The following is a 56,975-nucleotide window of genomic DNA, read 5'->3' on the forward strand; positions in this document are numbered from 1 at the left end:
CAGCGCGGCGTTGCCCAGCGTGCAGCGGGCCAGCAGGCTGCGGAGCGTTCGGCGGAACAACAGGCCGCAGCGGCCGCGGTGCAGCGTCGGATCGCCCAACAGCGTGCGGCGGCGGCTGAGCGTGCCGCCGCGCAGGCCGCCGTTCCCGGGGCTCAGCGACCCGACGCGCGAGCGCAGGCCCCCGGCGCGGCGCCACGTCCCAACCGACCGCCGGCCGCACCACCGCGAGCGGCCGCACCACCGCGGGGCTACCCCGCGGTGCCGGAGCGACCCGCCCGGCCCGAGATCGCCCCGCCGGACGGACGCCCCGCCGACCGGACCCGCCCGGACGGTGGCACTCCCCGGGGCGCGAACGCCGAAACGGCGCGCCCCACGACGTCCGCCCCGGCAACGAGCACCCCGGATCGGCGGACAGCCGGGCAACCGGAGTACCCGGGCGTACCGCCGGGTGAGCTGTACCCACCCCTCGCCGAAGGGCCGCCGGCGCCGGTTGCCCAGCCGGAGTCGCTGACCCCGGCGGGGGCCGACCACCGCCTACCGGTCGGCCTGCAGATCGGGGTGGCGCTGCTCTTCCTGTACCTGGTGCTGGTCTACTTCGACCGCCGGTTCCTGATGCTCCACCGGCGCAGCACCAAGCCCCCGAAGGAGCCGGACGCCGGCATCGACCTGGTCCGCGACCACGCCAAGAAGGGCTAGGCCGCCAGCACCCGGCGCCGGTGGCAGGCCCGAAGGTGGCTCCCGACGAGCGCGGGAAGGCCGGAGCGGACACACGCGTCCGCTCCGGCCTCCAGCACCTCCACCACCTGTTCGGCGGGCGCGCAGCTGTCCAAGACGCCGACCACTGGCGTGCCGGGGTGCTGGCGGACCGCGGCGCGGATGCGGCCGCCGGTCGCTCGGGAGATCACCAGCAGATCGGTGTCACCCACCTCGGCCAGTGTCGTGCTCTCCAGGCGCCAGTGCACCGGGAGTTCCTCGGCGAGCGCGGCGAGGCTGTCGGGTGCCCCGACGACGGTGACTCGGACCGGAGGGCCGGGAAGTTCGTCGGGGAGCGCGCCCCAACCGGGTTCGATGACGGCGCCTGCCCCGCGGGGCGGGAGATAGCTGCTGGTCGTGATCGTCATGGTTCCTTTGTCCGCCCGCATGCTGGGGATGCGCTGTTCGTCAGATGTGTCGATTCTGTGAGAGGCGATCGTTACGGTGGCCCCGTGATTCGGGACGCGCTGATCGACCGGGTGCTGGGGCTACCGGGCAGGGCCGGGCCCTACCGGGTGGAGCGCGGGCTACGGGTGCCGATGCCGGACGGGGTGACGCTGCTGGCCGACCGGTACGCGCCGCCGGGCGACCACCCCGGTCCGGTGGTACTGGTCCGCACGCCGTACGGCCGCGACCGACAGCTCGCGCTGCTCTACGGAGCGCCGTTCGCCCGGCGCGGCCTGCAGGTCGTCATTCAGAGCGTCCGCGGGACCTTCGGCTCCGGTGGCCGCTTCGCGGCGTTCCATCACGAGAAGGAGGACGGGCTGACCACCGTGGCCTGGCTCCGGGAACAGCCCTGGTGCGACGGGCGCGTCGCGACGATGGGGTCGAGCTACCTCGGTTACACGCAGTGGGCGGTCGCGCCGTACGTCGACCCGCCGCTCGCCGCGATGTGTCCGGCGATCACCGGCTCGGAGTTCAACAGCGCCACGTACCTCGGCGGCGGCGTCGGGCTGCGGGGCGCCTTCGAGTGGGGCGTGATGGTCGAGCGGCAGGAGAACGGCCGCGGTCGTTTCCTCCGGGGTCTGCTCGGGCTGGACGTCCGGCGTAACCGTCGCGCGATGGCCGGCCTTCCACTGGCCGACGCCGACCGGCGAGCGATCGGTGCGCGCAGTGCGTACTGGCAGGAAGTGGTGGCGCACGCCGACCCGGACGACGACTTCTGGGCGCTCACCGACCACTCCGCGGGAACGGCGTCGGTCGCCAGCCCGATCTCGATGTACACCGTCTGGTGGGACATCTTCCTGGTCAACCAGTTGCGCGACGTCGTGGCGCTGCAGAAGGCAGGTAACCCGCCTCGGCTGACGGTCGGGCCCGGCGCGCACGTGGACGTCGCCGGTGCGCTGGCCGCGAGCCGGGACGCGTTCGATCACCTCTCGGCGGTGTTACTCGATGCGCCGGTGGCGGAGCGCGCGCCCGTCCGGCTTTGGCTGCAGCACGGTGGGCGCTGGCTGTCGGCGGACCAGTGGCCACCGCCCAGCACCCCCACGACGTGGCACTTCGGCCCGGGCGGTGGGCTCGGGCCGTCGCCGGTGCCGTCGGGTGACCCGGACGTGACGTTCTACGACCCGGCCGACCCGACGCCGACCGTCGGCGGGCCGGTGATCGGGCGGGACGCCGGGCCGGCCGACAACCGGGCGATCGAGGCCCGGCCGGACGTCCTCGGTTACACCAGCGACCCGGTGCCGTCCGACCTGGATCTGGTCGGAGAGGTGAGTGCGGTGGTACGGGTGCGGAGCGATCCGGGCCACGGGGACGTCTTCGTCCGGCTCTGCGACGTGGAGCCGTCGGGTCGCTCGATGACGATCACCGACGGGTTCGTGCGGCTGCGTCCGGGCGCGCCGTTCGACGTCCCGGTGGAGCTGCGGCCGACCGCGTACCGGGTGCGCGCCGGCCACCGGCTCCGCCTGCAGGTGTCCGGCGGCGCGTACCCCCGATTCGCTCGAAATCTCGGCACCGGCGAACCGGTGGCGACGGCCACCCGCATGGTGAAGGCACGCCGGGAGACGTTTGGCGGCTCGCTAACGCTGCCGGTCCATGACGCGGGATGACGCCCTGTCGTCCTCGGCTGGCGCCGCTGATGATTGGCACGCTTTCCGTGTGACGCGTCGGGTGGTTGTCGCCCTTCCCGGGCGGAGCGCGGATGGTTGTCGTGCTTCAGGGGTGACGCACACAGTGGTTGTCGCGGAATCCGTGCCATGACACGGAATGCGCGACAACGATCTCGGCGGGCACCCGGAAGCGGCGACAACCAGCCCGGATCCCTGGAGGACAACGTAGCGCCAACGCGCGGGCCGGGACCGCGGTCAGTTCCAGAAGCCGACGTGGGCGGCGCGCGCCTCGGGCAGGTCGACCGGGCCGTCGACGACGATCTCCCGCTGGCCCCGCGCGAACACCTCGCGGCACGGCAGCGCGAGCGTGGGGTTCTCCGGGTTCGCCTCGGTCATGCTGCGCAGCTCGGCTTCGCTCATCGCGAATACCACCCGGCCGATCCCGGACCAGTAGATCGCGCCCGAGCACATCGCGCACGGCTCGGTGCTGGTGTAGAGCGTGCACTCGGCCAGCTCCTCCGGGGCGAACCGGACGCTGGCCTGCCGCACCAGGTTGGTCTCCGCGTGCCCGGTGGCGTCCCGCCCGGTGACGACGCTGTTCTCCGCCGCCAGGACCTCGGCGCCGGTAGCGTCGGCGAGAACCGCTCCGAACGGGTGGTTGCCGTTGATCCGGGCGTGGCGCGCTACCCCGACCGCACTACGGAGGTGGTCGGTGTCGATCTCGTTGAGCGCCATGTGGTCATCCTCCTCCTGACAGAAGGTGTCAGGCATTCGCCCCAGGATTGACCTCGACAGCCCTTCGATTCCAGGAGTCACTCGTGTCCCGTCGCGCCACCGCTTCGTTCGTCATCGAATCTTTCGACGCCGTCGGTCAGCCGGACGGTGCGGAGGGGGAGACCGTCATCGCGTCCGCCCTGCTCAGCAAGGTGTTCTCCGGTGACGTCGAGGGAACAAGCCTGCTGCGGATGGTGTCCGCGCAGACGCCGGTGGAAGGCTCGGCGGCCTACGTGGCCGTGGAGCGGATCACCGCCAGCGTCCACGGACGCAAGGGCAGCTTCGTCCTGCTGCACACGGCGACGTACACCGAGACGCGGTGGCAGGTGGTCGCCGACTCGGGCACCGGCGAGCTCACCGGCATCACCGGGACCGCGGTGCTCGAGCGGCACGACGACGGCTCGCACACGTTCACGCTCGACTACGACCTGCCGAGCTGACCGGCGCCAGGACGCCCCGGAGGCCGGGGACTCTCGCCGGGATGATCGGCGAAATCGCCGGTTTCGGTCGATCACCGGTGGTGGACGGGTGAGCGGTTCTACGGTGGGATCGTCGCCGTCGAAAGAGGTCAACGATGACCGACGTCCACGCCGCCCCCGTCACGGCTCCCACCGGCAGTACGCTCTCGCAACTTGCCGAGCGCTCCTGGGAACGCATCGGCCGGGAGAGCATCCAGATCTTCGAGGACCAACGCTGGACCCACGCCGAGCTCGGCGCCCGGTCCCGCCGGTTCGCGACCGGCCTGCGGGAAGCGGGCCTGCGCCCCGGTGACCGAGTGGTGCTGTGCATGGCCAACTGCCCCGAGGTGGGCGTCGCCTACCACGGGATCTGGTGGGCCGGTGGCGCGACCACACCGCTGCTGTTCCTGCTCAGCGAGGCCGAGATCGCGCACGTGCTGCGCGACAGCGAGGCGGCGTTCGTCATCACGACGCCGGAGTTCCTGCCCAAGGTGCAGGCTGCCGCGCACGGCATCGCCACCCTGCGCGGCATCATCGTCGCCGGTGCGGCGCCCGGCTCCGCCACGACCCAGGCACCCGAGGGCGCGGCGCCCGGCCTGCCGGCGGTGCTGGACTTCGCCCAGCTGGAGAGCGGCCCCGAGGCGGCCCAGGTGCCGCGGCGCCCGGACGACCTGGCTGGGCTGCTCTACACCGGCGGCACCACCGGACGCTCGAAGGGCGTCACGCTCACCCACGACGCGATGTCCGCGGCTGCCTGGGCGATGGTGCACGCGTCCGAACAGGACGACGAGCTGCAGGTCGCCCTCCTTCCGCTGCCGCTCTCGCACGTCTACGGGCTGACCGTCAGCGTCATGGCGGTGCACGCCGCGACGCCGCGCACTGCGGTGCTGATGCGGTGGTTCGACCCGGTCGGCTGGTTGCGGCTCGCCGAGGAGCATCGCGCTCAGGTCGGCGCGGTCGTGCCGTCGATGCTCCAGCTGATCATGGCTCAGCCGGTGGAGGACTACGACCTCTCCGCGCTGCGCCGGATCGCCAGCGGTGGCGCACCGCTTCCGGCCCAGGTCGCGGCGGACTTCAAGCGTCGAGTGCCCGGCGTCGAGGTGTACGAGGGGTACGGCTGCTCGGAGCTCGCCGGCGGCATCTCGGCGGCGAAGCCGGGCGTCGTTCGTCCGGGCAGCGTCGGAGTTCCGATGCCGAACGTCGAGGTCCGGATCGAGCGTGCGGACGGGTCGCTGGCCGACCCGGGTGAGGACGGCGAGATCTGCGCGCGAGGGCCGATGCTGATGACCGGCTACTGGAACTCGCCCGAGGAGACCGCGCACGCGATCCGGGACGGCTGGTTCCACACCGGCGACATCGGGCACCAGGACGCTGACGGCCACCTGTACGTCGTCGACCGGATCAAGGACCTGATCATCCGGGACGGCTTCAACGTGTACCCGCGGGACGTCGAGGAAGCGATGCTCACCCACCCGGACGTGGCGCTCTGCGCGGTCGTCGGACGACCCGACCCGCGCCGCGGCGAAGAGGTGGTCGCGTTCGTGCAGCTCCGACCGGGGGCGACCGTCGGCGCCGAGGACCTGATCGCGTACGGGCGGTCGCGGCTCGCCGCCGTGAAGTACCCGCGCGACGTCCGGATCGTCGACTCGATCCCGCTGACGTCGGTCGGCAAACTCGACCGCAAGGCGCTACGCCACACGGTCTGAGGAGTGGCCGGAGCGGTGTGCACTTGGGCGACCTGTAGCCGGCCGAAGTGCACACTGCCCACAAAGGACAAATCTCACGACCCGCTGGAGACCTCGAACGGGCCCGGACGGCCCTCCCGCAACAACGTCCGCCAGCGCTTCGCGTCGTACTCCGGCGGGTCGGTGCCCTTGACGAACTCCTCGACCACGCGCAGGAACCGGTCCGGGTCGGTACGGTGCGGAAAGTGGCCGGCGCCTTCGAAGATCTCCAGTCGGCTGCCCGGCATCGCCTCGTGGGCGAGCTCCGCGTGCTGCACCGGGATGACGCCGTCCTCGGCGCCCCAGATCAGCAACGTCGGCAGGCCCTCGGTGAGGTAACACCGGTCGAGCATCGTGATCACTTGGCCGCGGGGGTCGACGGCCGCGCGGAGCGTCCGCAGGAATGCTTCCCGCGCCGTACCGTCGTCCAACGCCGGGTACGTGTCGGCGATGTAGTCCACGTCGCGGCCGGCGGCCAGTCGTCCCAACCGCCGCAGAACCGGCGCGGAGATCCGCGAAATCGCCCGGACCGGTGGCGTCCCGACGAGCCGCAGTACGTGTTCGGCGCCGGGCGCGGTGGCCAGCCGGAGCAGCGGGTGCACCTCCGGGCCGATACCGCCGCTGCCGACCAGCACGAGCCGCTCGCACCGATCCGGGAACTGGTACGCGAACTGCATCGCGACGCCGCCGCCCAGCGAGTGCCCGATCACCGTGACCCGCTCGACGTCCAGAACGCTGAGCAGGTCCCGCATGCCGCAGGCGTACGCGGCGACCGCGTAGTCGGCGCGAGGTTTGTCGGAACCGCCGTGCCCGAGCAGGTCCGGCGCGATCACGTCGTAGTGCTCGGCGAGCTGCGGTAGCACGTGCGACCAGGTGGCCGAGCTGTCGCCCACACCGTGGATGAGCAGGATCGTCGGGCCGCTCCCACTACGACGGAACGCCCGTCGGTAACCGTGTACGTCGCGGTACTGCAGTTCCATACCCACTCCCGGATCGCCAGCCGCTCGGAGTCGGCCCGGCGCTTTCAGGCCCGGTGCTTTCAGGGCCGTCGCTTTCAGGGCCGGCGCTTTCAGGGCCGGCACCTTCAGGGCCGGCACCTTCAGGGCCGGTACGGCGAGCGTGCGTCGAAGAAGTTTCCGAGGCGTCTACGAGACGGAAGCAGTCCGTTACGGCCCGCTCAGGCGGTGGCCTGACCCCGCGCAGACGCCGCCGTGGTGGCCAAGATGATCGACGCGACCAAGTCGGGTGCGTCGCTCATCGGCACGTGCCCGCAGCGGGGGAGCGTGACGTGCCGGGCCTCGGGCATCCGCCGGGCAGCCCGCTCGGCCTGGCGGGGCAGCAGGATCCGGTCGCGGGTTCCCCAGGCGATCGTCACCGGCACACCGGGGTGCCCGCGGAACTCGTACCGCGCGGCTCCGTGCGCCAGGCTGCCGAACGACGACGCGTCGCGCAGCGCGAGCGTGTCGCCGAGCGCCTGCTCCGCCGACAACCGGGACGGGTGGGCGACCAGCAGCCCGAACGAGAGCGCGCGTAACCACCGGACGTCGGAGGCGACCTTCAACACCGGCTCCGGTAAGTGGGACGCCGCCCGCAGCGAGCGCAGGATCGACAGTGCCCAGCGGATCTCCCAGCCCCGGAAGAAGCCGGCGGGCGAGAGTGCGGTGACGGTCGAGACCATGCCCGCCTTCGCCAGCTCCAGCGCGACCGCACCGCCGAGGCTGTTGCCCGCCACGTGCGGACGCTCGATGCCCATGTCGTCCAGCAGCCACCGGCTGACCTCGGCGACCAGAGCGTCGAGGGTGTCCGGTGGGCCGTCAGCGGGCAGCGGTGAGCGCCCGAAGCCCGGCAGGTCCACCGCGATCACGTCGTGGTGTTCGGCGAGGAGGTCGAAGACGGGCTCCCAAGCCTGCCAGCGGTGCCCGATCCCGTGGAACAGGATCAGCGGGGAGCCGGTTCCACGGCGTTCGTAGGCCAGCGTCATCGCTCATCACCTGTCTCCGGGGGCGTATGGAGACATCGTGACCGACAACCTTACTCGCGGGTAGGTTCTTTCCTGATCTCCCGCTCTTCAGAATCGATAAAGTAGCGCGGTGTCAGCCGACCCAGGCGCTCCCGACCCGCGTCATCGGCCCACCGAGGCTCTGCCCGATCAGCCGCACGCTCTCCTCCGCCGACGTTCCGTCCGCCGTGTCGACGCCCAGCTCGTCCAGTAGCTCGGCCACGCAGGCCACGTCCGCCGCCACCCCGGCGATCAGCGACGCGGCGTCGGTCAGGCCGGCGGCGTGCGGGCAGACGTCGATCTCCACCGGCGGGAAGTCGGCCGCGCCCGTCGCCGCCAGCACGCCCTCCACCGTCGCCCGCAACACGCTGGTCGTGGCGCGGAGCGGCGCCTCCGGCCGGGCGTGCAGCGGCAGGTGCCGACCCACTCGCCACGGTCCGGCGCCCGGCAATTGGGCCAGCGCGTTCGGCACGTCGTCGACCCCGCGGGTGCTTCCGTTCGGCTGCTGCTCGCGCACCGGCTGCGGTCCGTCCGCCGCCAGTCCGGCCAGCACCAGCCGCGCGGCCGGATCGCGCGGATCGTCCACCTGGATCGCGGCCGCCGCCTGGATCTTCTGGACGCGGAGCCCGGCCCGGTAGACCGCGGCCACCACACCGCCGGGGTCGAGGAACGACACCGCCAGTGCGCAGGTGTCGACGCACACCCCGACGTACCGCGGATCGACCCGCCCGGCGAGCCACCGCACGGCGTCCGGAACGGTGTCGAGCACGTACCCCGGCGCCGGTTCGAGCGCGAGCGTCACCGGCCGCCCGTGGACCGCGTCGATGGTGCGCAACCTCGCGACCAGCGCCTCTACGAACCTGTGCGCTTCGTCGTCGTCAGCCGCCGACCACGGGTGCCTTCCGAGCGGCACCGTCCCGAGGGTGCCGTACGCGAGTCGATCGGGGAGCAGGTCGGCGAGCACCGCCGCGCAGTCCATCGAGTAGCGCAGCCGGGCCGGATCGTTCCACCGTGGAGCGTCGCCGCCGGTGTTCAGCGTGACGACCTCGAGGCCGCGAGCATCCAGCTCGGCGCGGAGTCGTCGCCGCCCGGCGCGGTCGCCGGCGAGGCCCGCCGCGACCGACGGAGGTAACCGCAGCCCGAGCCCTAGCCGCGCCAGCGGCACCGCGCGGCGGATCGGTTCGGCGTACCGGTCGAGCTGCCGGACGACGTCGTCGAGGTCGGTGGCCGGGTGCAGATCGGCACAGTAGGAGAGCGGTCCGTCACCCATGGCGCAACATCCGTTACCCCGTCGCTCGACCCGCACCGTTACTCAACGGAGCCCCGCCTAACCACGACGTCGTCGGTGGTCCTTTACAAAGCGTGAATAAAGGAACTTTCGACACTCGGACGTGCACCATATCGGATCCCCGTGCGGCGCATCCAGGTTCGGTGACCGATATCGCCGTGACCGCTTCTTCTGCGTAACACCAGGGCGCCTGTTGGGGCCGATGGGGCGGGAGTCAGAATCTTCAGGCCGCCCTCACCGCATGATCAGGAGGCTCTTCCGATGCCACGCTCCGTGCGCAGCAACATCCTGATCACCGGAGCGAGCTCCGGGCTCGGCGCCGGTATGGCGCGGGAGTTCGCCGCGCGGGGCCGGAACCTCGCGCTCTGTGCTCGGCGCCTCGACCACCTGGAATCGCTCCGTGAGGAACTGGTCGCCGCGCACCCCGGCATCCGGGTGGCGATCCACAGCCTCGACGTCACCGATCACGACGCGGTGTTTCGGACCTTCCGCTCGTTCGCCAGCGGACTCGGGCAGATCGACCGGGTCATCGTCAACGCCGGCTCGGGCAAGGGCGCCTCGGTCGGGACCGGACGGTTCGAGGCCAATCTGGAGACCGCTGAGACCAACTTCGTCGCCGCGCTGGCCCAGTGCGAAGCGGCGATGGAGATCTTCCGCGAGCAGAACGCCGGCCACCTCGTCGTCATCTCGTCGGTCGCAGCGCTGCGAGGCGCACGGCGCGCCCAGACCGTCTACGCGGCGACCAAGGCCGGGCTGTCCACGCTGGCTGAGGGCATCCGTCTCGACGTCGCGGACACCCCCCTCCGGGTCTCGGCGATCCACCCCGGCTACATCCGGACCGAGATCAACGCGAAGGTAAAGGGCACGCCGTTCATCGTCGACACCGAGACCGGCTGCCGCGCGCTCGCGCGCGCGATCGAGCGCGAGCGCGCCTCGTCGTACGTTCCGGGCTGGCCCTGGCGCGTGGTTGCTCCCCTCTACCGGATCGCCCCTGCCTCACTCCTCCGCCGCCTTTAGATCGACGCCGTCCGGCGAACCGCCGTGGGCGGGCCCCGCCCCGCCGTCGAACTCCCGCGCTGCCCTCGCATCCCCGCCGCGGCCCGCGCTCCCACCCCCGCCGCCGTCCACTCGCGGGCGCCTTCCGCAAAGCCCCCGCCGCCCTGCCGCCCAGGGCGGGGCGGGCGTCCCTCGAGGCCACCGCTCGCAGGCCGGGGGACATTTTCGGGAAGCCCGCCGCCGCAGCTGGTTTTCGGGCAGGCCACCGTTCCCGGGGCCTCGGGGAGGTTGTTTTTCGGGAAGGCCGCCCCTGGCGGGCCAGGGAGAGGTTGTTTTTCGGGAAGGCCGCCCCTGGCGGGCCAGGGAGAGGTTGTTTTTCGGGAAGGCCACCGCTCGCGCGGCCCGGAGAGGTGGTTTTTCGGGAAGTTGGCCAGGCTGCCCGGGGCGACGTGGCGGGCATGCCGCGGAACCCGGCGCAGCGGCAGCGGCGCGGGGTGGCGATCACGGCGTCTGGGGTGCAAGCCGAGGCTCTCCAGACCGCCAGCGGCCCGGATCAGCCACGGTGGTTACTACGAGCGATGCATCAATCACGGCTAGTCATGCGGGCGGTTCAGGGGTCGCTGGACGGCGCGGTCGGTGCGAGTCTCGGCCCCGACGTGGGGGACCCGGCCGTCTCGGTCGGGCACGTCGGGCGGAGCCAGGGGTGGACTCCGCGTCATTCGCCGGGGGGCACCATGACAGCTGGCCTGCTGCCGTTATCCGTCCTGCTCGCGCCATCACCCGCGCCGTCGGAGCCCGGCCCGGCCGCGACGCCGGGGCGCCTCGAAGAGGTGATGTCGAACATCGCCGAAGCCCAGCCCAGCGCTCCGACCTGGCTGGTGATCTGCACAGGCCTGGCCGCTCTCGGCCTCTCTGGCTCGTTCGTGTTCATCGACTGGCTGGTCAGCGCGAGCCACGAGGGCGCTCACGCGGTGATGAGCGATTTCACGTCGAAGCTCGAGTGGGTCAAGATCCCGTTGAACGGCAACCCGGGGACGAAGCCTTCCGACGACACCGGGCATCTAGCGAGCATCGCTATCGGCGTCGTCGGCTACATCGGCCCGTCGCTGTTCGGACTGCTCGGTGCCGTCCTCCTGGCCCATGACCACCCGGTGGCCGTGCTGTGGCTGGCGATCGTCCTGTTTGCGGCACTTCTGTGGAACATCACGAATCCGTTCGGATTCGTCGTAGTGGGCCTCCTGGGCGGGTTTGTCCTTGTTGTCGCCTGGTCGACTTCGATCCGGTCGCAGACCACGGTCGCGTACTTGATGGTCTGGTCGCTGCTCATCGCCGGCCTCGGCGACGTCGCCAAGCTGGCGGTGAAGAGCGATCACACGAGATTGCGGGAACTCACCTGGATCCCGGCTCGGATCTGGGCGCTGTCCCACCTCGCTTTCTGCGCGTACGCGCTCTACCTCGGCGGGCGAATGCTGCTGACGGGTTGATTCGACGCGGGGTGCATCCGTCCGGCGGGTTCCGGTCGTAGCAGCAGGTGAGTACGGGCCGAGCGCCCCGCTCGACCAGCCCGAGACCGGAATTTCCTCGAGGAGGACCCGCATGCTTCGCAACCGCGCCGCCCGCGCCGCACTGGGCGCCACCGCCGTCGCACTGATCGGCGGCGGCGTCAGCGTCGGCCTGTCCACGCCCGCCGCCGCGGCTGACCCCGCCAACGTGTCGGTGGTGCACGGCATCCCGGGCGCCACCGTCGACGTCTACGTCAACGGCAAGCGCACACTCGACAACTTCGCGCCGGCCACCGTCGCCGGTCCGCTGAAGCTGCCGGCCGGCTCCTACGACCTGAAGGTCGTCGCCGGTGACGCCCCAGACGGCAACGCCGCGGCGGTCGTCGAGGCGAACGACGTCGACGTGCCTGCGGGTGCCAACGTCAGCGTCGTCGCCCACCTGGACGCCTCCGGCAAGCCGACGCTGACGCCGTTCGCCAACGACGTCTCCAAGGTCGCGCCCGGGCAGGCCCGCCTGACCGTCCGCCACACCGCCGCCGCACCCGCCGTCGACGTGCGCGCGAACCAGAAGGTCGCGTTCTCCGGCCTCGAGAACCCGAAGGAGGCCAAGGCCGACCTGCCTGCCGGCACGGTGAGCGCCGACGTCGTCCTGGCTGGACAGAGCCAGCCGGTGATCGGGCCGACCGACGTGGAGCTGAAGGAAGGCACCTCGACGATCGTGTACGCGATCGGATCGGCGCAGGACAAGACGCTGAACGTGGTCGCGCAGACGATCGAGGGGCTGCACTCCGCTCCGTCGTCGGTGCCCGCCGGGTTCGGTAGCGACGCCGGCGTGCCGCCGTACGCGCTGCTGACCGGAGGCCTTGGCCTGCTGATGCTGACCGCGGCCGGCGCTCGCCTGGCCACCGCGCGCAGCTGACCAGCTGAAGGAGATCGGTATGCGCCGCCCCGCGGCCGTCGTGTTCGGCGTCGGCATCCTGCTGGTGCTCGTCGCCGTGTCCGTGTTCGTAGTCGCACGCGATCCCGCGGAGCCACCCACCACCGAGGGTGCCGCCGCGGCGGAGCGACTCGCGACCGAGGCCCCGGCGCCCCCGGCGACCACGGCCCGGGCGGCGCAGCCGATCACTCCGCAGCGGCTCCGGATCCCCGGCATCGGAGTGGACGCCACCGTGCTGCCGGTCGGGGTCGAAGCGGCCACCGGCGAGATGGAGGTGCCCCGGGCAGTCGATCGGGTGGGCTGGTACCGCTACGGCCCCGCCCTCGACGCCCCGGCGGGATCAATGGTGATCGCCGGGCACGTCGACGACGCCAGCCAGGGCCCCGGCGCCTTCTTCGAGTTGCGAGACCTGGGTATTGACGATCGACTGGTAGTCACCGGCACCGACGGCACCGACCGTCGTTACCGCGTCGTCGCCCGCGAGGTCTTCGACAAGTCCGCGGTGCCCCTCGATCGACTGTTCAGCCGAGACGGAGCGCCGCGCCTGACGCTCGTTACCTGTGGCGGATCGTTCGACCGGGCCGCCCGCTCCTACCGCGACAACGTCGTGGTGACCGCCGTCGAGGAGGCTGGCCGATGACCCCAGGCGCAGACTCCGGTTCGCCGACCGGCGCGGAGGCCGGCCGACCGCCGGACACCCCCGGTGGCTGGCCGCCGGAGCCGACCGAGGGCGACGCCGACGCCCTGCTAGCCGCTCGGTTCCTCGCCGGCGACGAGTGCGCACTGCGCGCGATGTACGACCGATGGGGTGGTCTCGTCTACCGACTGGGCCGCCAGACGCTCCCCAGCTCCAGCGACGCCGAGGACCTCACCCAGGCGACGTTCGTCGCCGCCTGGCGGGGCCGTTCGACGTTCGATCCGGAGCGGGGACGGCTGGCCGGCTGGGTGATGGGTATCGCGAAGCGTCAGCTGGTCGACCGGCTGCGTGCCCTGCAGCGGGAAGAGCGAGTGGTCCGGGTGGTGGAGGCGGTCGAGCCGGTGATGCCGGCCCATCCCGGCCCGGAGCGAGTGCTGGACAGGCTGGTCGTGGCCGATCGATTGGCCCAGCTCAGCCCGGAGCAACGCCGGGTCGTCCAGCTAGCGTTCTTCGACGACCTGACGCACACCCAGATCTCGGGCTTGACCGGGCTACCACTCGGCACGGTGAAATCACATCTGCGCCGTGGCGTCAGCCAGCTGCGTCGATCTTGGGAGGAGGTGGACCATGCGGCACGTCGACCCTGAACGACTGACCCTGCTGGCGCTCGACGAGGACTTGCCGCCGGCCGATGCCGACGAGCAGTGGGCGCGTGCCCACCTCGCGGAGTGCCCGGTGTGCGGCCAGGAGTACGCGGCCCTCCGGCACGTCATCGGGCTGGGCCGGGAATCCGACGCCGACGACCTGGCTCCGCCCCCGCCGCCACCGCGCGTCTGGGACGCGATCCAAGCCGAAGTCCGGACCGAACTCCTGGCCGAAACCCCGGCCGAACCCCCGGCCGAACCCCCGGCCGAACCCCCGGCCGAGGTCGTTCCGCTCCGTCCTCGCGGACGCCGCATTCCGCCCCGCCGGGTGCTCACCGCCGCAGCGGCGTGCGTGCTCGGCGTCGTCCTCGGAGTGGGTGCGACGCTCGGATGGCAGGAGGTCCGTAGCCCGGCACCTACCGAGCGCACCGTGGTCGCGTCGACGGAGCTCGCGCCGGTCGGGCAGGCGGGTACCGGTAGCACCGGCGACGCCCGCCTGGTCCGCACCGACGACGGACTCGCGCTCGAGATCGACGTGCGCGAACTGCCGCTGACCGACGGCTTCTACGAGGCGTGGATGTTCGTCCCCGGCACCACCCGGATGCAGGCGATGGGTGCGGTCCGGCCGGGCGAACTGGTGCGGTTCCCGGTACCGGCGGGACTGGACCCGGCGGGCTGGCGCGGCATCGACATCTCGTCGGAGGCGTTCGACGGCGATCCGGCGCACTCGGCCACCAGTGTGCTGCGCGGTGAGTTGCGTCGGTGAGTTGGTACCACTGCGTACCAACGGTCGGTGCGGCGCGGTAGAAAGTACCCATGTCAACGCGGGTGCTCGTCGCCAACCGAGGTGAGATCGCGGTCCGGGTACTCCGGGCCGCGCGTGAGCTCGGCTGGGCCACCACAGCCGTGTACGCGGCCGACGACGCGGGCGCCGCTCACGTCGGGCTCGCCGACGACGCGCGCCCGCAGCCCGGCGCTGGTCCGGCGGCCTACCTCGACGTCGACGCGCTGGTGGCCGCCGGCGTCGAGACCGGGTGCACGCTCGTCCACCCCGGCTACGGCTTCCGTTCGGAGAGCGCCGAGTTCGCTCGGGCGTGCGCCGCGGCCGGCCTGACGTTCGTCGGGCCGGAGCCCGACGTCCTCGACCGGCTCGGCGACAAGACCAGTGCTCGTGCGCTCGCCGCGGACCTGGGGATCCCGGTCGCGGCCGGCGGGTCGACGCTCGCCGAGGCGGAGAAGCTGCTGGAGAAGCACGGCGCGGTCATCGTCAAGGCGGTGGCGGGCGGCGGCGGGCTGGGCATGCGCGTGGTACGCGACGCCGGGCAGCTCGCCGACGCGTACGAACGGTGCCGCTCGGAGGCGCGCTCGGCGTTCGGCCGGGAGGACGTCTACGTCGAGCAGTACCTGGCCGCCGCCCGGCACGTCGAGGTGCAGGTGGTCGGCGACGGCACCGGCGCGGTGGTGGCGATCGGCGACCGGGACTGTTCGGTGCAGCGGCGGCACCAGAAGCTCGTCGAGGTGGCGCCCGCTCCGGCACTGCCGCCGGCAGTGCGTGCGGCGCTGGCCGACGCTGCCACCCGGTTGACCGCGGCGGTCGGGTTCCGCGGCCTGGCCACGGTCGAGTTCCTGGTGGACGCCGATGCGCTCACGGCGGGAGCCCCGGAACCGTTCGCCTTCCTGGAGGTCAACCCTCGACTTCAGGTGGAGCACACGGTCACCGAGGAGGTCCACCGGGTCGACCTGGTAGCAGCTCAACTGCGGATCGCCGCCGGTGCGACGCTGGACGACGTCGGTCTCGCGACGCCGCCGCCACCGGTCGGGTGCGCGATCCAGGCCCGGGTGAACGCGGAGTCCTACCGCCCCGACGGCTCGCCGACGCCGTCCACCGGCACGCTCACCACCGTCACGTTGCCTGGCGGCCCTGGCGTCCGGGTCGACACCGCGGCTCGGGTGGGCGACGCGGTCTCCGCCCGGTTCGACAGTCTGCTGGCGAAGGTCGTGGTGTCCGCGCCGGACGGCCCGGGTGGAACGCTCCGTCGACTCGAGCGGGCGCTGGCCGAGACCCGGCTCGACGGCGTCGCGACGAACCTGCCCGCGCTGGCGGCGATCGTGGCGCACCCCGCGTTCCGCGACGGGCTCGCTGCCGGGACGGTCACCACCGGTTTCCTCGCCGACCACCCCGACGTGCTGCGGGCAGCGTCCGCTGCCGAGACGGTGACCACCGCAGACACTCAGCCGGGTACGGTCCCGGCCACCGCCGACCTGCGCGGTGTGGTCGCCGCGGTCCGGGCCGAGGTCGGCCGGTCCGTGCGCGCGGGCGAGGAGCTCGTGGTGGTCGAGGCGATGAAGATGGAGCACGTCGTCGCCGCGCCGGTCGACGGCACGGTGGTGGCGGTGCCGGTGGCGGCCGGTGATCCGGTCGTCGAGGGTGCGGTCGTGGCCGTCGTGCTGCCCGGTGACGCCGGCGAGGACGCGGCCGTCGAGGCCGCCGACCACGACCCGGACGCGATCCGCTCCGACCTGGCCGACGTCCTCGGGCGGCAGGCGCTGCTGCAGGACGCCGCTCGCCCGGAGGCAGTGGCGAAGCGGCACGCGCGTGGGCGCCGGACGGCCCGAGAGAACCTCGCTGACCTGGTCGAACCGGGTACCTGGGTGGAGTACGGCGGTCTGGTCGTCGCGGCGCAGCGCACCCGCCGTTCGCTCGACGAGCTGGTGGCCAAAACTCCGGCCGACGGTGTGGTCGCCGGGCTGGGGCGGATCAACGGAGACCTGTTCGCCGACGACCGGGCCCAGGCGGCGGTGCTCAGCTACGACTACACGGTGCTGGCCGGCACCCAGGGCATGGCCGGTCACAAGAAGAAGGACCGGCTGTTCGAGGTGATCGAGCGCCTGCGGCGTCCGGTCGTGCTGTTCGCGGAGGGCGGTGGCGGGCGCCCCGGCGACGTCGACGTGCAGACCGTGTCCGGCCTCGACACACAGGCGTTCACGCTGTGGGCGGGCCTGTCCGGGCTGGTGCCGCGGATCGCGGTCGTCTCCGGACGTTGTTTCGCCGGGAACGCGGCGCTGGCCGGCTGTTCCGATCTGATCATCGGCACCCGCGACGCGTCGCTCGGGATGGGTGGCCCGGCGATGATCGAGGGCGGCGGCCTCGGGGTGGTCGCCCCCGACGAGGTCGGCCCGGCGGCGGTGCAGGCCGCGAACGGCGTCCTCGACGTCTTGGTGGACGACGACGCGGCCGCGGTCGCCGCCGCGAAGCAGGCGCTCTCTTACTTCCAAGGGGCGCTGCCCAGCGGCGACGCCGTTGACCAGCGGTTGCTGCGTCAGGCGATCCCGGAGAACCGGCTGCGCGTCTACGACGTGCGGCGGATCGTCGAGGGACTCTGCGACACCGGTTCCGTGCTCGAACTGCGGAGCGGGTTCGCGCCCGGGATGGTCACCGCGCTGGCCCGGATCGACGGGCGGCCGGTCGGCGTCCTGGCGAACAACCCGCTGCACCTGGCGGGCGCGATCACCAGCGACGGCGCCGACAAGGCGGCTCGGTTCCTGCAGCTCTGCGAGGCCCACCGGCTGCCGGTGATCTCGCTCGTCGACACGCCCGGAATGATGGTCGGCCCGGACGCCGAGAAGACCGCCCTGGTGCGGCACTGCAGCCGCCTCTTCGTGGTGGGTGCCGCGCTGACCGTCCCGCTCGTCGCGGTCGTGCTGCGCAAGGCGTACGGCCTGGGTGCCCAGGCGATGACCGGCGGCAGCCTGCTGAACCCGTTGCTCACCGTGGCCTGGCCGACCGGCGAACTCGGTGCGATGGGCTTCGAGGGCGCGGTCCGGCTCGGGGCTCGCAAAGAGCTGGAGGCGATCGCCGATCCGGTCGAGCGGCAGCAGTTCTTCGAGGCCGCGGTGGCGGCGCTGTACGAACGGGGCAAGGCGCTCTCGGCCGCGACCTACGGCGAGCTGGACGACGTCGTCGATCCCGCCGACACCCGGCGGCTGATCCTCACCGTGCTGCGTTCTGCGCACCCTGGCGAGCATCGTCGCGGATTCGTCGACGTGTGGTGACGACCACATTCGTGCGCATCGGTATCACGGAGGTGGTTCGACGGTCTGTTCCGGTGAGTTCGTTGCCGGAGGGGAAGGATCGTCATGGGGTACCGAGTCAGTTTCGGACTGCGGCTGCTAGCCGTCGCCGCCGTCGTAGGCATGGTCGTGTGGGGCGCGAGCGCGGCGGATGTCGGCGCGCCGAAGGGATTGCAGAACGCGATTGAGACCCTGACCGGCGGACCGGCTGCGGCGAACGCCGCCACGCCGACCGCGTCCGCCTCCGCGGCGCCGACCGCGGCGGCGACACCGACCGCGAGCGCAGCCGCCACCACGGCCGCCGCGACCGTCCGGCCGTTCATGGCGACGGTGACCAACACGTGCGTCCCGGACGCGTCGCTGCCGAAGACGTACTACGCCGGCAAGAACTGCGCCGACCCGGACCTGCGCTACACCAAGTACCTGGTCACGCTGTCGTCCGAGGTCTACCGAGTGGTCGGCTACCAGCCCAAGATGGTCCAGCTCGGCGAGGAGACGTGCGACGCGCTGGCGACGTACGACCAGTCCCGGGTGGTCATGGACGTCACGCAGTGGCTGGTCGCCGAGCAGAACCCGACCAAGCCGCGCCAGGCCGCGCTGAGCGTGCTGAACGCCGCGACCCAGAACCTGTGCCCGGCGCTCCGGAGCAAGGTGACGATCGCTTAGTTCTCCACGCTGAGCTGGGTAAACCGAGGGCGCGCCGACCGGCGCGCCCTCGGCGCGTCCCGCTCAGGCGCCGCGTCCCGGTGCCGATGTGACGGACATGACGACGGACGGCGCGGGGCCGGCCATGGCCGGGCCCGAGATCGCGGGCCGCGGCGATCCGCTCGACGCCGCCACCCGTGATCGCGTCCTTCGGTACTTTCTCGAACAGGTGCCCGACGCGGAGGTCATGGCGATCGCGCCGGACGGGCTGTTCACCGACATGCCGGACTCGATACCGCTGGGCAGCGGGCATCGGATTCTGCACGGGCACGCATCTGCGCTGGAGATCGTTCCGACGTCCGACATGGTGTCGGTCATCGACGCCTGGCGCCGTGCCCAGGAGCACGGCGTGGCCAGCACCGACATGCACCTCCTGGATGAGCCGGACGCCGAGACCCGGCTGCACTTCGTCGACGTCACGGAGGCGCACGGCGTCATGATCGGAGTGCTGGTCGGCACGGCGCGCCGGGAGCACGGTTCCGCCCCCTCCCGGGTCTACCAGCCCCGACGCTCGGCGGTGCGGAAGGACGCCCAGTCCCACTTCCTCGAGGTCGACGCTGCGTTCACGCGCATCCTCGGCTGGGAGGCGGACGACGTGGTCGGGCGTCGGGCCGCCGACTTCGTGCACCCCGACGACCACGAGCGGGCAATCGAGAACTGGATGGAGATGCTCGCCCGGCCCGGTTCGCAGAGCCGGGTCCGGCTGCGCCACCGGCACAAGGACGGATCCTGGGTCTGGATGGAGGTCACGAACCAGAACCGGCTGCGCGACCCCGATCGGCAGGACGTCGCCGCCGAGATGCTGAACATCGCCGAGGAGATGGCGGCTCAGGAAGCGCTGGCCGCGAGCGAGAGCCTGCTGCGGGCGCTGACCGAGGCGCTGCCGCTCGGCCTGCTCCAGTTCGGCCCCGACCGCAGCGTCCAGTACTGCAACGAGCGGATCCGGACGCTCCTCGGTGTGCCTCGTGCCGTCAGCGTCGCGCAGCACTTGGCCGGAGTGCTGCCGGTCGACCGTCCAGTGGTCGAGGAGGCGCTGACCGCGGTGATCGCCGGGGAGGACCGGGACCTGGAAGTCAGGCTGCGCCAGGCCCGCCGCTGCCACCTGCGGCTGCGGCCGATTCGGGACGCCGCGGGCGTGGTCACCGGTGGTCTGCTCAGCGTCAACGACGTCACCGAGGACGCCCGCCTCCGGGACGAGCTGCGTCAGCGCGCCACGTACGACGCGCTGACGCAGAGCCTCAACCGGGCCGCGATCCTCGACGAGTTGGAACAGGCACTGGGCGCCACGCACGCCGGGGGGACCGGCACGTCGGTGGTGTTCTTCGACGTGGACCACTTCAAAGAGGTCAACGACCAGCTCGGGCACAGCGCGGGCGACCAGCTGCTGGTGGCGGTCGCGCGTCGGCTGCGTTCGGCGGCCCGCACCGACGACCTGGTCGGGCGCCTGGGCGGTGACGAGTTCCTGGTGGTGTGTCGCAACGTGCCGAGCGCCGAGGTGGCGCTCGCGGTCGCGGGGCGGCTCGCGGACGCCCTCGGCGAGCCGCTGGCCCTCGGCGGGACCGAGATGACCCCGAAGGCGAGTATCGGGGTCGCGTGGTCGGCGACCGAGGTCGAGGCGGACGTCCTGATCGACCGCGCCGACGTCGCGATGTACGAGTCCAAGCGTCAGCGGCTCGGGCGTCCGGTGCTCGCCGACTAACGCGCCGCTACGACCCGGAGTGCGGTGTTCCCGTAGAGGTCTCCGATCTCGGCGGGGGAGAGGCGACCGTCCGGGCGGTACCAGCGCGCCACGTCGACGCAGAGCGACAGGAGCACTAGCGTCGCGCCCTTGGCGTCCGGCGTCCCGAACTCACCCGTAGCGATGCCGGCCGAGATCTCACCCAGGACGTCGCTCTCGATCTGCTCGCGGAGCAGTACCACCTCGGTGCGGTGGGCCGGATCCAGCGCGTCCAGCTCGTACTGGACCACTCGGCCCATCGTGTGCTCGCCCGCGTGCCAGCACGCGAAGTCGTGCACCATCGCGCGGAGCCGCTCGGCGTGCGTCGCCAGCCCGGCCGGAGCGTCCGCGACGATCTGGCGCGCTTCTCGGTGGCCGCGCAGGGCGATGTGGTAGAGCACCTCCTCCTTCGACCGGAAGTGCACGTACAGTGCCGCCGGGCTCATCCCCGCCCGACCGGCGATGTCGCGGGTGGTGGTGGCGTGGAAGCCGCGTTCGGCGAACGCCTCGGTCGCGGCACCCAGTAGCCGCTGTACCGGATCCGTCCGGAGCACCGGGGTCTCCCGCGTCATGCCGCCATTCTGCGCCCTCCGCCGCCCCCGAGTAGTGCGGCTGAGGGTATGGGCCAGGGGTGGTCGTGGGCTTCGTCACGGCGCGTTGACGAGGCCGAGAGGACACGTCACCCTCCTAAGCAAGCGCTTATTCATCGCGGAGGAATCGTCGTGAAGCGGACTATCTTTACCGAGGACCACGACTCGTTCCGGGCGTCGGTCCGGGAGTTCGTCACCCGGTCGATCCTGCCTCGGCACGACGAGTTCATCGCCGACAAGCAGATCGCCCGGGACGTCTGGCTCGAAGCAGGCAAGCAGGGCTTCCTCGGCCTCGAGGTGCCGGAGGAGTACGGCGGCAGCGCGGCCGGCGACTGGCGCTTCAACGCGATCTTCAGCGAGGAGCTGGCGCGCGTCGGGGTGGCGTTCTCCTCGTCGTTCAGCATCCACGTCGACGTCGTCGCGCCGTACCTGATCGAGCTCACCAACGACGCGCAGAAGCAGCGCTGGCTGCCCGGGTTCTGCACCGGTGAGCTCACCACCGCGATCGGCATGACCGAGCCGAGCGGCGGCTCCGACCTCGCCGGCTTGAAGACCACCGCGGTCCGCGACGGCTCGGACTGGGTGCTCAACGGGTCGAAGACGTTCATCACCAACGGCTACTCCGCCGACCTGGTCGTGGTCGCCGCCCGGACGAGCCCGGAGAAGCGCGCCAAGGGCATCTCGCTGTTCGTCGTCGAGGCCGGGACGCCGGGCTTCGAGCGCGGGCGCAAGCTGGAGAAGGTCGGTCAGCCCGAGGCGGACACCGCCGAGCTGTTCTTCGACAATGTCCGGCTGCCCGCCGAGAGCCTGATCGGCGAAGTCGACCGCGGATTCATCCACATGATGGAACGCCTCCCGCAGGAGCGGATCGGTGCCGCGGTGTCGAACATCGCGCACGCGGCGCAGATCCTCACCGAGACGATCGAGTACGCCCGTGAGCGGAAGGCCTTCGGTCAGGCGATCGGAAGCTTCCAGAACACCAAGTTCGTGCTCGCGGACATGGTGACGCGGGTCGAGGTCACCCAGGCGTTCGTCGACCAGTGCATCGCCGCCCACGCGGCCGGTGAGCTCACCGCCGTGGACGCGGCGAAGGCGAAGTGGTGGAGCGCCCAGGTGCAGGGCGAGGTGCTGGACGCGTGCGTCCAGATCCACGGTGGCTACGGGTACATGACCGAGTACCGCGCGGCCCGCGCCTGGATGGACGCCCGCGTCACGCGCATCTGGGCCGGCTCCAACGAGATCATGAAGGAACTGATCGGCCGCGACCTGGGCTTCTAGACGGAACCCGAAGAACGATGTGGCGCTGGGCCCGCTATGACGAGCCCAGCGCCACATCGTTCCGCAGCGTCAGCTCGTGATGTAGCCGACTAGTTGTTCTTTTTCGGACTCCAGTTCGGAAATCGTGCTCTTCACGACGTCCCCGATGCTCACCAACCCGACGAGCTTGCCGTCTTCCACCACCGGCAGGTGCCGGATGCGGTGTTTGGTCATCGTCTCCCGGATCTTCGCGACGTCGTCGCTGCTCCGGCACGTGTGCACGTCGACGGTCATGATCGACGACACGCTCTCGTCGAGCAACCGGGCGCCGTGCTCGTGCAAGCGGCGCACGATATCTCGTTCCGACACGATCCCGGCGATCGTGGTTCCATCGGTCGAGACGACGAGCGCCCCGAAGTTGTACTCGGCTAGTTGCGCCAAGAGTGCGCGGACGGTGATCTCCGGCCCCACGGTCGCAACCGTGGAGCCACCGGACTTGCTGCGCAGGACATCGCTGATCAACATCGGGCATCGCTCCCAACGCAGATGGAGGACGCATCCCAAGGGCGGCCGGATGCGTTCCCCCTGGGTACCGGTTCGAGACTTGTCGCGTCAAGGGTCCGATGCGACGCGTCTCGTCCGAAAAGACACAGTCTTCTATGGACTACTGATGACTTCTGGCGATTTCTAGATATCCGGGGCAGAAGGGCGCACCGTAGAGAGACCTAGATCACACTGACGGCAACGGTGCCGGCGATGTGGGTCTCGGGGAGGTCGTTATGGCGCGGACCCGGACGGTGTTCTCCCTCTCTTTCGTCGCGATCATCGCGCTGGTGGCGATCGTCGCCGGGGTGGTGGTCGGCCGAGCATCCGGCTCGGGTTCGGACGGCGGAGGCGGCGGTGACGGCGGGGCCGCCAGCGGCACCCGGATCGACGTGATCATCAAGGCCAGCGACTCGTCGTTCTGGCAGGTCATGCTCGCCGGTGCGGAGCACGCCGCCGACGACTTCGGCATCGAGGTCAACACGTTCGGCCCGACGTCCGAGACCAACATCGACGAGCAGGTGCAGCTCGTCGAGAACTCGATCTCCCGCGGCGTCGACGGCATCGTGATCGCGCCGAACTCCTCCAGCGCGCTGAACTCGGTGATCGAGCGGGCCCGCGAGGCCGGCGTCAAGGTCATCACCGTCGACACCCGGATCACCACCCAGTCCGAGGGGTTCATCGGCACCGACAACGTCAAGGCCGGTCAGCAGGCCGGGCGCCGGATGTGCGAGCTGCTCAAGGCGCAGGGCCGGACGTCCGGCGCGGTGCTGGTCGAGTCGTCGGTGGCCGGCATCCAGTCGCTGGTCGACCGCGACCGCGGCTTCCGGCAGGGCCTCGCCGAGGGCTGCCCCGGCGTCGACTCGAAGCTCCAGCGGTACAACAACAACGACATCAACACCGCGGCGTCGCAGGTCAACGATGCGATCACCGCCAACGAGAACCTGCTCGGGGTGTTCGCGGACAACAACACGTCCGGAGTCGGTGCGGCCCGCGCGGTCGCCGACAACAAGGCCGCCGACCGGATCCCGGTTGTCGCGTTCGACTCCGACCCGCAGGAGAACGCCGCGCTGGACAACGGCACGATCGACGCGCTCGTCGTCCAGAACCCGTACTTCTTCGGCTACCAAGGCGTGCTCGCCTCGGCGATGGCGGCGGTCGACCGTACCCCGCCGCGCGACATCGACCCCGGCGCCGTCGTCGCCGACCAGAAGAACCGCAATACGCCCGAGGTGAAGTCGCTGCTCGAGCCGCCGACCGCCGAGCCCGGCTCATGAGCCGCGGCGCCGATCCGTTCGATCCGGCGTCGGCCTCCGCGCCGGTCGACCCGGTGACCGGCCGGCCGGTGCCGGCAGAGCGATCGGCCGATGACCCACCGGTCGACGGCGGGCCGGTACCGGTGGACGCGCCGGACGGTGCGCCGCTGGCCGGGTCCGCTTCCGAGGTGCCGGCCCCGGTGGACGCCCCCGCGGGCACTGGAACGGACGCCCGAGAGCCGGTGCTCGAGCTCACCGGTGTGTCGAAGGCCTTCGGCCCGGTCCAGGCGCTCAACGACGTCTCGCTGCGGTTGATCCCCGGCGAGGTGCACTGCCTGGCAGGCGAGAACGGAGCCGGGAAGTCGACGCTGATCCGGGTGCTGACCGGCGCGCTTCGGCGGGACCGCGGCGAGTACCGGATCGACGGCGCCGAGGTGACCACCGCGACGCCCGCCGCCCTGCGCACCGCCGGTGTACAGGCCGTGTACCAGGAGCTGAGCCTGCTCCCGCACCTCTCGGTGGCCGAAAACCTCTTCATGGGCCGGCTGCCTGCCCGGCGGGGTCTGCTCGACTCCCGTCGGCTGCGACGCCGCGCGCGTGAGGCGCTGACGGAGGTGGGGCTGGGCGACCTCGACCCGGACACGGCGGTCGAGCAGCTCTCCGCGGCGACCAAACAGCTCGTCGAGATCGCGAAGGTGCTCACCGCGGAGTCGGTGAAGGTGATCGTGTTCGACGAGCCGACCACCGCGCTCACCGAGAGCGAGTCGGCCCGGCTGCTCGACCACATCCGCCGGCTCCGGGAGCAGGGCGTCGCGATGCTCTACGTGACCCACCGGCTGGAGGAGATGTTCGAGATCGGCGACCGCGTGACCGTGCTGCGCGACGGCGGGTTGTCCGAGACCGGCCCGATGGCCGACTACGACGAGAACCGGCTGATCGCCGCGATGGTCGGCCGCGAGGTCACGTCGCTCTACCCGGAACAGCACCGCGAGACGTCGGACGACGCTCCGCTGCTCCGCGTGCGTGGGCTGCGGCGGACCGCCGACGGGCCCTCGATCGACCTGGACGTCCGCCCGGGGGAGATCGTCGGCATCGGCGGGCTGCTCGGGTCCGGGCGGAGTGAGCTGTTGCTGGCGATCTTCGGCGCGGAGCGAATCGTCGCCGGGGAGATCCAGGTCGACGGCCGGACGGTCCGGCCTACCGGGCCGCGGGCGATGATGAACTCCGGGATCGGGCTGCTCACCGAGGACCGTAAGGTGCTCGGATTGCTGCCGGAGCTCTCGATCCGGGAGAACGTGACGATCGCGAGCCTGCGGCGGGCATCGCGCAACGGTCTGCTGCCGGGCAAGGCGCAGGCGGCGGACGCCGATCGGCTGCTGGACTCGCTGCGGCTGCGAGCCGGCTCCTATGACCAGCCGGTGTCGACGCTGTCCGGCGGCAACCAGCAGAAGGTGCTGTTGGCGCGCTGGCTGCTGACCGAGCCGAAGGTGCTGGCGTTCGACGAGCCGACCAAGGGCATCGACGTCGGAGCCAAGGGCGAGCTCTACGACGTGATCGGAGACCTCGCGCAGCGCGGGCTGGGCATCGTCGTCGTGTCGTCGTACCTGCCCGAGCTGATCGGGCTCGCGGACCGAATCATCGTCCTGCGCGACGGTGCGATCGCCGGTGAGCTCCCGGCCGGCGCGTCCGAGGAGGACGTGCTCCGGCTCGCGTCCGGCGGTGCCGGCGAGGCGCCGTCCGACGGCCGTGGTCCGGCCTCGGCCGCCGCCCCCGAGACTGCCCCCGGCGGCGGCCCGGCCGGCGGGAGCGCCCCGACCGAACATGCGTCGGACGTACGGACAGATGCTGGGGACGACGACGGGGCGGATCCGCGAGCCGGGACGCGCGGCACGCCGGCGCCGAATCCGGGGAGCCCGACCGACCCGCAGGGAGACCGTCATGGTGCCTAAGCTCGTCTGGCGGGAGCCGATCCCGACCAGAACGATCACCAGCGAATCCGCCGCCGAGGCGCCCGCCGCCGACCCACCCGAAGCGGCGGCTCCCGGCAGAGCTGACCGGCCCACCGGGGAACTGTCCGGGACGCTGCCGTCGCACCGGGTGCTGACGCTCGGCGACATCGCGGGCCGGGAGAGCGGCGGTCTGGTCGTGCTGCTGGTCGCGGTCGGCGCCTTGACGCTGGCCAGCGACACGTTCCTCACCGCGGGCAACCTCTCCAACCTCGCCAGGCAGGTCGCGATCTTCGGCATCATCGCGGTCGGCCAGCTGCTGGTGATCCTCACCGCAGGCATCGACCTCTCGGTCGGCTCTGTGTTGGGGCTGTCCGGCGCGGTCACCGCACAGCTGCTGGTCGCCGGCTGGCCGGTCATCGCGGCGATCGCCGCCGGCGTCGCGATCGGGACCGCCCTGGGGCTCGTGAACGGCCTGCTGGTCACCCGCGCCATGCTGCCCCCGTTCATCGCGACGCTCGGCATGCTCGGCATCGCCCGCGGCGTCGTCCTGGTGATCACCGACGCGAAGACCGTCCAAGGGCTGCCGACCGGGTTCCAGGAGATCGCCAACGGCACGGTGCTCGGCATCCCGAACTTGCTGCTGATCGCCGCCGCCGTGGTGATCGCGGTGTGGTTCATGCTGACTCGAACGGTGTTCGGCCGGTACATCTACGCGGTCGGGTCGAATCCGGAGTCGGCGCGTCTCGCCGGTGTTCCGGTGACCGCGGTGACGATCGCCGTGTACGCGATCTCCGGGCTGCTCGCCGGGTTGGGCGGCGTACTGCTCACGTCCCGGCTCGGCGCGGGTATTCCGACCGCAGGGACCGGCTTCGAACTCAACGCGATCGCGGCCTGCGTGATCGGTGGCGCCAGCCTGTTCGGCGCCAAGGGCGGGGCGTTGGGCGCGGCGACCGGGGCGCTGATCATGGGCGTGCTGAACAACGGCGGCAACCTGCTCGCGATCAACGCGTTCTACCTGCAGATCGCGATCGGCGTCCTGATCCTGGTCGCGGTGGGCTTCGACCAGTGGAACAGCCGAGCCCGCGCCTGACCTCTGATCGGTTTTCCGATCCGTCTTTAATGTTCGTAATTGTGGTTATTGTGCTTTCATGAGGGAGGGGCGCGGCCTGCACTGGCGCGTGGGCGCGGTTCGCTGGGGTGCCGCGATGCTCACGGCCGTGATCGTCATCGCGGTGGCTGTTTTCGCCGCCGCACTCGCCTCCCACCTCAGCCAGCGGACGCGCGAGCAGGAGGCGCGGGCCCAGACCGTCGTCGTCGCGAACCGCCTGGAACGCCAGGTCGACCACTACATCGAGGCGCTGCGCGGGATCGCGGCCTGGGTCCGGACCGACGGCTGGCCCACCCGCCCCGAGTACCACCGGTACGCGAGCTCGGTCGCGGTCCGGAGCCGGTACCCCGGCATCCAGGTGATCGGGGTGGCGCAGTACGTCGACGCCGCGCAGCGGGCGAGCTTCACCCGGGCGGCGGCGGCCGACGCGGCGCGCGCGGCACTGAGCTACCCGGAGTTCCGGATCAAGCCCGCCGGTACCGGCGACGCGTTGCCGATCAGCTACCTCGACCCGGTCGGCGGCAACGAGGCCGCGCTGGGTCTCGACTTCCTGAGCGAACCGCGTCGCCGGGCCGCGGCGCTGGCCGCCCGCGACCTCGCGTCCCCGCGGCTCACCGCACCCACCACGCTGGTGCAGGAGACCGGCACCCAGCAGGGTGCCCTGGTCATGGTGCCGGTCTACCGCACCGCGACCATTCCGAGCACGGTCGCCGAACGCCGGGCCGCGTTCGACGGCGTGATCTACGCGGCGTTCCGGATGGGGGACCTCACCGCAGGCGTGCTCGGCGCGGATGCCGACCGGCTGTGGCTGGACGACGTCGGAGCGGCCGCCGGAGCCCGTGTCCTCCATGCACCGGAGGACCGGAGCAGCCCACCCCGCAGCGCGCAGGAGTCCCACCTGCGGATCGCGGGACGCGACTGGCGCGTCCGGTTCGACGCGAAGCCGAACCTCGGCCCGGTGGCTCGCTACGGACCGCTCGGGGTAGCGGTCAGCGGCGTCGCGGTGGCCATGCTGGCCGGTGCGCTCCTGCTGGCTCTGACGTCCACCCGGGCGCGGGCGCGGTCACTCGCGGTCTCGATGACCGCGGAGCTGCGTTCGGTGACCGACACCGCGACGGACGCCATCGTCACGGTTGACCACACCGGGCACGTCACCGCGTGGAACCGGGGCGCCGCCCGGATGTTCGGCATCGAGCCGGGTGCGATCCTCGGTGCGCCGCTCGGCCGCGTCGTTCCCGGCGGATTGGCCGCACTCATCACCCACCCCCCGTCGGCTGACTTCCACCCCGACCCGGTCGTCGAGCTGGACGCCACCCGGGCGGACGGCACCGTGCTGCACGTCGAGGCGTCGGTATCGACCTGGGACAGCCCACGCGGCCTGTTCGCGACCGCGATTCTTCGTGACGTGACCGAACGCCGCCGCGCCGAGGTTGCGGTCCGGCAGACCAACGACCTGCTCGAAGGTGTCCTTCGGGGCGCCACCGAGTGCGCGATCGTCGGCTGCGCCCCGAACGGCACGATCACGGTGTTCAACGAGGGCGCCCACCGGATGCTCGGCTACCGAGCCGAGGAGGTGGTGGGCAAGCCCGTGCTCGACGTTCTGCACGACTCGGCCGAGATGGCGGCGGTCGCCGAGGAGCTCGGGGTGGACGGTCCGGAGCAGGTCTTCCCGGCCCTGATGCAGAACGGCGCGCCGACCACCCGCGAGTGGACCTACGTCCGGGCCGACGGCTACAAGCTGCCGGTGCTGCTCACGGTCTCGACGGTGCGGAACGACCAGGGCGCCGTCGAGGGGTTCATCGGCATCGCGTTCGACCTGACCGAGGCCCACCGGATGGAGCGGGAGCGGGCCCGGCTGGCGCACCGGTTCGAGCAACTGCTGAACTGCTCCGGCGAGGGAATCTTCGGTCAGGACCGGAACGGCCGGATCACGTTCGTCAACCGGCAGGCTGCTCGGCTGCTCGGCTGGGACGTCGACGATCTGATCGGGCGCGACGGGCACGAGGTCCTGCACCACCATCGGGCGGACGGCGCACCGTACCCGGTCGACGACTGCCCGATCGTCCGTAGCGGCGCCGATGGCAACACCCGCCGAGTGGACACCGAGGTGTTCTGGCGGCGGGACGGCTCGTGGTTGCCGGTGGAGTACGTCGCCGCGCCGCTGCGCCGGGACGGCCAGATCGAAGGGGTGGTGGCCACGTTCGCGGACATCACCGACCGGAAACGGACCGAGCAGGCGCTGAAGGACGCGGTCGAGAGCGAGCGGGAGGCCGCGCGCCGGCTGCGGGAGATCGACCAGGTGCGCACGGATCTGGTGTCCACCGTGTCGCACGAGCTCCGGACGCCGCTGACCAGCATCTCCGGCTACCTGGAGCTGCTGATGGACGGCGACGTGGGTCCGATCACCGGCGAGCAGGCGGCGATGGTCGAGGTCGCGCACCGCAGCTCGCAGCGGTTGTTGCTGCTGGTCGAAGACCTCCTCACGCTCTCCCGGATCGATGCCGGTGCGTTCAGCATCAAGCGGGACGACGTCGACCTCGCGATGTTGCTGTCGTCCGCGATCGGTGCGGTCGCCCCGCTGGCGGCGGCCCGCGAGCTGCGGCTGATCTCGGACGTCCCGGTGGATCTGGGGGTGGTCCGCGGGGACGCCTCCCACCTGGACCGGGTGTTGCTCAACCTGCTCTCCAACGGCGTCAAGTTCACACCGCCCGGCGGCACGGTCACGCTGGTCGGTCGGCGCGTCGGGGACGAGGCGGTGGTGACCGTGACGGACACCGGCATCGGCATCCCGGCGGAGGAGCAGAGCCGGCTGTTCGACCGGTTCTTCCGCTCCTCCAACGCGATGGACGAGGCGATTCAGGGCACCGGCCTGGGGCTGTCGATCGTGAAGACGATCGTCGAGCACCACGGTGGCCGGATCACGGCGGAGTCCGCCGTCGGGAAGGGCACGACGATGACTCTGACGCTCCCCGTCCGCGCTCCCGTGCGCAGCGGAGCCTGACGAGTCGTCCACGTCGTCAGACCGCGGAGAGCCTGACCACCTCGCCAGCACCCACGCCGAGGCGGGCGGTGGCGCTGCCCTGGTTGACGGCTAGGGCGGGGCGACCGGTCGAGTCGACGAGTAGCACCAGGGCGCCGTGCGGCACGTCGCCGAACGTCTCACCGCGCGCCACGACGATCGCCTGCTGGGCGGCGTCCAGCACCTGGACGGACGGGCCGAGCGACGCCAGGTCGGCCGCGGTGGCCGCGAGTTGTAGCGAGCCGAACCGGTCGACGGACCGGACCTCCGCCTCCAGCCAGCCGGGGCCAGACCTCGTCACCGGCGAGGGCAGCCGGAGCAGCGTCGACACGTCCACCGACGGTCCCAGCGCCGCCAGCGAGGTGCCGGACGCCAGGCGGGCCGCGGCCGGCATGAACAGGTCGCGGCCGTGGAACGTGCGGGCCGGCGTCGAGTCGGTCAGCTCGACCGCGGCGGTCGCTCCGCCGAGCGCGTGGGCGGCCGGGAGCAGCAGGCCATTGTCCGGCCCGACCAGCAGCCCTTGCGGTGCTTCGACCGCCACTGCGCGCCGGCTCGTGCCCACGCCGGGATCGACGACCGCGACGTGCACGGTTCCGTCCGGCAGGTAGGGGACGGCGTCGGCGAGCACCGCCGCTCCGCGTCGCACGTCGGCGAGCGGCACCAGGTGGGTGACGTCGATGATGCGGACGCCCGGCGCGGTGCGGAGTGCGACGCCGTGACAGATCGCGACGAACGCGTCCGACGAGCCGTAGTCGGTGGTGAACGAGATGTGCCGCATCAGTCAGGCCTCCTCGCCCACCGGGTCGCGGAGCAGGCGCGGCAGGTAGACGGCGCCCGGACCGGCTGGAGCGGCCCGGTCGCCGGGGTTCGAGAGCCGGCACCGCTGCAGCGAGAGGCATCCGCAGCCGATGCACGAGTCGAGCCCGTCACGTAACGCCGCCAGCGCCGCGATCTGATCGTCGAGCCGGCTGCGCCAGGCGCGGGACAGCCGCGTCCAGTCGGACCTGGTCGGCGTCCGTCCGGCCGGGAGCGTGGCGAGCGCCGCGCGAACCTCCTCGAGGCTCAATCCGACGTGCCGAGCGGCCCGGATGAACGCCAGCCGCCGCAGCACCGACCGGTGGTACCGCCGCTGATTGCCGCTGGTGCGGGTGGCCTCCAGCAGCCCCACCCGCTCGTAGTACCGCAGCGCGGACGGCGCGTGTCCGCTGCGGTGTGCCACCTCGCCCATCGTCAGCAGGTCGGACATGACCCTCCCCAGAGCTTGACCTGAAGCCAACTTCACTTTTTACCGTACAGGCATCGCGCTGAATTTTTCTCGACCGGCCGCTGCCGAGCTCACTCGACCTCGGAGAAGGCCGGAGCCCGAGAGGGTTCCGAACGGAGGAAACCATGCCTGTCGCCTTGATCACCGGCGCTTCCCGCGGGTTCGGCCGGGCTGCCGGCCTCGCTCTCGTCGCCCGCGGCTGGGACCTCGTCGTCGACGGCCGGGACAGCACCGCTCTCGACCGGGCCGTCGCCGAGCTGCGGAGCCGGGGCGGTCCGCACACCCAGGTGCTGGCCGTCCCCGGCGACGTCGCCGACCCGGCCCACCGCGAGGTGCTCGCTCGGGTCGTCGGCACGCTCGGCCCGATCGACCTGCTCGTCAACAACGCGAGCGCGCTCGGCCCGATGCCGTCGCTCGGCGACTATCCGCTCGACCGGCTCGAGTCGGTGTTCGCGGTCAACGTCCTCGCCCCGCTCGGGCTGATCCAGCTGCTGCTGCCGTCGCTGACCGCGGGCGGGGGCGTGGTCGTCAACGTCAGCTCGGACGCGGCGGTGGAGGCGTACCCGCAGTGGGGCGGGTACGGGGCGAGCAAGGCGGCGCTCGACCAGCTGTCCGCGGTGCTCGCGGTGGAGCGGTCCGATCTCCGGGTGTACGCGTTCGACCCCGGCGACATGCGGACCGCCATGCACCAGGAGGCGTTCCCGGGGGAGGACATCTCCGACCGTCCGGGGCCGGAGACCGTGGTTCCGGCGCTGCTCCGGTTGGTGGAGGAACGGCCGCCGAGCGGGCGGTACCGCGCCTCGGAGCTGCTGGCGGGGGTGGGAGCGTGAAGCCCCGGACGGTGTTCACTCTGCCAACGGACGCCGAGGCAACCTCACCACCGGAGGCGCGGGGTCTGGCTCGGGACGAGGTGCGGCTGCTGGTCGCCGCACCGTCCGGGCTCACTTCGACGCGGTTCGCCGCACTGCCGGAGTTCCTGAAGCCCGGCGACCTCGTCGTCGTCAACATCTCCGGCACGCTGCCGGCCGCAGTGGACGGTCGTCGTCCGGACGGGACGCCGGTCGTCGTGCACTTCTCCGCACCGCGAGCGCGGGACAGCGGATGGACCGTGGAGCTGCGGCTCCCGGACGGCTCCGGTCCGGTGCTGGACGCCGCGGTCGGTGAGCGGATCGCGTTGCCGGACGGTGCTCACCTGACGCTCCGGACGCCCGCCGACACCCACCCGGCCGGGGTCCGGCTCTGGGCCGCGGACGTCGTAATGAACCCTTTTCAACCTCCGGCCTTCTCCCCGGCTGAGCGACCTCAGCGAAGGCCGGTCGAAAAGAGTTCACTGGAGGGACCGGTGGAGGCCTGGTTGAACCGGCACGGGCGCCCGATCACCTACGGCTACCTGCAGGGACGGTGGCCGCTGGCCGACTACCAGCCGGTGTTCGCCCGCGAGCCGGGCAGCGCGGAGATGGCCAGCGCCGGGCGTCCGTTCACCGACCGGATGGTGACCGACCTGGTGACCCGCGGCATCGGAGTGGCGCCGATCCTGCTGCACACCGGCGTCTCGTCGCAGGATCTCGGGGAAGGACCGCAGACCGAGCGGTTCCGGGTGCCGGCCGCGACCGCCCGCCAGGTGGAGTTGGCGCGGCGCACCGGCGGGCGGGTCGTCGCGGTCGGGACGACCGTCACCAGGGCGCTGGAGAGCGCGGTCGACGCCGCCGGGCACGTCGTGGCGACCGAGGGCTGGACGGATCTGGTGATCGGGCCGGATCACCCGGCGCGGGTGGTGAACGGCCTGGTGACCGGGTGGCACACACCGGAGGCGTCACACCTGTTACTGCTCGAAGCCGTCGCCGGTTCCGAGTTAGTCCAGACGGCGTACCGGGCCGCGGTCGCCGAGGGTTACCGCTGGCACGAATTCGGCGACAGCTGCCTGTTTCTTCCGTGATATCGGCCGGACGACTCGACCGGCGCCGGGGTGGCGTTCGACGGGCTCAACCGCCGCCGACGGCCGGGTCCTGCGCGGGTCGTTCTACGAGGCGGTGAGTGCGGTGTTCACTCGACGGGCGTGCAGGAGCCACCACCACCCGCTCAGCGCCGCCCCGACGCTGAACCCGAGCACCATGACCGCGAGTAGCCGCGCGATCAGCCCCGGCCACGGCACCGGCGGGACCGCGTGCGCGAACGTCGCGTAGTCGGGAAGTCCACCCAGCAACGCCAGGCACGCCCCGCCGAACGCGACCGCGAACGGCCCGGCCTCCCAGCCCCGGGCGGCGAGCACCGCGGCGGCCAGCGCGGCCAGTGACACCAGCACCCCGACGCCCTGCCCGGTGAGCGCCCCGGTGAGGATGCCGAAGCCGGTCGCGCCCTCGGTGATGGTGCGGCCGATCGCGTCGGCGAGTTCGGCCAGCGCGGCCACTCCCAAGGCACCGATGACGAGATGGCGCGCCGCCGGACGTCCGCGAAGGAAGTAGGCGGCCGCGAACAGGGCCGCAGCCACCAGCACGACGGCCACCCACCACAGCGGGGTGATCGGCGGTGGTTCGTACGCCAGCGTGCCGCTGACCGTGGTCTGGGTGCCCGCGACGACCAGAGCCGCCTTCCAGGACGCGATGCGGTGCGCCGAGTCCGGGTCGGCGGCGACCGCCGGCGGCGGGCTGGTGCTCATCCAGTGCGAGCGATGGTCGTGCCAGCGGACGACCGGCTCGGAGCCGACCTTCTTCCACTCCGGCGCGGCGGCGGTGTCGACGCGGGCGCTGGCCGGCACGGGGCTCTTGCCGTCGGCCGTGGCGTTGAGCCAGGTGGCCGGTGAGCGGGTATTGGTCCAGACGCCGTCCGGCGTGACCCGGAGGTACGGCTCGCCGGAGTAGCCGCGGATCTCGACGTCCGCGTCGGTGCGGCTGCGCAGTTCGAGCCGCGCGCCGTTCTCGACCACGCGCACCGTGACGTCCGGCGAGTCCGGGGTGACCGCCGTGATCGTGGTCCGGTAGTCGCTGGCGGAGGGCTTGGCGTCGGCGCTGTGTCCCCGAGCGGGCGAGGCGGTCACCGTGAGCAGCACGACCACCACCGCGAGGATCGCCGCCAGGCGGTGCGTGCGGGTTCGCTGCATGTAAGGCCGACCTCCGAGCTGGGACACCACCCCTCCAGGATGACGCCCGTCCCGCGTCCCGCCACGTCCGGGTGGTGCCGCCGCTCGCGTCCGCGCTGGCCGACGCTCTGTTCTGCGAATGCGGAACATCTGCTGAACCGGACGCCGGGCCTTTCCGTGTGAAGGGCGTGGGCACCTCCGAAGCCCATCCGGGTGCGCCGGACTCAGGAGAACGAATGCGTAAACAAGGTCGGTCAGGTTGGACTCTGGGCGTTGCCATCGGTGGTGTGACGCTCGCTCTGACCGGCGCGGCGATGGTGGGTGTTTCCTCCGCCAGTGAGGACTCCGAAACTGCGTCCGTGGGACAAATCACGTGTCCGGACGTCGCCAGCCAGCTACCCGCCATTCCGGCCTCGGCGCAAGCCGAAGTCGATCGGAATCTGACGTTGCTGCAGACGCAGATTTCGGAAGCGCAGAATCGATTGGAATCCACGGTCGGCCAAGGCGGCCCCAACTTCGTGCAGAACGCGATCCTCGGTCCACTGGCCTCGAAACGGGGTGCGGCGATCGACCGGATCGCGATCGCGATCGGACGCACCGCCGCGCGTCCGGAGCTGCCGATCGCCGAACTCTCGACCTGCACCGTGGAGGAGGGCGGGGCCGCTCCGGCGACCACCGCACCCACGACCGAGGCGCCTGCGGCGCCGGAGACGTCCGCACCGGCTGCAGACGATGCGGATAACGGGGACGACGCTGCTGATCAGCGGATCTCGTGCCCCGATGTGGAGAGTGAGCTGCCGGCGATCCCGGCGCAGGCCCAAGCGGAGGTGGAGCGCAATCTGGCGTTGCTCGACACGCAGATCAGTGAAGCCAACAACCGACTTCTGACGTCCGCGGGAGAAGGAGGACCGAACTTCGTCCAGAACGCAATTCTAGGCCCGCTCGCTGATAAGCGAGGAGCCACCATCGACCGTATCCAGATCTCGATCGGTCGACACGCCGCGCGTCCCGAGCTGGACGTCGCCGCGTTGTCGGTCTGTTCACTCGCCTGAGTCCGGACTTGCGGTTGCGCGGTCTGTGGCGGTCCGCGTGAACCAATCCCGGTCACCGGGTTCAGGCCTCCAGGGAGCATCGCCGGTTACCCCGCCGGCGGTGCTCCCTGTGCAATTTCGCGGACGGAATTTAATGAGCCGGTTGACCCAAATCTTCATGGTTCCGCCGACTCACTATCTCTTTTCCCGATTTCGGTGAACCATCCCTCTCGTGGCGGAGTTCTCGATGACGTGGGCGCATGGAGGCCCTTCCGGGTGCACGATTAGGGAGAGCGGAATTGCGAAAGCAATCAGGACGGTCGGGGTGGGCGATAGGCGCGGCCGTGGGCGGAACCGCGATAGCGCTGACCGCCGCCGCCATGGTCGGCGTCTCGTCGGCGAGCATGAACTCGGACGCCACCGCGACGGTGAGCGCAACGGCCGACCCAGGGGCCGATCAGATCGTCTGTCCCGACGTCGCCGGTGAACTGACCGAGGTGCCCGCCCGGGCGCAGAACGAGGTCGCGCGCAACGTCGCGCTGTTGGAGATGCAGGTCGGCGAGGCACAGAAGCGGCTGGAGTCGACGGTCGGCCAGGGCGGCGAGAACTTCGTCCAGAACGCGATTCTGGGTCCGCTGGCTTCCAAGCGGCAGGCGGCGATCCAGCGCATCGAGATCGCGATCGGCCGAGTAGCCGATGCTCCGGACCTCGACGAGGAGGCGCTCGCGGAGTGCGCCGTCGAGGCGGCGGACGCCGCTGCGGACCCCTCGGCGAGCGTCGATCCGTCGGCCACCGAGGACCCGGCCGCGACGGACGATCCCGCGGCCACCGACGACCCGGCAGCGACCGACGACCCCGCAGCGACCGACGACCCGGCAGCTGCCGACGACCCGGCTGCGGACGACGCTGCGGCGGCCGAGCACCCGCCGGCGACCGACGATCCCGCTGCGATGGACGACCCAGCGGCGACCGAAGATCCGGCCGCCGTGGAGGACCCGGCAGCCACCGAGGACCCGGCTGCGGATGCCTCGGCGTCCGCCGACCCCGGCCTGATCGAATGCCCGGACGTCGCGAAGTACGTGCCGGAGGCCGAGGTGCCCGAGGAGGCACAGGAGGCCGTAGACGAGAACATGGAGGCGCTGGCCGAGAAGGAAGCCGCAGCGGAGGACGCGCTGGCCGAGGCGGAGAACGCGGACGCCGCCTACGTCCAGGACAACGTTCTCGGCCCGCTGGCGATCCAGCGGGTGGCGATCCTCGTCCGCATGGAGGTCGCCGTCGACAAGTACGACGCCGACAGCGGGAAGAGCGCGGCGAAGAATCAGCGCCAGGCCGTGCACACCGCCATCACGAAGCTCTCCGGCTGTTCGCTCGCCTGAGTGAGGCCGAGTTCCGCGGGGCCCGTACGGGCCCCGCGGACCGCCGGGAGGTGATCGGACGGCGTGGTCTGTGGCGGTCCGCGCCGTACCGAACCCGGTAGCCGACTCGGGCTACGCAGGACGCACCGCCGGCCGGGGAAGCCGGCGGTGCGTCCTTTCGCGTGAGGCGCGACCCCGCCGGTTCCGGGCGGACGGGGCCGCGCGAGATGAATACTGGCCCCTCGGAGGCCACTCAGCCGATACCTTGCGGTGTTGGGCGTATCCGCAGCAGCGTCCGCCCGCAGTCGCCGATGTGCCTAGCTGTCTTTTGTGCACTGTCCTATGTCACTGCAGTCCGGCCCGGCCGCCTCACCAGCACGGGTCGAATCGGATCCCGGTCATGTCGTGGACGCCGATCAGGCTGACGGCCATGAGCAGCCCGGGCAGCCCGAGCGAGCCGACGACCAGGCCCGCGAGGGCAAGCAGCGAGCCTCGACGTCGCTGCCGCTCGCAGCGCCGCAGTGCGATCGGCCCGAGCACCACAGCGGCCACCGCGCACAGCCCCAACAGGTACGTACCCCAGCCCGGAGACGCGACGAACGCGAAGCCGATTCCGTAGAGCGGTAGGTACGGCAACCCGCCGGCGAAGCCCGCGATGCCCAGGCCGAAGGCGACCATGGCGAGGCGCATGCGCCCGGGAGACGTCGGCGCCGGAGCGTCGGTCATGGTCCACCCCCTTCCCTGGCTGATCGGTTCGCGCGTGCGACGTCTGAGGCTTGTTCGTCGCCGAGATGACGCGAACGGTGCCGTCGGACGTTCGGACGCTGCGGTCGCGCTCGCCCGGAACCCGGTGGTTCCGCCGGCCGATCAAATGGGTCCGCGTCAGGACAGGGCAAGGACGCAGAACTCGTGGCCGTCCGGGTCGGTCAGACACGTCCACGGGACGTCGCCCTGGCCGATGTCGAGGTCGGTGGCGCCGAGGGCCCGCAGGCGGGCCACCTCCGCCGCTTGGTCGTCGCCGGGGTACGGCAACAGGTCGAGATGGACCCGGTCGGGCGCGGTCTTCTCGCCGGGCGTACGGAGGAACTCGAGATACGGGCCGACGCCCTCGGCGGAGCGCAACGCCGCGTACTCGTCGGTCACCTCGTGCCGGATCCAGTCCGTCGCCTCACCCCAGAAGTGGGCCATGGTCCGCGGATCTGCGCAGTCGACCACCACCGCGGCGATCGGCCCGGTGTCCCGGTAGATCTCCCGAGGCTCCAACACGCAGAACTCGTTGCCCTCCGGATCGGCGAGGACCGTCCACGGCACGTCACGCTGGCCCACATCGGCGGGCGTCGCGCCCAGAGTCCGCAGACGCGCGACCAACTCCGTCTGATGGGCCGCGGAGGTGCTGGCGAGATCGAGGTGCACGCGGTTCTTCGTTGCCGTCTTGGCTCCCGGCACGGGCACGACGTTGATGCCGACGGCGACCGGGTCCGGCCAGACCAAGCCGCCGACGGGCCCCACGTAGGTGGTCAGGCCGGAGCCGCCGCGGTAGGCACTCCAGCCGAGTGCCTCCGCCCAGAACTGGCCGACCGTCGCGTGATCGAGAGCCTTGATGTTCACCTGGGCAGGGCGCAGCGCCATGCCGGCGATCCTAGGCATCCGTCTGCTCGATATGGGTTGGTCGTCCGGCCCCGCTTCGAGCGCTGGGTCTGCTGCGGGTAGCTCGCGCCGCGCGCCAGAGCAGCCCAGCCAGACCGAGAGCGAACAGAACGTTGCCGACGACATCGACGAGCCCACCTGCCCCGACCAGAGGCTGCGACGGGAACGCGTACCAGGCGTAGGTCACGAGTGCGCCGCCGGTCAGGGCGAGCACGTGCCGCTCGTTCCATCCCGGTCGTTTGCTCCATCGCGCGAGCAGCCGCGCGCTGACCGCGTACAGGGCCAGGTAGACCACGACTGTCGGCCAGCCAGGGAACCAGCCCAGCACGATGAATGCGCTGGTGACAGCGAAGGCGATTGCGGCGACCTGCCATGGGCTCGGGGCGGGGGACCCGACGGGCTCCGCCCGCCGCCCAGTGACCAGGAACGCGGCGGCAACGAGGATCCCCGCAGCGGCCGTGGTGCCGGCCAATTGACCGGGCGCCGCGACAAAACGTTCGATCTCGTACGTGGCGAGCCAGTTGGTGACCGCGCCCAGGACGAACACGGCGCCGGCGAGGGCCAAGCCTCGGTTACTCAGCCACGGCTGCGCCGCCCGACGTGGCACCAGCGCCTCAGCGAGGGCGATGGACGCGCTGATGCTCCACACGGCGTGCAGAGTCAGCACGAAGATCGTCCACCACGCGCCCATGCCGAGCGTGGGTACGGGCGCCCAGCTCAGCAACGGGTAGCCGAAGTAGGACGGGTTGAACAGCGTGTGGGTCACCAGTCCTTCCTCGATCACCCCGTAAGCCAGAGCGAGCAAGAAGATGGTCGACCAGCCGCGCTGGGCCCGGCGGGCGACCTCCCGGATCAACAGCGCGCCACCACCGTAGAGCGGTGCGGTGAGCACCAGCCAGGGCAAGGCGGTCACCGACATGTTGCCGTGGAGGTACTCGCCGATCAGCGGTGCGAGGACGAACAAGCCCAACGCTGCCCATCCGGCTGAACGGTGCGGGGTCTGGCTCGACATCGGATGCTCCGCAGGCTGGCGAGGACATGACCTCGACAGCCTCGCCGCCCCAGGGGGCGCCCCCGCGACGCCCTTCGGTAGCCGCGCCTGAGACTTTGGTCTACCGCCCGGCCTTCTCCATCTCGGCGTGGACGGCTTGTCTCCGCACTCGCCGCGCTCGGCAGGCCTTCGGAATGGGCCCCGAATTAGGGTGCGTCTGCGTCCGCGGGGAGAGGGTCGGCCGCAGCCAGCGTGAACCGCTGTTCAACGCGGGAGGGCGGTAACCGCGGAGCGGCCGCAGTGGTGGGCACAAGGCCGCTCACCTGCGGTGATGAAGAGAGTGGGTGCGCCATCAGGGACTCGAACCCCGAACCCGCTGATTAAGAGTCAGCTGCTCTGCCTATTGAGCTAATGGCGCTCGTCACTCCCGGGACGGGCGACCACCCCGGGTGACGAGAGACAACGATAGCAGCCGACGCGTCAGGCCAGAAATCGGTAGGAGAGCCGTCCGTCACACCGGCCCCAGCGGCCATTTCACCGACGCCTCACCCGCTCGGCGGGCCGAGAATCTCGCCGCGCCGACGGTGAACCGATCGGGTCATCGGGTCGTAGGGGTTGACAACATCGTGTACAGGTGATTCACAGTGTCGTGTAGGTGTACGGCAGGATCTGCCGGAAGTACTGCGGATGAGCGGGGTAACGATGCGGGCGGTCCGCACCACGGTCGGCGGCGACGCCGAGCGACACGGTCGGCGATGGGCGAAGCGGGTCGGCGCCGCGGTGCTCGCGGTGGGGTTGCTGGCCGCGTGTGACAGCGCGGCCGGAGCGCCGACCGGGGAGTTCAGCCCGGCCGGCAACACGGCGTCGAAGAGCCCGGCGGTGCCGACGACGCTCGCCCTGACGGCGCCGGCGAACAAGGCCACGAAGGTCCTGACCAGCTCGGTGCTGACGTTCACCACCAACGGCACGCTCGACACGGTGACGCTCACCGGCTCGGACGGGAAGCCGGTGGCGGGCAACGTCTCGAGCGACAAGAAGTCGTGGGTGCCGGCGCGGCAGCTCGCGTACAGCGCCACCTACAAGGTGGTCGCGACGGCGTCGCAGGGCGGCGAAAACAGCAAGACGCTGACGTCCACGTTCACGACGATGGCCCAGCCGTCCTCGATCACCGGCGCCGACCTCTACGTCAACGACGGTGACACGGTGGGGATCGGGCTGCCGATCGTCGTCGAGTTCACGAACAGCATCCCCAAGTCGCAGCGTGCCGCGGTGGAGAGGCGGCTCTTCGTCACCAGCACCCCCGCTGTCGAAGGCTCGTGGCACTGGTTCTCCGGGAGCGAGATCCACTACCGTCCGCGCGCGTACTGGCCGAGCGGCGCGAAGGTGTCGGTGCGGCTGGCCATCGGCGGCCTGCCGATGGGTGACGGGAGCTACGGCAAGCGTGACCGGTTCGCCACGTTCACGGTCGGCCGCGCGGTGACCAGCAAGGTCGTCAACAAAGACAAGACGATGTACGTCTACAAGGACGGGAAGCTGATCCGGAAGTTCCCAATCAGCCTCGGCAAGCGCAGCACGCCGACGTCGTCCGGCCGGATGGTCGCAATGGAGAAGGCGTACAAGAAGACGTTCGACTCCGGAACGTTCGGCGTGCCGTCGGACTCACCAGACGGGTACCGGCAGGTGGTGTACTTCGACGTCCGGTTCACCTGGGGCGGGGAGTTCGTGCACGCTGCGCCGTGGTCGGTCGGCTCGCAGGGACGTGAGAATGTCTCGCACGGATGTGTCAATGCGTCGACGGCCAACGCCAGCTGGTTCTACGAGCTGACGCTCAAGGGCGACCCGATCGAGGTCATCGGCACCGAGACGCGCGTCGAGAAGGGCAACGGCTGGACCGACTGGGAGCTCAGCTGGGAGCAGTACAAGGCGGGTAGCGCGCTGCGCTGACCGCCGCTGCCGGCGGCGCCGAGCGAATTTTTCGGGAAGGCCACCTCTCGGGCGCCGCCGGGAGGTGGCCTTTCGGGAGAACCACCCCTCCGCGCCCCCTCAGAGGTGGCCTTTCGGGAAAAGCGCCACCCAGCGCCCAGGATGAGCGGCGCGGCGCCCCGGCAGCGGGGACGGCGCCCCCGCCACGGGGCGGCGAGCGGGTGCGCACATGACGAAGGGCCGGTCCGAATGGACCGGCCCGTCTCGCCGTATGGGGTGACTGATGGGATTTGAACCCACGACACCCGGGACCACAACCCGGTGCTCTGCCAACTGAGCTACAGCCACCATGCGCACTACCCGATCCGGAGGACCAGCTCGCGCGGCTCACTCATCATAGCGGTCCGCGCCCGCGCACCTCGACCTCGATCCCCCCTCTGGGGATCGCGCAGGTCACACCGGGCCGCTGGGCGTCATTTCGGGTCGGACAGCGAGGCCGCGATGGTCCGTGCCTGCTCGACGTCCGGCCCGGGCTGGGGGACGAAGATCGCCTGCCGGTAGTACTGGAGCTCGCGGATGCTCTCCCGGATGTCGGCCAGCGCCCGGTGCGCGAGCCCCTTCGCGGGCTGCCCGAAGTACACCCGCGGGTACCAGCGCCGGCACAACTCCTTGATCGAGGAGACGTCGACCATCCGGTAGTGCAGATAATTGTCGAGCCGCGGCATGTCGCGCGCGATGAAGCCCCGGTCGGTCGCGATCGAGTTCCCACACAGCGGCGCCGACTTCGGGTCCGGGACGTGCTCCTGGATGTAGGCGAGCACCTGGTCCTCAGCCTCGGCGAGCGTCACCGTCGAGGCGCGCACCTCGTCGGTGAGCCCGGACTTGGCGTGCATGTCCCGGACCACGTCCAGCATCCCGCTCAGCATCTCGTCAGAGGCATGGATCACCACGTCGATGCCCTCACCGAGGATGTTCAGCTCGGAATCGGTCACGAGCGCAGCAACCTCGATGAGCGCGTCGTGTCCCAGTTCAAGTCCGGTCATCTCGCAGTCGACCCACACCAAACGCTCAGTCACGGACGGCAGCCTATCCACCCGGACGAACAACCGTGTCGAGCCCTACCTAACTGTCCCGCACAGTCCGATATGCGAGCATGCCGCCGAAGGCCATCAAACCGACCCCGGAGAGCGTGTCGACCGTCTGCATCAAGCGGTCCCCGATCCGCCGCCGGGCGAGCGCCACGCCGAGCGCCAGCACCGTGAACCAGCCGATGCTGCCGATGCCGAGGCCGGCGAGCAGGCTCCCCGCCGAGGCCGGTGACGACGTCAACGCGGCGGTGGACGCGGCGGCGAAGATCGAGGCCCAGGACGCGATCGTCAGCGGATTGGACGCGGTGGCCAGCACGGACGTGCGCAACGCCGCCTTGACGGTGGTCACCTCGTCCACGGTTTCCAAGCCCAGTCGCACCCGGTGGGCCGTCCACAGCGTGCGGGCACCCATCCAGATCAGGACGCCGGCGCCGATGGTGCCGAGCGTCCACCGGATGGTGTCCGACCGGACCAGTTGGGCGACTCCGAGCAGGCCGAGCGTGGCGTACGCCATGTCGACGAGCGCGGCGCCGAGCCCGATCGCGAGCCCGGGCGCCAGCCCGTAGCGCAGGACGGTGCGGACGCAGAGTAGGGAAACCGGCCCGACCTGGGCCGCGACGAAGAGACCGAGTCCCAACCCGGCCAGGGCAGCGGTGAGCATGACGTCGATCCCAGCACGCGGGACCGCGAGTGTTCGATCGGTTTTCCCGGCCCCGCTCGCCGGGCAACCATTCCAGAGCGAGCGCCCCGTTCCGGGCGCTACCGTCACCTGCCTGCCCGAGGGCGTCGCGCGGGCTGCCGGGCGAACGCACGACCACGCACGAGGAGGGCCCGCCGATGGTCGGCCGGATTGAGGACTACGCGGTCATTGGCGACCTGCACACTGCAGCGCTCGTCGGCACCGACGGCTCGATCGACTGGCTCTGCCTGCCGCGCTTCGACTCCGGCGCGTGCTTCGCTGCCCTGCTCGGTGACGAGGAGAACGGCCACTGGCGGATCGCGCCGGTCGGACAGAGCGTCTGCACCAGCCGCAAGTACCGCGAGGACACGCTGATCCTGGAGACCGAGTGGACGACTCCGGAGGGCACGGTTCGCGTCATCGACCTGATGCCGCCCCGGGACGACGCCGTCGACGTGGTGCGGGTGGTGGAGGGCGTCAGCGGGCGGGTGTCGATGCGCAGCGTCCTGCGGCTGCGGTTCGACTACGGGCGGATCGTCCCCTGGGTCCGGCACGTCAACGGCGAGTTCGCCGCGGTCGCCGGCCCGGACGCGGTGTGGCTGCGCAGCAGCGTCCCGCTGCACGGAGAGAACCGGGCGACGATCGGGGACTTCACGGTCGGGCCGGGGGAGTACGTGCCGTTCGTGCTCACCTGGCGCGAGTCCTGGCACACCAACGACCGCGACGTGGACGCGATCGAGCAAGTCAACAACACCGAGGTGTACTGGCGCAGCTGGATCGACGGGTGCCGTTACGAGGGACGCTGGGCCGACGCGGTCCGGCGGTCGCTGATCACGCTCAAGGCGCTGACGTACGACCCGACCGGAGGGATCGTCGCTGCCGCCACGACGTCGCTGCCCGAACAGATCGGTGGACCCCGCAACTGGGACTACCGCTACTGCTGGCTGCGGGACGCGTCGTTCACGCTCCAGGCGCTGGTGTCCAACGGATACGACCTGGAGGCGCTCGCCTGGCGCGACTGGCTGCTGCGCGCGGTCGCCGGCGACCCGTCCGACCTGCAGATCATGTACTCGATCAAGGGTGCCAGGCGGATCGACGAGTGGGACGTCCCGTGGCTGTCCGGGTACGAGAAGTCGACGCCGGTCCGGATCGGCAACGCGGCGAGCGAGCAGCTCCAACTGGACGTCTGGGGCGAGGTGCTCGACTGTCTGCACCTCGCGCGGGAGGCCGGCATCGCCGGGAGCGACGACGCCTGGCACCTGCAGAAGCGGCTGGTCCACCACCTGGAGTCCGCCTGGCGGGAGCCGGACAACGGTCTCTGGGAGGTCCGCGGCGACCGGCAGCACTTCGTGCACTCGAAGGTGCTGTGTTGGGTGGCGTTCGACCGGATGGTCAAGACCGCCGAGCAATTCGGTCAGGACGGCGACGTCGAACGGTGGCGGGCGATCCGGGACGAGATCCACGCGGAGGTGTGCGCCAAGGGCTTCGACCGGACGCGGAACACGTTCACCCAGTACTACGGCTCGACCGGCCTCGACGCGTCGCTGCTGCTCATCCCGCGGCTGGGGTTCCTGCCGCCGAGCGATCCCCGGGTGGTGGGCACCGTCGAGGCGGTGCAGCGCGAGCTGTGCGTCGACGGGTTCGTGCTGCGGTACCGCCCGGAGCAAGAGGCGGTCGACGGCCTACCCGGCGGCGAGGGCGCGTTCCTGGCCTGCAGCTTCTGGCTGGCCGACGCGTTGTTCCTGATCGGGCGCGAGGAGGAGGCGGTCGCGCTCGTCGATCGCCTGGTGGCGCTCTCCAGCGACACGGGGCTACTAGCCGAGGAGTACGACCCGGTCACCAAGCGTCACTTGGGTAACACCCCTCAAGCGTTCAGCCACGTCGCGCTCGTGAACTCCGCGGTGCTCATCGGCGGGGCCTGACGGCAGGTGGACCTGTCCGAGCGTGCGGATAGGTCCACCTGCCGTCAGCACCGAGCTCCGGGCGGGCACCGAACCGCGCGTCGGGGCGGCACCACCGCCTGGCGGACGCGAGGAGCGCGTCCGCCAGGTCCGCTGCAGGAGCGGGCGTCCTTGCGGTGGTTCGCCGGGCGGCGTCTGACTAAAAGCGGTGAGCTTCGTGGCCGTACCCGAGGGCAGAAGCCACTTCCCCTGCGTTTTGGTATTCGGCATCGGCGGGCAGGTCGCGAACCGCGCTGACCAACCGCGCGGGAGCGTTGTTCTCGACCAGCCGGTCGATGAGCTGGTCGCGGCGCGCCGGGTAGATCTCCTTGCCCAGGTGCGCGGCGAGCTCCGAGCGTCCCTCGACGCCCTCCGGGGTGAGCCCCTCGGGAACGCCGCCGGTCAGCGTGCCGTTCGGCGCGAAGTCGGCCTCGGGCTGGTCTTCGCCGGAGGGCTCCGGGTCGCGCCACTCCTCGGTCCGACCCGAATGCCCGGACCGCACCAGACCTTCGGTCTCGCGCGCCATCGCCTCGTCCTGCCGTGGTCCGTGTTTGTCGCTGCGTTCCATGGGCCAGCGATTACCCGGCGCCTGCGAACTCAATCACGCGGTGTGAGGGTCCGGTACCCGCGGTCGTACCGCACCAGGGGGTTGCGTCCCGAGCCGGTGGTGGCGCTCACCACCGAGGCGGTCACCAGCAGGTGGTCCCCGACCGATCGGCGATCGGTGGTGACGCACTCCAGCGTGGCGCCGGCTCGGTCGAGCAGCAGCGCGCCGGTCGCCGCGCCGCGGTGGTGCTCCTCCTCGGCCAGCAGCAACCGGGCACTCGGACGTCCGGCCACCGCGAACCGTCCGGCCAGCGCCGCCTGATTACTGGCGAGGACCGACAACCCCCAGTGCGCCCGGCGGCCCAGTACCTCGGCGACGTAGCCGGCCGAATCCACCGCGATCGCCACGATCGGCGGGAACAACGAGACCGGCATCAACGCTGTGAGGGTGACGGCGAGATCGTCGGCGGGGTCGTCGAAGTCCTCGTCGGGATCGAGAGCATCGGGGCCGGGCGGCGCCGATTCGGGTGGCCGTCCGTCCCGGACGCTCAGCACCACGACGCCGGTGGCGAACCGCCCGAGAGCGGATTTCACCTGGTCGGCCGAGGTGTTCGTCACAGAACCATCCGGAAACTCACCGGGGCAGGTTACCCGGCCGATGGGGTGGGCATCCCCTGACGGATGGCTCACAGCGCGCAACGTTGCGCGGATCACCCTTCGAAACCGGAATCTCCGCCGGGTGAACGCCGTTGTGGGTTACGTACGTGTGAGGCACAAAGAGGGATTGGGGAGACGATGACGACGGACGTTGTGGAACCGAGTACCCGGGTCGTCGAGGTGGACGACACCGCGGCACCGGACCGCGACCTCGTCGGCACATACCTGCACGAGATCAGCCGCACACCGCTGCTGAACGCCGCGCAGGAAGTGGAGCTGTCGAAACAGGTCGAGGCCGGCCTCCTCGCCGAGTTCTGGCTCGACGAAGGAACGATCCCCGAGCACATCACGCGTTCTGAGCTTACCCGGCTCGTGGCCGAAGGTCGCCGGGCGAAGGACGCATTCATTCTGGCCAACCTTCGCCTGGTGGTTTCGATCGCGCGGCGGTACACCCGCAGCGCGATGCCGCTGCTGGACCTGGTGCAGGAGGGTAACTCCGGCCTGGTCCGTGCCGTGGAGAAGTTCGACTACCAGCGCGGATACAAGTTCTCCACCTACGCGACCTGGTGGATCCGGCAGGCGATCAGCCGAGCCATCGCGCAGCAGGCCCGAACGGTCCGGCTCCCCGTCCACCTCGTGGAGGAGATCAACCGGATGCGTAACGTCCGGCGCGATCTGACCCGTGAGCTGGGCCGTGAGCCCGAGATCGCGGAGATGGCCGGCGCGCTAGACATCGAGCCGTCGCGGGTCGAGGAGCTGATTCGGTGGGCGCGGGAGACCGTGTCGCTGGACACCCCGGTCGGTGAGGACGGCGAGACCTCGCTGTCCGACCTGGTCGCGGATCGGGACGAGCCGTCGCCGGAGGACGTGGTCATCGCCGCGCTCCAGCGGGACGGGCTCGGGCAGATGATCGAGCGGCTCGACCCGCGGTCGGCGCGGATCGTCCGGGCGCGGTACGGCCTCGAGGACGGGCGGCAGCAGTCGCTCACCGAGATCGCCGGCACGCTGGGACTGTCCCGCGAGCGAGTGCGGCAGCTCGAGAACGCGGCGCTGCACCAGCTCCGCGAGCTCGCCGCCTCCGAAGGCGTGGTTGCAGCCTGAGGTTCGTAGCGGAGCCCCGGCCCGATTGGGCCGGGGCTTTGTCATGTCTACGCCGTCCGGATCACCACCGCAGGTATGCCCGCTCCTGCATCCCGGGTGGCGCGACGCGCGCCTCGCCTCCGCTGTCAGTGGTGCCCGCACCGCCGCGCGGTGTCGTCCGACGTGCGCGCCCGGTGCCGCCTGGGCGAGTGCGAACTTCCCGAATATCCGTCCGCATGGCGGCGGCGACGCCCGGCGCGCCTGGGCGAGTGCGAACTTCCCGAATATCCGTCCGCATGGCGGCGGCGACGCCCGGCGCGCCTGGGCGAGTGCGAACTTCCCGAAAATGCGCCCGCCGGCGGGGTGGGTGGGGTGGTTCTCCCGAAAGCCAACCTGTGCGCCGCCCGCGAGAGGTGGTCTCCCCGAAAGTCCGCCCACGCGCCGCCCGGCGGCGCCGCCCCGGCAGTCACGTGGCGGAAGGCAGCGGACGGGCGGCGGCGTACGGTCGGAACGTCGGTAGCGAACGACGGGAGTAGACGTGCAGGAGAAGCAGATCATCACGCGGGTCGACGAGCTGGTCGCCGAGGAGCACTCGCTCCGGCAGCGCCTGGCCGCCGGTGAGCTGACCGCCGCCGAGGAACACGAGCGCCTCAAGCGGGTCGAGGAAGAGCTCGACCAGTGCTGGGACCTCCTCCGTCAGCGGCGGGCGAAGCGCGACGCGGGCCAGAACCCGGACGACGCCACGCCGCGTCCGGTGAGCGAGGTCGAGTCGTACCTGCAGTAACGGTTCACATCCCATTCAACCCTGTTCCAACTGGTATCTGACTGGCTCCGCTGGGCTGCTCGGGGCGAGGCGACATCCACGTCGCCGCGCCTCGAGGAGGACAGATGCCCAATCGGAGTGCCCGCTTAGCGGCGGGCTCGGTACTCGGGCTGGCCATGGCCGTGAGTGCACCCGCCGCGGCCACGGCCGCCCCGTCGGGGCTGGAGGTGCTCGCCGAGCCCGCCGCGGTGGCCGCCCGCCCAGGCGCCCCCGGAACGAAGCCCGTCGTCATCGCGCACCGCGGAGCCAGCGGATACCGGCCCGAGCACACGCTCGCCGCCTACCAGCTCGCGATCGAGCAGGGCGCGGACTTCGTCGAGCCCGACTTGGTCTCGACGAAGGACGGCGTGCTGGTCGCGCGTCACGAGAACGAGATCGGCGGCACCACCGACGTCGCGAGCCACCCGGAGTTCGCCGACCGCAAGACCACCAAGACGATCGACGGCCGGACGATCACCGGCTGGTTCACCGAGGACTTCACGCTCGCCGAACTCAAGACTCTCCGGGCGGTCGAGCGCCTCCCGGCCGTCCGCCCCGGCAACACCGCGTACGACGGCAAGTTCCGGGTGCCGACGCTCCAGGAAGTCGTCGACCTGGTGAAGCGGGAGAGCAAGCGGCGTCACCGGACGATCGGGCTCTACCCGGAGACCAAGCATCCGACGTACTTCCGCTCGATCGGCAAGCCCCTGGAAGAGCCACTGGTGAAGACGCTGAAGCGGAGCCGGCCGCCGAAGGTGATCATCCAGTCCTTCGAGACCGGCAATCTTCGACGCCTCAACCGGATGATCGACGTGCCGCTCGTCCAACTCGTCGACGCCGCGGGCGCGCCCTACGGCGACGGCCGCACGTACGACGACCTGGTCACCCCGGCGGGCCTGGCCGACATCCGGACCTACGCGGACGGCGTGGGGCTGAACACCGCTCGGGTGATCGGTCCGACGCAGGCGCCCACGACCGTGGTCGCGGACGCACACGCGGTCGGGCTGATCGTGCACGTCTGGACCATCCGCAGCGAGAACCAGTTCCTGCCGGCCGCCTTCCGCATCGGCACCGATCCGAACGCCGTGGGGGACGTCGAGGGCTGGTTGCGGCTGCTGCTGGCTCAGCGGATCGACGGGTTCTTCACCGATTTCCCGGACGTCGGCCGAGCGGTGGTCGACGGACGCCGCGCGGCCTGATCGCACCCGCGCGGGAGCCTTACGTCCGGCGCGCTCCGCGGTGACGGCGCCACCGCGCAGCGTGCCGGACCTCCTCCATCCGGCGGATTGCGTGTGACCACCGCATACTGGGGATATCAGCAGGACGTCACCCGCTTGCCGTCAGGAGGAGACCGCGCCGATGGGTTCCCCGGAGTCTGCGGGGACGCCCCTGCCGAGGTCCCCCGACGTCCTCCTCGATCGGCTGGAGCTCGCCCTCGACGCCTCCGGGATCGGGTCGTTCGACTGGCACCTGGAGACCGGTGAGCTGATCTGGGACGACCGCCTGTGCCGCCTGTTCGGCATCGAGCCGGCGTCGTTCGACCGCCGGATCGAGACGTTCTACGCGCACCTCCACCCGGCCGACCGGGGCCGGGTGGAGCAGGTGATCCAGCACGCGATCGAGGCCCGGGGCGAGTACCACGCCGAGTACCGCGTCGTCCGTCCGGACGGTGCCGAGCGCTGGGTGGACGCCAGGGGACGCGTAGTCGCCGGTCCGGACGGGGGCCCGGACCGCCTGATCGGCGTCGCGACGGACTTCACCGACCGCTACCAGACCTGGCAACGTCAGCAGGACGCCGCCCGCGCCGAGTGGGAGCGGGCCCAGCTCATCAACGCGGTGACCAGGGCGCTCGCCGAGGCGCTGACGCTCAAGGACGTCACCCAGGTCCTGACCGGAACCCTGCGCGAGGCGATCGGCGCCAGCGCCCTGGGCGTCGTGCTGATGGAGAGTGGCCGACTCCGCGTCGTGGATGCGGTGGGGTACGACTCGCAGGTCGTTGCGGACTTCGACGGGGCGTCGATGGACGACCCGCGGCCGCTCGCCGAGGCGGTGCGCACCCGGCTCCCGCTGTTCGCCGGCGACGCCGCTGCGTTCGTCGACCGCTGGCCGGAGGCCGCAGAGGGCCGGGGCGCCGCCTGGGCTTATCTCCCGATGATCGCGGCCGGGCGGCCGGTCGGCGGTTTCGCGGTGCGCTGGGACCGGCCGCAGGCGTTCACGTCCGACGACCGCACGATGCTCGTCGCCCTCGGCGGTCTGGCCGCGCAGTCGTTGGAGCGGGCACGCCTCTACGACGCCGAGCACGAGCTCGCCGCCGGCCTGCAGCGCGTCATGCTGCCCCGGCGCACCGACGGCATCCCCGGGGTGTCGACCGCGTGCCGGTACCTACCCAGCGCCGACGGGCTTCAGGTCGGCGGCGACTGGTACGACGTCATCGCGCTGCCGTCCGGCGAGGTCGGTCTCGTCGTCGGGGACGTCGAAGGGCACACCGCACACGCCGCAGCGGTGATGGGCCAGCTGCGGATCGCGGTGCGCGCCTACGCCACCGAGGGCCACCGCCCGGAAGAGGTGATCGCGCGCACCAACCGGCTGCTCGTCGACCTGGAGACCCGGCTGCTCGCGACCTGCTGCTACGTCACGATCGACCCGGCCACCGGGGAAGGCGTCGTGGTGGGCGCGGGACATCCGCCGCCGCTCGTCGTCCGGGCGGACGGGCGCGTGGAGATCTCCGAGCCCAGCGGTGGCCTGATCCTCGGCGTGCAGGACGCCGCCGAGTACCGGTCCACCGCCGTCCACATCGGCCCGGGCGACGCCCTGGTGCTGGTGACCGACGGGTTGATCGAGTCACCGGGGCAGTCGATCGACGCCGGCCTGCGCGCGCTGGCGGAGCGGGCAGCCGCCGGCGCCGGTGACAACGCCGAGCACCTCGCCGACCGGATCGTCGCGCCGATCGGATCGGCCGGGCGGCGTTTCGACGACATCGCGGTCGTGGTGGCCCGTCGCGATCTGGTCGAGGAGACCCGGACCGACGAGGCGCGGCACGCGGTCGCCCGGGGCGCGTCGGGCATGATCGGCCGCGCGCGGGCCTTCGTGACCCGGACCCTGACCGCCTGGGACATCGACCAGACCGTTCGGGAAGCGGCGGTGCTCTGCGCGTCGGAGCTGGTGACGAACGCGATCCGGCACGGCGAGGGCCTGGTGGAGCTGGCCCTGATCCGGTACCCCGATCGGATCCGACTGGTCGTCGAGGACGACTCGCCGACGCCGCCACGCCTGGTACACGCGTCGATGACCAGCACCGGCGGCCGTGGGCTCGACGTCGTGGCCCGGCTGTCCGCTGCGTGGGGCTCGGAGGCGCGGGGCACCGGGAAGATCGTCTGGGCGGAGTTTCCCTGCTGAGAACTACGCACCGGTCTCAGCGGGAGTGCAGCGGTAGTGCTACGCAGAGTATTCAGATCGTGGCGCGGGAGCGATAGGCTGATCCCTCGGGTCCAGCGGCGGCCTCCACTGCCCGCGTCGCGCGCGCAAGCGTCGCGAGTGGGGACGTCCGTGCAGGTCGGACGGGGTGGTGCCCTCGGCAGGACTCGAACCTGCGACCAAGTGCTTAGAAGGCACCTGCTCTATCCGCTGAGCTACGAGGGCATGGCGCGGGAGCAGGATTAGTCGACGGCCCCCGCCGTGCCCCACCAGTCCCCGCTATCTCGGAGAGCAGAGTAACCCGCAGGTCAGAGCCGTGCTCAGGGATCCGGGGGGACACTCCCGACGCGTCTCCTGCAGTCCGCGTCAATTGATACTGACGGACAGCCCGAGTCGTGCTTTTCCATCAGGTTACTAACCGATTTGCCCCTGACGCGGATCCCCGCGCGTTCCTCCGCGTGACTACTGTCAGTGCGCGGAAGCGTTGATAACGGTTATGGCAACGATCCAGGCCAGAACGAGGGCGGCGGCGAACGGAACAGTGACCTTGCTCATGGGAGGCACCCCTTTGCGCGGATCGGGAGCGAGCGACGGCCTGTCGACCCGGCCATGCGCACCGCAACGCCCCGAGGGCGGCCTCATCCGAGGGCTGCCTAGCTACCTCGCTTGACGGGCGGCGTCGTCTCCCGACGCCTCAGCGGCTGAGCGCGTGCCGGGTATGACTACTGGAGGGATCGTTCGACGACACGACGACCACCTCCTCGGCTCGGCCCACCATCCGCCTCGTTCCCCGCCCGGTGACCCGGCGCGGGGCGCGGTTGACCCAACGTCGAAGGCTACACGCTGTGCCGGGTTAACGCACATCGGCGCTGGTCAAGCGTCGGAAGCCGGACTGTGGGTGGAGTCCGAGATCCACACAGGACGGTAGCTCGGAGGACTAGGGCGGCCTCGACCGGACGGTTGAACCACCCGTGGTCAGTGGGTGCGTCCCTCGGTGCCCGAGTCACCCTTCCGCCCCAGGTGCGGACGCGCGGGCGGCGGGCGTGGCATGGTCGTCGGGTGGACCTCGAAGAGGTGGCCGAAGAGCTGTACAGCCTCGACCTTGGACAATTCACGCCGGTCCGCACCGCGCGGGAGAAGGAGGCGCGGGCGGCGGGCGATCGTGAGCTGGCCGCGCAGATCAAGCAGCTGCGCAAGCCGTCGCTCTCGGCGTGGCTCGCCAACCAGCTCGTCCGCGAGCGTCGGGAGCAGATCGAGCCGCTGCTGGCGCTCGGCGAGCAGCTGCGCGAGCTGCAGGCCTCGGTGAGCGCCGACCAGCTCCGTGCACTGACCCAGCAGCGGCACCGGCTGGTCTACGCGGTGGCGCAGGAGGCGCGGGCGCTCGGCCACGAGCGGGGGCAGACGGTCAGCGACGACGTCGCCCGGGAGTTGGAGCAGACGCTGCACGCGGCGCTCGGCGATCCGGGAGCGGCTGAGGCGGTCCGGAGCGGACGGTTGACCAACGGGCTGCAGTACGCGGGTTTCGGGCCGGTGGATCCGGCCGCCGTCCCGGCTCCGGAGGCCACGCCCAAGCCGAAGCCGAAGGGCAAGTCGGGGCCGAAGGACGACCTGGCCGCGCGGCGGAAGGAGCGCGCCGAGCAGCTACGTCGGGCCCGGGAAGAGGCGCAGGAGGTGCTCGACCGGGCGCGAGCGGCGCTGGTCGACGCCGAGGCGTCGCGGGACGAGGCGGCCCAGACGCTGGAGGACGCCGAGCGGCGGCACACCGAGGCGCGGGACCGCGTCGACCAGCTCCGGCTGGACTTGGACGACGCGGAAGCGGCCGCGGACAGCGCGGAGCACGAACTCAAGGCCGCTCGACGGGCGGGCGAGGCCGCGCGGAAAGCAGCGCAGCTGGCGGCGCAGCGGGTGACCGGCGCCGCGCACCGGCTCGCCGAGCTACCCGAACCGGAGTGAGCGCTCGGCGTTGCACGCTTACCGCCCCTGTACGGGACCGGAATGTGCAACGCCCCGAGCGACGGCGGCCGCTTGGGCGGCGATCTCGGACTCCTCGTCGGTGGGGATGACGAGCACCGGGATGGGGCCGTGGCCGATCGTCGCCGGGGTGGACGGCCCCACGGCCTCGCGGTTGGCGTCCTCGTCCAGCTCGACGCCCAGGTGGGCCAGTGGACCGCAGACCTCGGCCCGGAGTGGTGCGTCGTTCTCGCCGACCCCCGCGGTGAACACCAGCGCATGAACCCCGGGAACCACCGCCAGGTAGGCGCCGACGTACTTGCGGATCCGGTAGGCGTAGACGTCGCGCGCCAGCCGAGCGCCCGCGTCGCCCTCGTCCGCCGCCGCCCGGACCTCGCGCATGTCGGAGACCCCGGCCAGGCCCCGTAGCCCGCTGCGGCTGGTGAGGATCTTCTCCACGTCCGCCGGGTCGAGCCCCGCGCGGATCAGATGGAACGGGACCGCCGGGTCCAGATCGCCGCTCCGGGTGCCCATCACCAGGCCCTCCAGCGGCGACAGCCCCATCGACGTGTCGACGCTCCGCCCACCGGCCACCGCGGTCGCCGACGCGCCGTTGCCGAGGTGGCAGATGACCAGGTTCGGTGCGGGCACGCCGAGGTACTCCGCCGCGCGTCCGGTGACGTACTGGCAGCTCGTTCCGTGGAAGCCGTACCGGCGGATGCCGTACTCCGCGGCGACGTCGACCGGCAGCGCATAGGTGGCGGCCACCGCCGGGATCGTCGCATGGAACGCGGTGTCGAACACCGCGACCTGCGGCACGTCCGGCAGCTGTGCCCGCAACGCCCGGATGCCCGCGAGGTTGACCGGGTTGTGCAGCGGTGCGAGCGGCGACAGCTCCTCGATGCCGGCCTCCACGGCGGCGTCGACCACCGTCGGCGCGGTGTACCGCGTCCCGCCGTGGACGACCCGGTGGCCGACCGCGAGCAGGCCGTCCAGCGACGCGTTCGGTAGTACGTCGAGCATCCACGCCAGGGCGGCGGCGTGGTCCTTCGCTGGGCGGGTCTCCGGGGCGCGGCCGTTGTGCCGCAGCCGGGCGGCGTCCGAGCCGATCTCCTCGATCAATCCTTTGGCGAGTACTCCGGCCCCGACGTCGATCAGCTGGTACTTCAGCGACGACGAACCGGAGTTCACCACGAGGACCAGCTTCATCGTGCTCCTTGAGCCTGGACGGCAGTACTCTGCTGAGCCTGAACGGCAGTTATGGCGACGGTGTTGACGATGTCGGCGACCGTGCAGCCGCGGGACAGGTCGTTGACCGGTCGCCGCAGCCCCTGCAGCACCGGACCCACCGCGATCGCGGACGCTGCCCGCTGCACCGCCTTGTACGTGGTGTTGCCGGTGTTGAGGTCCGGGAAGACCAGCACGGTCGCGTGCCCGGCCACCGGGTTGCCGGGCAGCTTCGCCGCGCCGACCCCCGGGTCGACCGCGGCGTCGTACTGGATCGGCCCGGCCAGCGGCAGGTCGGGCCGCCTGCCCGCCACGATCTCGGTAGCCTCCCGCACCTTCTCCACGTCGACGCCGGACCCGGAGCCGCCGGTGGAGTACGACACCATCGCGACCCTGGGCTCGACGCCGAACGCCACCGCGGTCTCGGAGGCGCACACCGCGATGTCGGCCAGCTGGGTGGCGTCCGGGTCGGGGACCACGGCGCAGTCCGCGAACACCAGTACCCGGGTGGGCAGGCACATCAGGAACGCGCTGGAGACCAACGAGACGCCGGGCAGCGTCCGGATCACCTCCAACGCGGGCCGGATCGTGTGCGCGGTGGTGTGCGCGGCACCGGAGACCATGCCGTCGACCTCGCCGGCGTGCACCAGCATCGTGCCGAAGTACGAGACGTCCCCGATGATGTCGAACGCCATCTCCGGCGTGACGCCTCGGTGGGCGCGCAGCTCTGCGTAGGTCTTGGCGAACTGCGCACGCAGCGGCGAGGTCAGCGGGTCGATGATCCGGACGCCGGACAGGTCGGTGCCGAGCTGGGTGGCCTTCGCTGCGATCGCGTCGGGGTCACCGAGCAGCACCAGGTCGGCCACGCCGCGATGGGTGAGCTCCTCGGTGGCGAGCAGGATGCGCTCCTCGTCGCCCTCGGGCAGCACGATCGTCCGTTTGTCGGCGCGGGCGTGCGCGATCAGCTGCGCGGAGAACATCAGCGGCGTGACGACATCCGGCTTGGACAGCTGGATCCGCTTGCGCAGGGTCTCGGTGTCGACGTTGTCGGCGAAGGCCCCGAGTGCGGCGGCCACTTTGCGGGCGCTGTCCGCCCGCAACTGCCCGGTGAGGCCCTCCAGCTGGTGCAGCGTCGTGTAGGTGTCGGCCTTCACCGCGATCACCGGCAGGCCGGACGGCTCCAGCAGCGCGAGACTCTGCTGGTCGGGGACGTGCCCGACGGTCAGCACGATGCCGGCCGGCGTCGGTAGGTGCGGGCTGACGGCGGCCGCCGCGACGCCGACCGCCAGATCGATCCGGTCGCCGGACGAAACCAGCAGCATGCCGTCGCGCAGCAGCGGTAGCACGGTCTGCAGGTAGGCCGAGCCGGCCAGATACGAGTCGACCTCGCGCTGGAGGGCGGGGCCGTCGCCGGCCAGCAGCGTGCCGTCGAGGGCTGCGACGACCTCGCCGACCGTGAGCGCGGCCAGGATCGGGAGGTCCGGGACCACGTAGACCGGCGGGTCGGCGCTGGTGAGGCCGGCGTGCTCCGGACCGGCGCGATTGACGATCGTCGCGACCACCTCGCAGCCGTGCTCGCGGAGGACCGCACCGCCCTCGCGGAGTGCGGTGGTCACTGCGTCGGCGGTGCGGCCGTGCCCGGAGAGAACCTGCAGCACCGGCGCGCCCAGGTTGGCGGCCAGCTCGGCGTTGAGGCCCAGCTCGACCGCCGGCGACGGTCCGGTGTAGTCCGTGCCCACGCACAGCACGAAGTCGTACCGCTCACGGAGCCGCGCGACGTGGTCGACGACGGCGGCGATCAGCCGCTCCGGACCACCGGACTCGATCAACTCCGCCGCGGACGAGTACGTGAAGGCGACCGCGTCCGCCTCTGGCAGCTCGAGTTGGTAGCGACCGCGGGCCAGCTCGACGATCGGGTCCGGTTGTCCGTGGTCCGGCACGACCGGCCGGAACACCGCGAGCCGCTGGACGTCCGCGGCCAGGAGGTCGAGCAGGCCGAGCGCCACCGCGGACTTGCCCGAGCGCGGCTCCATCGAGGTGAGATAGAGGATGTCGGACATCTCGGTCCTTCCCGGTCGGTGACAGCCCAGGCCGGACAGGGCTTGATCGCAGCTTACGGAGCGCACCTTCCCTACCCGAGTCCGGTCCGGATGAACACCGTTCGAAGCTTCCGGACGCCCCGGAGCCGATGCCGTCGAATTGCGCTACCGATATTGCTCTGGGCGTAGACGCCGAAAGCAAAATCGCCTGGAGCGAACATTTCTGTTGAGTGGACCGACCGCCGTTTAGCGTTCGGGTGGTAACGAAAGCGAGTTGAGAGGCACGGA

Annotated in this window: 47 protein-coding genes, 3 tRNA genes and 1 pseudogene; 29 read left to right on the forward strand and 22 right to left on the reverse strand. The window is 71.3% G+C overall.

Annotated features, from left to right (window positions below):
• Window positions 1–696, forward strand: a pseudogene (locus tag ABEB28_RS29355) (hypothetical protein); the annotation flags it as partial.
• Here ABEB28_RS29355 and ABEB28_RS29360 read toward each other — a convergent pair.
• The gene (locus ABEB28_RS29360) at window positions 693–1,121 is read right to left on the reverse strand and encodes a hypothetical protein (protein WP_345731487.1); all 429 of its coding nucleotides are present in this window, start codon (window positions 1,119–1,121) and stop codon (window positions 693–695) included. The pseudogene ABEB28_RS29355 and the gene ABEB28_RS29360 sit on opposite strands and share 4 nt — an antisense overlap.
• A gap of 84 nt (window positions 1,122–1,205) precedes the next feature.
• On the opposite strand from ABEB28_RS29360, the gene ABEB28_RS29365 reads away from it, so the two are divergent.
• Entirely contained in the window at window positions 1,206–2,804 is a 1,599-nt protein-coding gene (locus ABEB28_RS29365) for a CocE/NonD family hydrolase (protein ID WP_345731488.1), read from the forward strand.
• A 255-nt stretch (window positions 2,805–3,059) separates the two neighbouring features.
• On the opposite strand, the gene ABEB28_RS29370 is transcribed toward ABEB28_RS29365, so the two are convergent.
• Window positions 3,060–3,539, reverse strand: a complete 480-nt coding sequence (locus ABEB28_RS29370) for a nucleoside deaminase (protein ID WP_345731489.1) — start codon at window positions 3,537–3,539, stop codon at window positions 3,060–3,062.
• Window positions 3,540–3,622: 83 nt separating this feature from the next.
• Between ABEB28_RS29370 and ABEB28_RS29375 the strand changes: the two genes are divergently transcribed.
• The gene (locus ABEB28_RS29375) at window positions 3,623–4,018 is read left to right on the forward strand and encodes a DUF3224 domain-containing protein (RefSeq protein ID WP_345731490.1); all 396 of its coding nucleotides are present in this window, start codon (window positions 3,623–3,625) and stop codon (window positions 4,016–4,018) included.
• A gap of 134 nt (window positions 4,019–4,152) precedes the next feature.
• Window positions 4,153–5,742, forward strand: a complete 1,590-nt coding sequence (locus ABEB28_RS29380) for a class I adenylate-forming enzyme family protein (protein ID WP_345731491.1) — start codon at window positions 4,153–4,155, stop codon at window positions 5,740–5,742.
• 74 nt (window positions 5,743–5,816) lie between these two features.
• On the opposite strand, the gene ABEB28_RS29385 is transcribed toward ABEB28_RS29380, so the two are convergent.
• From ABEB28_RS29385 to ABEB28_RS29395, 3 genes are all read right to left on the reverse strand, one after another.
• Complete coding sequence (locus tag ABEB28_RS29385) at window positions 5,817–6,740, reverse strand: alpha/beta fold hydrolase (protein ID WP_345731492.1); 924 nt, start codon at window positions 6,738–6,740, stop codon at window positions 5,817–5,819.
• Between the two features lie 197 nt (window positions 6,741–6,937).
• Window positions 6,938–7,741 (reverse strand): alpha/beta fold hydrolase, encoded by an 804-nt coding sequence (locus ABEB28_RS29390; RefSeq protein ID WP_345731493.1) that lies wholly within the window; start codon window positions 7,739–7,741, stop codon window positions 6,938–6,940.
• A gap of 112 nt (window positions 7,742–7,853) precedes the next feature.
• Entirely contained in the window at window positions 7,854–9,029 is a 1,176-nt protein-coding gene (locus ABEB28_RS29395; protein ID WP_345731494.1) for a TIM barrel protein, read from the reverse strand.
• A 279-nt stretch (window positions 9,030–9,308) separates the two neighbouring features.
• Here ABEB28_RS29395 and ABEB28_RS29400 point away from each other — a divergent pair, with 279 nt between their 5' ends.
• From ABEB28_RS29400 to ABEB28_RS29440, 9 genes are all read left to right on the forward strand, one after another.
• Window positions 9,309–10,064 carry an SDR family oxidoreductase gene (locus ABEB28_RS29400; protein ID WP_345731495.1) on the forward strand — a complete coding sequence of 252 codons (756 nt, stop codon included), beginning with the start codon at window positions 9,309–9,311 and terminating at the stop codon, window positions 10,062–10,064.
• Between the two features lie 713 nt (window positions 10,065–10,777).
• Complete coding sequence (locus tag ABEB28_RS29405; protein ID WP_345731496.1) at window positions 10,778–11,527, forward strand: M50 family metallopeptidase; 750 nt, start codon at window positions 10,778–10,780, stop codon at window positions 11,525–11,527.
• Window positions 11,528–11,639: 112 nt separating this feature from the next.
• Complete coding sequence (locus ABEB28_RS29410) at window positions 11,640–12,464, forward strand: DUF4397 domain-containing protein (RefSeq protein WP_345731497.1); 825 nt, start codon at window positions 11,640–11,642, stop codon at window positions 12,462–12,464.
• 19 nt (window positions 12,465–12,483) lie between these two features.
• Window positions 12,484–13,122, forward strand: coding sequence for a class F sortase (locus ABEB28_RS29415; protein ID WP_345731498.1), 639 nt, complete (start codon window positions 12,484–12,486; stop codon window positions 13,120–13,122).
• Complete coding sequence (locus ABEB28_RS29420) at window positions 13,119–13,766, forward strand: RNA polymerase sigma factor (protein WP_376981484.1); 648 nt, start codon at window positions 13,119–13,121, stop codon at window positions 13,764–13,766. Before ABEB28_RS29415 ends, ABEB28_RS29420 begins: the two co-directional genes overlap by 4 nt.
• Window positions 13,747–14,529 carry an anti-sigma factor gene (locus ABEB28_RS29425; protein WP_345731499.1) on the forward strand — a complete coding sequence of 261 codons (783 nt, stop codon included), beginning with the start codon at window positions 13,747–13,749 and terminating at the stop codon, window positions 14,527–14,529. The genes ABEB28_RS29420 and ABEB28_RS29425 overlap by 20 nt, the downstream gene beginning before the upstream one ends.
• Window positions 14,530–14,579: 50 nt before the next feature.
• Entirely contained in the window at window positions 14,580–17,816 is a 3,237-nt protein-coding gene (locus ABEB28_RS29430; protein ID WP_345731500.1) for an acetyl-CoA carboxylase family protein, read from the forward strand.
• Between the two features lie 84 nt (window positions 17,817–17,900).
• The gene (locus ABEB28_RS29435; protein ID WP_345731501.1) at window positions 17,901–18,500 is read left to right on the forward strand and encodes a DUF732 domain-containing protein; all 600 of its coding nucleotides are present in this window, start codon (window positions 17,901–17,903) and stop codon (window positions 18,498–18,500) included.
• A 97-nt stretch (window positions 18,501–18,597) separates the two neighbouring features.
• Window positions 18,598–20,238, forward strand: coding sequence for a diguanylate cyclase domain-containing protein (locus ABEB28_RS29440; RefSeq protein ID WP_345731502.1), 1,641 nt, complete (start codon window positions 18,598–18,600; stop codon window positions 20,236–20,238).
• Here ABEB28_RS29440 and ABEB28_RS29445 read toward each other — a convergent pair.
• Window positions 20,235–20,828, reverse strand: coding sequence for a TetR/AcrR family transcriptional regulator (locus ABEB28_RS29445; protein WP_345731503.1), 594 nt, complete (start codon window positions 20,826–20,828; stop codon window positions 20,235–20,237). The two genes, ABEB28_RS29440 and ABEB28_RS29445, sit on opposite strands and share 4 nt — an antisense overlap.
• A gap of 150 nt (window positions 20,829–20,978) precedes the next feature.
• Between ABEB28_RS29445 and ABEB28_RS29450 the strand changes: the two genes are divergently transcribed.
• Complete coding sequence (locus tag ABEB28_RS29450) at window positions 20,979–22,124, forward strand: acyl-CoA dehydrogenase family protein (RefSeq protein WP_345731504.1); 1,146 nt, start codon at window positions 20,979–20,981, stop codon at window positions 22,122–22,124.
• Between the two features lie 69 nt (window positions 22,125–22,193).
• On the opposite strand, the gene ABEB28_RS29455 is transcribed toward ABEB28_RS29450, so the two are convergent.
• A complete protein-coding gene (locus tag ABEB28_RS29455) occupies window positions 22,194–22,628 on the reverse strand; it encodes a CBS domain-containing protein (RefSeq protein ID WP_345731505.1) in 435 nt (144 codons plus the stop codon).
• A 254-nt stretch (window positions 22,629–22,882) separates the two neighbouring features.
• Here ABEB28_RS29455 and ABEB28_RS29460 point away from each other — a divergent pair, with 254 nt between their 5' ends.
• Genes ABEB28_RS29460 through ABEB28_RS29475 form a run of 4 tightly spaced genes read left to right on the forward strand, consistent with a single transcriptional unit; the run spans window position 22,883 to window position 29,960 of the window.
• Window positions 22,883–23,923: an ABC transporter substrate-binding protein gene (locus ABEB28_RS29460; RefSeq protein ID WP_345731506.1), complete on the forward strand. Its 1,041-nt coding sequence runs from the start codon at window positions 22,883–22,885 to the stop codon at window positions 23,921–23,923.
• Complete coding sequence (locus ABEB28_RS29465) at window positions 23,920–25,851, forward strand: sugar ABC transporter ATP-binding protein (protein WP_345731507.1); 1,932 nt, start codon at window positions 23,920–23,922, stop codon at window positions 25,849–25,851. The genes ABEB28_RS29460 and ABEB28_RS29465 overlap by 4 nt, the downstream gene beginning before the upstream one ends.
• Window positions 25,841–26,941 carry an ABC transporter permease gene (locus tag ABEB28_RS29470; protein ID WP_345731508.1) on the forward strand — a complete coding sequence of 367 codons (1,101 nt, stop codon included), beginning with the start codon at window positions 25,841–25,843 and terminating at the stop codon, window positions 26,939–26,941. The genes ABEB28_RS29465 and ABEB28_RS29470 overlap by 11 nt, the downstream gene beginning before the upstream one ends.
• Before the next feature lie 58 nt (window positions 26,942–26,999).
• The gene (locus tag ABEB28_RS29475; protein WP_345731509.1) at window positions 27,000–29,960 is read left to right on the forward strand and encodes a PAS domain S-box protein; all 2,961 of its coding nucleotides are present in this window, start codon (window positions 27,000–27,002) and stop codon (window positions 29,958–29,960) included.
• Between the two features lie 16 nt (window positions 29,961–29,976).
• Here the strand turns inward: ABEB28_RS29475 and ABEB28_RS29480 are convergent, their stop codons facing one another.
• Together ABEB28_RS29480 and soxR are read right to left on the reverse strand one after the other, a co-directional pair.
• On the reverse strand, window positions 29,977–30,756 hold the full coding sequence (locus ABEB28_RS29480; RefSeq protein ID WP_345731510.1) for an SAM hydrolase/SAM-dependent halogenase family protein: 780 nt from the start codon (window positions 30,754–30,756) through the stop codon (window positions 29,977–29,979).
• Window positions 30,757–30,759: 3 nt separating this feature from the next.
• Entirely contained in the window at window positions 30,760–31,224 is a 465-nt protein-coding gene (gene soxR, locus ABEB28_RS29485) for a redox-sensitive transcriptional activator SoxR (protein WP_345731511.1), read from the reverse strand.
• A 143-nt stretch (window positions 31,225–31,367) separates the two neighbouring features.
• Here soxR and ABEB28_RS29490 point away from each other — a divergent pair, with 143 nt between their 5' ends.
• Together ABEB28_RS29490 and ABEB28_RS29495 are read left to right on the forward strand one after the other, a co-directional pair.
• The gene (locus ABEB28_RS29490) at window positions 31,368–32,072 is read left to right on the forward strand and encodes an SDR family NAD(P)-dependent oxidoreductase (RefSeq protein ID WP_345731512.1); all 705 of its coding nucleotides are present in this window, start codon (window positions 31,368–31,370) and stop codon (window positions 32,070–32,072) included.
• Between the two features lie 11 nt (window positions 32,073–32,083).
• The gene (locus tag ABEB28_RS29495) at window positions 32,084–33,178 is read left to right on the forward strand and encodes an S-adenosylmethionine:tRNA ribosyltransferase-isomerase (protein WP_345731513.1); all 1,095 of its coding nucleotides are present in this window, start codon (window positions 32,084–32,086) and stop codon (window positions 33,176–33,178) included.
• 84 nt (window positions 33,179–33,262) lie between these two features.
• Here the strand turns inward: ABEB28_RS29495 and ABEB28_RS29500 are convergent, their stop codons facing one another.
• Entirely contained in the window at window positions 33,263–34,339 is a 1,077-nt protein-coding gene (locus ABEB28_RS29500) for a hypothetical protein (RefSeq protein ID WP_345731514.1), read from the reverse strand.
• 215 nt (window positions 34,340–34,554) lie between these two features.
• Between ABEB28_RS29500 and ABEB28_RS29505 the strand changes: the two genes are divergently transcribed.
• Together ABEB28_RS29505 and ABEB28_RS29510 are read left to right on the forward strand one after the other, a co-directional pair.
• Window positions 34,555–35,370: a hypothetical protein gene (locus tag ABEB28_RS29505; protein WP_345731653.1), complete on the forward strand. Its 816-nt coding sequence runs from the start codon at window positions 34,555–34,557 to the stop codon at window positions 35,368–35,370.
• Window positions 35,371–35,693: 323 nt separating this feature from the next.
• Complete coding sequence (locus ABEB28_RS29510; protein WP_345731515.1) at window positions 35,694–36,725, forward strand: hypothetical protein; 1,032 nt, start codon at window positions 35,694–35,696, stop codon at window positions 36,723–36,725.
• Between the two features lie 348 nt (window positions 36,726–37,073).
• Here ABEB28_RS29510 and ABEB28_RS29515 read toward each other — a convergent pair whose 3' ends face one another.
• The 4 genes from ABEB28_RS29515 to ABEB28_RS29530 form a co-directional block, all read right to left on the reverse strand.
• Window positions 37,074–37,430: a DUF4190 domain-containing protein gene (locus tag ABEB28_RS29515; protein ID WP_345731516.1), complete on the reverse strand. Its 357-nt coding sequence runs from the start codon at window positions 37,428–37,430 to the stop codon at window positions 37,074–37,076.
• Window positions 37,431–37,586: 156 nt separating this feature from the next.
• Window positions 37,587–38,333 (reverse strand): VOC family protein, encoded by a 747-nt coding sequence (locus ABEB28_RS29520; protein WP_345731517.1) that lies wholly within the window; start codon window positions 38,331–38,333, stop codon window positions 37,587–37,589.
• Window positions 38,334–38,343: 10 nt separating this feature from the next.
• Window positions 38,344–39,363, reverse strand: a complete 1,020-nt coding sequence (locus tag ABEB28_RS29525; protein ID WP_345731518.1) for a hypothetical protein — start codon at window positions 39,361–39,363, stop codon at window positions 38,344–38,346.
• Window positions 39,364–39,687: 324 nt separating this feature from the next.
• Window positions 39,688–39,760 (reverse strand) — tRNA-Lys (locus tag ABEB28_RS29530).
• Between the two features lie 269 nt (window positions 39,761–40,029).
• Here ABEB28_RS29530 and ABEB28_RS29535 point away from each other — a divergent pair.
• On the forward strand, window positions 40,030–41,286 hold the full coding sequence (locus ABEB28_RS29535; RefSeq protein WP_345731519.1) for a L,D-transpeptidase: 1,257 nt from the start codon (window positions 40,030–40,032) through the stop codon (window positions 41,284–41,286).
• A 251-nt stretch (window positions 41,287–41,537) separates the two neighbouring features.
• On the opposite strand, the gene ABEB28_RS29540 is transcribed toward ABEB28_RS29535, so the two are convergent.
• From ABEB28_RS29540 to ABEB28_RS29550, 3 genes are all read right to left on the reverse strand, one after another.
• Window positions 41,538–41,613: transfer RNA gene (locus ABEB28_RS29540), tRNA-His, on the reverse strand.
• Window positions 41,614–41,738: 125 nt separating this feature from the next.
• Entirely contained in the window at window positions 41,739–42,341 is a 603-nt protein-coding gene (gene orn, locus ABEB28_RS29545) for an oligoribonuclease (RefSeq protein WP_376981488.1), read from the reverse strand.
• Window positions 42,342–42,387: 46 nt separating this feature from the next.
• The gene (locus tag ABEB28_RS29550; RefSeq protein ID WP_345731520.1) at window positions 42,388–43,014 is read right to left on the reverse strand and encodes a LysE family translocator; all 627 of its coding nucleotides are present in this window, start codon (window positions 43,012–43,014) and stop codon (window positions 42,388–42,390) included.
• A gap of 176 nt (window positions 43,015–43,190) precedes the next feature.
• On the opposite strand from ABEB28_RS29550, the gene ABEB28_RS29555 reads away from it, so the two are divergent.
• The gene (locus tag ABEB28_RS29555; RefSeq protein ID WP_345731521.1) at window positions 43,191–44,954 is read left to right on the forward strand and encodes a glycoside hydrolase family 15 protein; all 1,764 of its coding nucleotides are present in this window, start codon (window positions 43,191–43,193) and stop codon (window positions 44,952–44,954) included.
• 178 nt (window positions 44,955–45,132) lie between these two features.
• Here the strand turns inward: ABEB28_RS29555 and ABEB28_RS29560 are convergent, their stop codons facing one another.
• Together ABEB28_RS29560 and ABEB28_RS29565 are read right to left on the reverse strand one after the other, a co-directional pair.
• Window positions 45,133–45,540 carry a DUF2795 domain-containing protein gene (locus ABEB28_RS29560; protein ID WP_345731522.1) on the reverse strand — a complete coding sequence of 136 codons (408 nt, stop codon included), beginning with the start codon at window positions 45,538–45,540 and terminating at the stop codon, window positions 45,133–45,135.
• 29 nt (window positions 45,541–45,569) lie between these two features.
• Complete coding sequence (locus ABEB28_RS29565; protein WP_345731523.1) at window positions 45,570–46,136, reverse strand: flavin reductase family protein; 567 nt, start codon at window positions 46,134–46,136, stop codon at window positions 45,570–45,572.
• Between the two features lie 177 nt (window positions 46,137–46,313).
• On the opposite strand from ABEB28_RS29565, the gene ABEB28_RS29570 reads away from it, so the two are divergent.
• The 4 genes from ABEB28_RS29570 (at window position 46,314) to ABEB28_RS29585 (ending at window position 51,453) form a co-directional block, all read left to right on the forward strand.
• Complete coding sequence (locus ABEB28_RS29570) at window positions 46,314–47,276, forward strand: sigma-70 family RNA polymerase sigma factor (protein ID WP_345731524.1); 963 nt, start codon at window positions 46,314–46,316, stop codon at window positions 47,274–47,276.
• A gap of 517 nt (window positions 47,277–47,793) precedes the next feature.
• Window positions 47,794–48,039: a DUF2630 family protein gene (locus tag ABEB28_RS29575; RefSeq protein WP_345731525.1), complete on the forward strand. Its 246-nt coding sequence runs from the start codon at window positions 47,794–47,796 to the stop codon at window positions 48,037–48,039.
• Between the two features lie 104 nt (window positions 48,040–48,143).
• On the forward strand, window positions 48,144–49,256 hold the full coding sequence (locus tag ABEB28_RS29580; RefSeq protein WP_345731526.1) for a glycerophosphodiester phosphodiesterase: 1,113 nt from the start codon (window positions 48,144–48,146) through the stop codon (window positions 49,254–49,256).
• Window positions 49,257–49,416: 160 nt separating this feature from the next.
• On the forward strand, window positions 49,417–51,453 hold the full coding sequence (locus ABEB28_RS29585) for a SpoIIE family protein phosphatase (protein ID WP_345731527.1): 2,037 nt from the start codon (window positions 49,417–49,419) through the stop codon (window positions 51,451–51,453).
• 167 nt (window positions 51,454–51,620) lie between these two features.
• On the opposite strand, the gene ABEB28_RS29590 is transcribed toward ABEB28_RS29585, so the two are convergent.
• Window positions 51,621–51,696 (reverse strand) — tRNA-Arg (locus ABEB28_RS29590).
• An 834-nt stretch (window positions 51,697–52,530) separates the two neighbouring features.
• On the opposite strand from ABEB28_RS29590, the gene ABEB28_RS29595 reads away from it, so the two are divergent.
• The gene (locus tag ABEB28_RS29595) at window positions 52,531–53,424 is read left to right on the forward strand and encodes a hypothetical protein (protein WP_345731528.1); all 894 of its coding nucleotides are present in this window, start codon (window positions 52,531–52,533) and stop codon (window positions 53,422–53,424) included.
• A gap of 18 nt (window positions 53,425–53,442) precedes the next feature.
• On the opposite strand, the gene ABEB28_RS29600 is transcribed toward ABEB28_RS29595, so the two are convergent.
• Together ABEB28_RS29600 and pta are read right to left on the reverse strand one after the other, a co-directional pair.
• Window positions 53,443–54,630, reverse strand: a complete 1,188-nt coding sequence (locus tag ABEB28_RS29600; RefSeq protein ID WP_345731529.1) for an acetate/propionate family kinase — start codon at window positions 54,628–54,630, stop codon at window positions 53,443–53,445.
• Window positions 54,627–56,708, reverse strand: a complete 2,082-nt coding sequence (gene pta, locus ABEB28_RS29605; protein WP_345731530.1) for a phosphate acetyltransferase — start codon at window positions 56,706–56,708, stop codon at window positions 54,627–54,629. The genes ABEB28_RS29600 and pta overlap by 4 nt, the downstream gene beginning before the upstream one ends.
• Between the last annotated feature and the right edge of the window lie 267 nt (window positions 56,709–56,975).

Origin of the sequence: Cryptosporangium minutisporangium (assembly GCF_039536245.1) — a bacterium.
Taxonomy (GTDB): Bacteria; Actinomycetota; Actinomycetes; order Mycobacteriales; family Cryptosporangiaceae; genus Cryptosporangium; species Cryptosporangium minutisporangium.

Coding starts and splice junctions, on each gene's coding strand:
- ABEB28_RS29435 (WP_345731501.1), top strand. CDS start 17,901: ATGGGGTACCGAGTCAGTTTCGGACTGCGGCTGCTAGCCGTCGCCGCC.
- ABEB28_RS29400 (WP_345731495.1), top strand. CDS start 9,309: ATGCCACGCTCCGTGCGCAGCAACATCCTGATCACCGGAGCGAGCTCC.
- ABEB28_RS29445 (WP_345731503.1), bottom strand. CDS start 20,828: ATGACGCGGGAGACCCCGGTGCTCCGGACGGATCCGGTACAGCGGCTA.
- ABEB28_RS29560 (WP_345731522.1), bottom strand. CDS start 45,540: ATGGAACGCAGCGACAAACACGGACCACGGCAGGACGAGGCGATGGCG.
- ABEB28_RS29520 (WP_345731517.1), bottom strand. CDS start 38,333: ATGGCGCTGCGCCCTGCCCAGGTGAACATCAAGGCTCTCGATCACGCG.
- ABEB28_RS29535 (WP_345731519.1), top strand. CDS start 40,030: ATGAGCGGGGTAACGATGCGGGCGGTCCGCACCACGGTCGGCGGCGAC.
- ABEB28_RS29570 (WP_345731524.1), top strand. CDS start 46,314: ATGACGACGGACGTTGTGGAACCGAGTACCCGGGTCGTCGAGGTGGAC.
- ABEB28_RS29370 (WP_345731489.1), bottom strand. CDS start 3,539: ATGGCGCTCAACGAGATCGACACCGACCACCTCCGTAGTGCGGTCGGG.
- ABEB28_RS29555 (WP_345731521.1), top strand. CDS start 43,191: ATGGTCGGCCGGATTGAGGACTACGCGGTCATTGGCGACCTGCACACT.
- ABEB28_RS29470 (WP_345731508.1), top strand. CDS start 25,841: ATGGTGCCTAAGCTCGTCTGGCGGGAGCCGATCCCGACCAGAACGATC.
- ABEB28_RS29580 (WP_345731526.1), top strand. CDS start 48,144: ATGCCCAATCGGAGTGCCCGCTTAGCGGCGGGCTCGGTACTCGGGCTG.
- ABEB28_RS29515 (WP_345731516.1), bottom strand. CDS start 37,430: ATGACCGACGCTCCGGCGCCGACGTCTCCCGGGCGCATGCGCCTCGCC.
- ABEB28_RS29360 (WP_345731487.1), bottom strand. CDS start 1,121: ATGACGATCACGACCAGCAGCTATCTCCCGCCCCGCGGGGCAGGCGCC.
- ABEB28_RS29385 (WP_345731492.1), bottom strand. CDS start 6,740: ATGGAACTGCAGTACCGCGACGTACACGGTTACCGACGGGCGTTCCGT.
- ABEB28_RS29430 (WP_345731500.1), top strand. CDS start 14,580: ATGTCAACGCGGGTGCTCGTCGCCAACCGAGGTGAGATCGCGGTCCGG.
- ABEB28_RS29475 (WP_345731509.1), top strand. CDS start 27,000: ATGAGGGAGGGGCGCGGCCTGCACTGGCGCGTGGGCGCGGTTCGCTGG.
- ABEB28_RS29490 (WP_345731512.1), top strand. CDS start 31,368: ATGCCTGTCGCCTTGATCACCGGCGCTTCCCGCGGGTTCGGCCGGGCT.
- ABEB28_RS29455 (WP_345731505.1), bottom strand. CDS start 22,628: ATGTTGATCAGCGATGTCCTGCGCAGCAAGTCCGGTGGCTCCACGGTT.
- ABEB28_RS29465 (WP_345731507.1), top strand. CDS start 23,920: ATGAGCCGCGGCGCCGATCCGTTCGATCCGGCGTCGGCCTCCGCGCCG.
- ABEB28_RS29380 (WP_345731491.1), top strand. CDS start 4,153: ATGACCGACGTCCACGCCGCCCCCGTCACGGCTCCCACCGGCAGTACG.
- ABEB28_RS29585 (WP_345731527.1), top strand. CDS start 49,417: ATGGGTTCCCCGGAGTCTGCGGGGACGCCCCTGCCGAGGTCCCCCGAC.
- soxR (WP_345731511.1), bottom strand. CDS start 31,224: ATGTCCGACCTGCTGACGATGGGCGAGGTGGCACACCGCAGCGGACAC.
- ABEB28_RS29500 (WP_345731514.1), bottom strand. CDS start 34,339: ATGCAGCGAACCCGCACGCACCGCCTGGCGGCGATCCTCGCGGTGGTG.
- ABEB28_RS29420 (WP_376981484.1), top strand. CDS start 13,119: ATGACCCCAGGCGCAGACTCCGGTTCGCCGACCGGCGCGGAGGCCGGC.
- ABEB28_RS29390 (WP_345731493.1), bottom strand. CDS start 7,741: ATGACGCTGGCCTACGAACGCCGTGGAACCGGCTCCCCGCTGATCCTG.
- ABEB28_RS29410 (WP_345731497.1), top strand. CDS start 11,640: ATGCTTCGCAACCGCGCCGCCCGCGCCGCACTGGGCGCCACCGCCGTC.
- pta (WP_345731530.1), bottom strand. CDS start 56,708: ATGTCCGACATCCTCTATCTCACCTCGATGGAGCCGCGCTCGGGCAAG.
- ABEB28_RS29460 (WP_345731506.1), top strand. CDS start 22,883: ATGGCGCGGACCCGGACGGTGTTCTCCCTCTCTTTCGTCGCGATCATC.
- ABEB28_RS29395 (WP_345731494.1), bottom strand. CDS start 9,029: ATGGGTGACGGACCGCTCTCCTACTGTGCCGATCTGCACCCGGCCACC.
- ABEB28_RS29480 (WP_345731510.1), bottom strand. CDS start 30,756: ATGCGGCACATCTCGTTCACCACCGACTACGGCTCGTCGGACGCGTTC.
- ABEB28_RS29415 (WP_345731498.1), top strand. CDS start 12,484: ATGCGCCGCCCCGCGGCCGTCGTGTTCGGCGTCGGCATCCTGCTGGTG.
- ABEB28_RS29600 (WP_345731529.1), bottom strand. CDS start 54,630: ATGAAGCTGGTCCTCGTGGTGAACTCCGGTTCGTCGTCGCTGAAGTAC.
- ABEB28_RS29550 (WP_345731520.1), bottom strand. CDS start 43,014: ATGCTCACCGCTGCCCTGGCCGGGTTGGGACTCGGTCTCTTCGTCGCG.
- ABEB28_RS29505 (WP_345731653.1), top strand. CDS start 34,555: ATGCGTAAACAAGGTCGGTCAGGTTGGACTCTGGGCGTTGCCATCGGT.
- ABEB28_RS29525 (WP_345731518.1), bottom strand. CDS start 39,363: ATGTCGAGCCAGACCCCGCACCGTTCAGCCGGATGGGCAGCGTTGGGC.
- ABEB28_RS29405 (WP_345731496.1), top strand. CDS start 10,778: ATGACAGCTGGCCTGCTGCCGTTATCCGTCCTGCTCGCGCCATCACCC.
- ABEB28_RS29440 (WP_345731502.1), top strand. CDS start 18,598: ATGACGACGGACGGCGCGGGGCCGGCCATGGCCGGGCCCGAGATCGCG.
- ABEB28_RS29425 (WP_345731499.1), top strand. CDS start 13,747: ATGCGGCACGTCGACCCTGAACGACTGACCCTGCTGGCGCTCGACGAG.